Genomic DNA, 51,784 nt, shown 5'->3' on the forward strand with positions numbered 1-51,784 from the left:
CCCACCCCCCACCCCACCCCCCCCCGCCCCGCAACCCCCCCCCCCCCCAGGCACACCCCCGCCCCAGCGGGGTGGCCCCCCATCGCCCGCGGGTGGCCGCCGGCCCGGCCGCCCGCCAACGCTCGCGCCAGATGCTCTGACCGCACCGTATTGAGGAACACCTCGCCATCAGATGCGCACCACGCTCTTGGTCCACGCGGTTACGGATCTCTTCAGGCAGACGTGTCGATGTAGGCGGCCAGCCGTTGCTGCCAGATGGCGTCCCCTTCAGGCAGGACAGCGCGGCAGATTCGTTTGAGGGTGCCGTCGTCGCGCCAGCGAAGGAAGCGGCGCCAGCAGGCCTGGAAGGGGCCCAGGGCTGGGGGAAGTCGTGTCCACGGCTGTTCGGTGCAGGCGATGTGGACGATGGCTTCCAGGATCTGCCGTTCGCTGCGGGGACGGCCCCCGGTGTGCGACCGCGCGGGCAGCAGCCCGGAAAGCGTCTGCCAGGCGACGTTGCTGATCCGCGGCTGCCCCACCGGTACCCCACCGGTCGGCGGCAGCAGCTCATCGATCAGACGCCGCTGCTGTGACAACAGCAGTGCCCCTTGTGCACTTTGCTCGCGCAGCCAGGTGGCGGCGTGCTCGTCGTTCGGGGCGTCGGGCCACCACTCAACACCGTCCGGGAGCCCGGTCATGTGGTAGCGGGAGGCCCACCACATGCGTTGCCAGGCCACCGGCCAGGGCGGGTTCCACCATGCATCGAGGTCCGTCAGGCGGTGTCCCAGCCGGGTGAGCCGGCCGAGGCTGCGCTGCCGCTGGCGTTGATTTCTGAGCCAGGTCCCCAGCGCGAAACCGTCAACGACGGTGGGCTGAGACACGGCGAGGTGGCCGTGGCGAGCAGTGTAGGCATGAGCGACAGCCAGGCCATCGGCGACCGGACGCCGCCGCCCGGACCACGTGTGGAACAGCTCGACCTCGCCCGTGGACAACCCGATCTCAGCCAGCAGCGCCCGCTGGCCATCATGTAACTGCCCATAGCTGGCGATCTGGTGGCGCAGCCACCGCTGAAGCCAGCCGGGCAGCCCGGCCAGGTTGTCGCCGCCGTGCACCGGCCCCTGCTCGTGCACATGGGCGCGTGCGCGGTACCAGGCACGCTGCCAGTCGGCGGGCCAGGGCGGGTTCCACCATGCATCCAGGCGTCGAAGCTGTTCCGTCTGTTCCACGGTCAGTGACGTCGCGTCGGTACGCCGGTTGGCTAGCCACCGCCCCAGATCGAACCCTTCCCGCGCCCCGTCGTCGGTGTGCGCGATGGCCAGATGCCCGAACCGCTCCACATGAAGACGGGCCTGCTCAAGTCCTTGGGCGAACAACTGTGCATGCCGCTGTTCCAGGCCCCGGCCGTTCTCGGCCCGCCGCGGCACCGCCAACTCCACTCGCCACCCTCGAGCCGCCGGTCCGCCACGTCCTGCTGCACCCGAACCCTCACGGGCGCCTGGGCCTGCGCCCAGAGGGTCTGACAGCCGGCGCAGCCCCGTTCCTACTTCCGCCGGCCGGTGCGCGCTGTGTACCCACCACAGCCCATACCGCCCCTGCTGCGGCGGCGATCCCGCCGGACGGCGCTGCTCGCGTACCGCCGCGCGAGCCCAGGACGCCAACGGGCCGCCATGGCCGTCCGCTTCCAGTTCGCCCAGCCACACCCGTCCCAGACGCTCGCCCAACGCGGCAGTAAACCGCTCACCGCCACCCCGGCCGCGCACCAGGGCACCCGCACCGCTTCCGGCAGCCAGCTGCTGCATCCGCGGATCTACCAGAGCTTCCGCGACCGCGACGACCTCCGGGAACACCACCATGTCCCGTACCAGCAGCCGCCACTGCTCAACGCCCCAGCCCACCGGATCCGGACACCACCGGCTCGTAGCCTTAACCACCTGCTGCACACGTGGCTCCCACACCGCATCCCGCTCCCAGAACTCCGTCCGTCCCCACCACCCGCACACCACTGCACGTGCCAGCCCGAACACTTCACGCTGCGCCGCGCCAACCATGGCCCCAGCCTGCGCCACCCGGTCCCAATGACGCTGCGCCCGGGCCAGCTCCACCCCCCAATCCCCGACATCGACAAACTCCACCGAATGCCCCTCACCCACATCCAGCAGCCACCGGCCATGCCGCGCACACAACCGCCGCCACTGCCGCCGGTACGCCCACACCCGCCCTCCACCACTGCCCCGCCGAGCCGCGCACAGCCGGCAGCCGAACACCACCGGTCCCCACTCCGAAGCTCCCGCCCGCCACCTCGCCCACCCCTGCCCATCCCCACTACTACTGGCCAACACCGCAGGCCCGGCCGCCCAGGACGGCAACGCCTGCGCTAGATGCCCCGCTGGCACGCGACACCACCCGGCCAGCTGCCCCTGTGCCACCTCGTCGAGGAACACCTCGCCGTCCGGACGTACATCACGTCTTCGGGGCATGGAGTTCGCCCACTGCCACCATGTCGTCAGGTCGGTCACCTGCAGCCGGTAGCCAGCCGCCACCCGGTGCAGAAAAGACCATGTGGTTTCCCCCTGAACAGGTGTCACCCGCAAGACCGCCTCCATGGGATCGCCTTTTGCTCCGGTGGGACCGTGCAACCGGACTGCCAGGTCACCCTGGCCAAGCTGGCGAGAGGAACCCGGGGCTTCTCTCGCCCACTCGGCGGTCGGGTTCGAAGTGTGCAAGCCATGACGTGTCGCGTTTCGTTGATGCCCGGCAGAAGGCGGGGTCTGTGCTGCGTTCTGCCAGGCGCCCGGCCCACGGGCGGACTCGGGGAATGAAGTTCAGGAACAGAAGCGATGAGGCGACGGGCCGTCAGGCGGGTTCCTGGCCGGGGTCGTCGGCACCGGCCTCCAGGGCCTTGTCGACGAACTCCCGTACCAGCTGTCTGACCTGTGCGGCCGGTACGACCTGTTCCCACTCGGGGGTAGATGTGCACTGCCAGCAGCGCATCCGGAAACGGATCGATCCGTCTTCCTGAATCGCACCCCACGCGGAGTAGGACTGCTTCGTACATGGGCCGTGAGGGTCGGGCACGAACGTCTGCAGCACGATGTCGGGCTGGTGGCGCGGCGGCACGGTCCTGTCGCGGCGGCAGCCGTCGCACAGCAGGAGATGGCGGACCGCACCCGGCCTGTGGATGAATCTGTAGCCGCCGCCTTCGTAGGTGTTGCAGCTGGCACACACCGGTCCGCGCACGAATCCGTGCGCGTGGCAGTGGTCCCAGTACACGGCCTGCCGAGGACTGGGGCACAACCGGCACAAGAACGCCTCCGGCTGCGAGTTCTTCAGCAGCGACGCATACAGCCGACCGCGCAGGTGGTCCTTGTAAGGGCGGGCGACGGAGGCGGCGCACGCGGGGCACAGGGTGGTGTAGCCGCTGTTGCTGGACGTGCGCCACTTCCAGACGTCACCGGTGGCGTTGCAGCGGCTGCATCGGGTGGCCTGTTCGACGCACTCGGCGGCGATCTGGTCCGCGCGGTCGAGGAGGGCAGCGTAGGCGCGCGGGATCATCCAGGTGGTGCCGGACCGCGTCAGCAGCGGCAGCGGGCTGGTACAAGCGATGGGTGAACGGCTGTAGCGTTCTTTGACCTGCTCGAAGGTCGCTCCGCACCCCAGCCCGTAGCGGTTGGGCCGGGTGCCGCTGCACGGCTGCTGTCCTTCGCAGCGGCAGCCGTTCGCGCTCTGGTCCTGGTAGGAGATGTGCTAGAACCAGCGGTGGATCTGTGAGCGCCACGTCTGGTTGTGCTCGGTGGACGAGAGACGGGCGTCGACCAGGTCGTCGGGATCGAAAGGGAGCGAGGCGAGTCGGTCGCCGGCCGCGCGGATGTCCCGATCGTCCAGCCGCCACCGGCCCTTGTACTTGTAGCCGCGCACGGCGGTGTCTCCGATGAGGACGTGGTTGCTGATCTGGAAGGTGTAGCGGGACAGCGAGGCGGGCGCCGCGGGGACGGGACAGCCCTCGGTGAGTTCCGCCAGTAACTGGTTGGCGTACTCCGGACTGATCGATGCCATGGGTATGTCTCTCCTTCGTGTGCGAGGGATGAGTGGACGGGGTGTGTGGCGGCCTGCGGACGCCGACGAGATACGGCCGGGGCGGAGTTGGCTGGTGGGGGAGCCGGGGACTGGGGCGGCAGATGTCACGGGCACGGCGCTGGCCCGGGCCGCGGCGAGGGCACGGGTTCCCAGCCACCGGTCAGGAAGGCTGCCCCGGCCTCTTCGCAGATGCTGCGGGGACGGCGGTCGGTGAGGAAGCCGATGCGGTCGCTGTACTCGGTGGGCCGTACAGCCGCCCGGTGCACCGTCCACAAGCCGTTGCTTTCGAGGCGGTCCGCAGCGGTGAGCCGGCGCAGCCACCGATCGAGGGGATCGGTTTGTGCGGCCGTCCTGGGCCTGGTGCGGGTGTAGGCGATCAGCCAGTCCGCGAGCCACGGCCTGCCGGCCCGGCGGCTGATTTCCCCGAGCAGCAATTCCATTGCGGCGCCTGCCCCTTGGGCTGCGGCGGTCTCGCGCAGCCGCTGCTGCCAGCGCGGAGCGCCGAGCAGCCGGGCCACGGCGATCGTCTCCGGGTAGGACACCAGCGCATGCGGCACCACGGCTGCCGGCATGGATCCCGTGACCGCGGCCAGCCGCCGTACACGGTTCTGCCAGACCGTCTCGGATCGCCAGCCTTGTACTTGCCACGACCACACCACCGCCGCGGCGAGGGCCACCACGTCTGCCGCATCCGGACGGGCTCGTGCGAGAGCGGAGTGGTGTCGGTGAGCGGTGAGAACCTCGGGCAGGGTCTCCAGCGGAATGCTCGCCGGCCTCTCGGGATGCGCGAGGAGCCAGCGCCGGTGACGTCGGCAGACGTGCCCGGCCGTTCCCGGGTACACCAGTACCGGCTGTCCGGGCCGCCAGGCCCGCCCGGTACATGCAGGACAGGTTCCCACCCATGCCTCGCCCGGCATGTACCAGGCCGCCCGAGGGTTCTCGTCGTCCGCGAGCCGTTCGTGCGGGGCGGCGAGAGCGGGCAGCAGGCGGGTGAGCCGGGGCAGGGGAAGACCGGTGGAGTGGGCCAGGGCCGTTCGTGCGGGTGTGTTGAGGAACAGTTCCAGGCCGGTGCCCGGGGTGCCTGTCACCTGCACCCGGTGCGTGCCGCTCAGGATGCCCCGCAGCAAGTCCTGCGCGGGCAGGCCGTAAGGGGCGGCCATCCTCCGGAACCAGGAACCCGTCAGTTCCCTTGCTACGGGCGGGATACGAACAAGCGGGGAGGCGGAGGCTTGCACGGCATCGTCCTTTGCACGTGGGCGTGTTGAGGGCAGGGCGAGGTAGGGGCGCGGTCGTGGCTCAGCGCCCCGTCGGAGAGGGGAAGGGGGCCCGCGGCGGGAGGCCTGGGGCCTTCCGCCGCGCCGGTGAGCTGCCGGGGCGTTGCCGCAGGGTGGCGCGCGCTGCGTTCGTGGCCTGGACGTCGAGGAGCACCTGCGACAGCTGTTTCTTCGTGATTGCGAGGCTTCCGTCCAGGATGGAGCGGATCGCGGCCTCCCTGACGAGGAGGGAGAGACTGGCCATCACGCCGCCGGTGCGGAGATGGATGTAGGCGGCGTGGCGTAGCAGCGTTCCGGGCCGGTGACGGGCCAGCCGCAATGCCCCCTCCATGTCGCGCAGGAGCGTGCGCCACGTCTTCTTCTGTTCCGGGGTGCCGTTGAGAAGCGGGGGAGTGCGCAGGAGTTTGCAGCGGGCGGCGAGTTGGGCGCCGCGGGGCCCGGTCAGCAGCGGTGAGTCCTCCACGTTGACGCCAGCCAGCACGAACGTCGCAGGTACTCGTTCCATCAGGGTTTTGACCTGGTCGGAGGTGTCGGCGCCGGGCCGGGTACGGGTGTTGAGCAGGTGCACGTCGTCGATAAACACCAGCCGGGTGCCCCGCTCGTACAGGACGTGGCATACGGCGTTGGTGATGGTGTGTTCGGTCATCCGGTCATGGACGGGAATGCCGGCGAACCGGGCGAGGACCTTGGCCAGGTTCCTGGGCGTGTAGGTGGGCGGGACGGAAGCGAACAGCACGGGCATGGAGCCCTCCAGGCCTGGCCGGCGGCGCCGTTCGCTCAGTTCGAAGGACCGACCGAGTTCCATGAGCGTGGTCGACTTTCCCGCCCCCGGCGGCCCGGACACGATCAGCCCGCGCCGGGCCGTACTCGACTGCCGGTTGTTCACCAGCAGAGTCACCCTCAGCTCCGCCTTCGCCCGCTCCATGGAAGGCGTCTTGAGGGTGACGAACTCCGAGTGGTAATCCAGCAGCCTCGTACGGTCCCAGGACGGGTCGTCCACCGGAGGAGCGGTCACACGCAGACGGCAGACGTACTCCTGCCACCGGACGCAGTCCGTGACCGCGCCGGGAGTGACATCGCCGTCGGAGAAGTCGCCGCCCACGGCAGCAGTTACGGCAGCCACTGGTCCTCCTCAAGGTCCTGGTCACTGAGGATGAGAGACCCTCCCGAGACATGGCCGGCCTCCGGCCCGTCACCGGCGATGCCCTCGTCGTCGTCCTCATCCGGCAGGGTCTCGTCGTCGGGATCCGGCGCCGCGTACACACCGGCCAGCCCGAACGACGGGGCGAGCACGTCCAGCACGCTGATCTCGCCCGCAGGCACCGGCACCGCCTCCGAGGCGCGGGACTTCGCCATCACCCGCCGCTCCACGCTGGACAGCTTCTCTTTGCCCGCGGCCCGCCTGAGGAAGGCGTCCAGGGCCAGGGCCAGTTCGGCCTCGTGTTCCTCACGCGAACCGGTGCGCTCGGCCACCTTGCAGATGTGTTCCCAGACGTGGTGCGTGAACGGGAGGGCGACCGAGGTGGCGTGGATCCACGCCACCTCACGGAAACCCTCCGGCAGCCGAACCCAGATCCGGACTGGGTCGTAGGGGTTGTAGTGCACCTCCCACAGGCCCTTTTGCGCCCGTACCCCGGAGTGCTGCCCGCGGTGTCCGTTGAGACAACTGCCGTCGTAGGTGCGGTAGTCGAACCGGATACCGGCATCGGTGATCGGCTGCCAGCGCACCGGCAGCAGCTCCACGAAGTCGTCCGCCGACAAAGGCACCGGCACGTACCCGGTGACGGGCAGCAGCGCCGCCCACATCTGGTTCGGGGTGAGAGCCTTCTTCGGCATCAGCGGATGCCGAAGCCCCGCGTGCGGGCGGTGGTGCCAGTACACGAGGAACTCCTCCCACAATGCCTGGAGTTCGGCCACGGTCCACAGCGGCTCCTGCTCGACCTTGGAGCCGCGCTCACTCACGTTCGAACCGGTGTAGCCGGGCAGCCACTGGCAGAACAGTGAATTGATCGAACCGAACGGCCTCTCCACATGGCCCTTGGCCGGTCCGTTGGCCGGAGGCACCGGCTGCAGTGAGATCCCCAGGCTCTCGCACGCGGCCCGGGTGGCCGCAGAGACGAACACCTTGCCCTGGTCGACCACGACCGTCTCGGGCACGATCACCGGACGGGCCGCGGCGTCCTTAAGCCGCTCGTCGATGCCGGTCAGTCGCTTGTGCGGCACGACCGAGGAGGCCATCGACAGCGCCGCGGACCAGCCGGGCCGCATCACCATCGGCGTCATCATCTGCGCCAGCAGCACCGCCACGTCCGTCAGCTTGCTCCCCACCGGCCGCAGCACCCCCCACAGACCGCGCATGGCCACATCCACGGCGATGGTCAGCTCCAGCCGCCCCACTACCCCGTCGTCCAGGACCACCAGCACGTCCAGCGGCGAACTGTCCAGCATCACGATCTCACCCGGACGCAGCGCCAGCGTCGGGGTGAACGGCGGGGCCGGACGGGCGGCGCGGGCACGCCGCTGCGCCACCGTCCCCTGCAACCCGAGGGATGCCTCCACCGTGTCGAGGAGTCTGTTGAACGTGGACTGCGGCGGCGCCTCGACCGTCCGCAGGCCGGGCTCGCCGTGGTGGTCGTCCAGCCACCACTGCACCTCCCCGCGCATCCGCTTCTTCCACCCTCGCGACCGGGAGCGGGAAGCCTCGACAGGCAGCAGGGCGCGCAGCGCCTCGACCACCCGGGGATCGGCGCGGATCAGCCGCGCCGAGCTGTGGCGCTTCTTGGCCAGCCCCCACACGCCGTCCGTGTGGTAGCGCGCACGCCACCTGCGCACCGTCGCCCGGCTCACGTCCGCCCAGCCCTGCGCGGCCAGTTCGTCGGCCTTCGCCTGCTCACGCTGGGCCAGGGTGGTGGACGCGGGGTCGTACTCAGGTCTCAGCGATGCTGTGCCGTCCGGGGTGGGACGCCCCGTCTCCACCTCGCGGACGTGCCGCTCCAGCTCGAACGCACGCCACTGCTCGTCTTCGGACACCGTCGACAGCAGGCCCATCTGCGGTACTCGCAGACGCGGCGGACCCCCTACCTGCTCGAACGACGCATCGCCGAGCAACTCCGCCAGCCCGAACACCGCCAGTGTGTCCTGCCCGTCCTTCTTCTCCGTCCCGGAGAGCCAGATCCGCGCACCGGACGCCGAGGATCCCTCGATACCCGCGACGGTCCACTCCCGGTTGCCGTAGCGCACGACGGTGCCGGGCCTGAGCAGGGGCCGGCTCACCGCCCGTCCTCCGCGCATGCCACCGCGACGGTCCGCTCGTGCAGCGGGCGTTCCAGCGGCACGCTCAGCACGCCCACCCACAGTGCGTGGAACACCGACGGCCACACGGCGATCGGATCACCCAGCAGCCGCACCCCCTCGGCCAGCGCCGTCGGAGCCCGGAAACACTCGGCCACCTCCGGCAACCGGTCCTGCGCATACCGCGGATGCCGGTAGCCGGCAAGCCAGCGCACGTTGGCCTCGACCACGGGCTGTGGCGGTCCGATCAGACGGTAGTGCCAGCCTGCGGCGGCCGCAGCACCCTCTAGGTGGGCGGCCCGCCAAATCAGTCGCCGCCCCACCCCGAACCGGCTCGCACAGTCCACCAGCAGTCCGCTGCCATCCGCCAGACGTGCCATCAGGTGCGGCGCGTGCGACACCGTCCTGCCGCCCCGGCCGTGCCACGACAGCTCCACCGGCCGGCAGGCCAGAGCCGTCACCACCGGATCGTGGTCCAGCATCATGAGCTGCGTGCGCATGGCCTTGAACCCATGGTGCACCAGGCACCTGTCGGTCGCGGACCAGTACCAGCCCGGAGCCGAGCGCCGCCCCTTGCAGACAGGGAACCGCCGTACTGGCGGGCACTCTTCCAGCCGCTGTTCTCCAGCCGTCTCCAGCCAAGGCAGTTCGTACTCGGTGCCGTCCGGGCGGATGAACCGTGCGGTCACGTGTGCCGGATCGGCGAAGCGACGGCCGATGCTCAGCGGTGGCTGGGGACCAGCCTGCTGGTGTGGTTCGAAAGACAGAGGGATCACGAACAACTCTCATGTATGCATGGAAATCGGAATGGAATGCACTGCTTGGAAGGCAGGGCAGGCGTTTTTTTGGACACACGCCGTGGAGATGCCAGTCGGCCCCGCGACGGCGAGCCGTGACTCGCACGCCGCGCTCACACCAAAAAGGCGCGCGGCTACAAGAAGCGGAAGCGGAAGCGGAGCGGCTCCAGCGCCATCACCGATCGGAGCACTGTCGCCGTCCGGAACGCCGAGCAGGATTCCCGCCTGATCGCCTGCAGGCCGCGCCCAGCGGCCTTTACTCGCAGCGGTGTCTTCCTTCAGCTGCATACCGGCCGCGGACTTTGGGGCAGGATCAGACACGATGAGCTCTGCGCACGGCATAGCACCGTTTGTGAGCGAGCTTGCGCGTCACCCGACGGGGCATGCCCGCCAAGGCATTCAGCTCTCGTGGAGTTCCTCGTCCTGGACCGGGTGCCCAGCAGATCCTGTCGCGCAGCGGCCGTCGGCATGAGCGTTCACGGGAGGCAGGCAAGAGCCATTCCACTCGCTGCCCTTTGCGCTTGTCGGCTGCCGTAGGGTCAGCTGGAGTAGCCGCAGTGGATCAAGGCAGGTCGCCAAAGAGGGTGTCCTGGACCGGGGGTGCGTTGCGCGGGCGGGGGAGCGGGCGGCGCTGGTCCTCCGGCGGTGGGGGTGTGCCGGCCGCGCCGTCGGTCAGCGCGTACCGGCAAGCAGCGCGCAGGTCGGGCAGCTCGAGCTGTGCGCCCATGAAACCAAGGAAGTCCGCGACGTTCCAGTCGATGAGGGCGCCCTGGCGGGACAGATACAGCCCCACGGATTCGATGGAGTAGCTGTCGCTGTAGTCCAGCAGAAGGTAGCCAGCGAGCTGGTAGAGCTCAGCGCGGCCCATCCGCTCGGGGCGGATAGTGGCTTTACAGTCGATCAACTGGCCGCGGAGGATGAAGTCGGCGTCGGCTCCTCCTACATGGAGGCTGCCGTCGAAGACGGGCCCGCAGACGCGCTGCACGGCGGGCAGCTGCCGTAGGCCGTCGAAGGGGCCGGGATGTGCGGCCAACCTCATCTGCTGGCGGATGTCGTCGACGATGTAGGGCGGTACGGCATCGACGATTTCATCCAGCGTTGCGCCTGGCCGGCTGGAGCCCAGGCTGTTGCCGCGTATCCATCCCACGTGGCGGAAGATCGCTTCGAAGCTCGAGGCGACGTGGCACAGCCGCACCAGACGGTCCTCCATCTCGGAGTCGCACGCCAGCGGCTGGCCTTCGCTGCTTTCGTACTGGTCCAGTTCTTTCAGTAACACCGCGCCCGCTGCCTGCACCGTGCTGATGACGTCAGGAGCCGGCCAGCCGTCGTCGTCGATAGCCGCCCGCACGATCCCTTCTTTGATCGGCTGGCCGGTGGGCGCTCCGAGACTGATCCGCAGCCGGTGGTCGATCGTGTGACCCAGCATCCGGTACTCCGGTCGCTGCCCCATGCCGGCGGCGGGGCTCACCGGCGCCGGATAACGGACCAGGCGCCTGCGGTAGTCAGATAACAGATCATCGACGCCCGGCAGATGCTCGGTGAGGAACTGCGACATCGCTGACGTCGGTTCCTTGAGGGACGAGGTGAGACTCATAGGCGCATCCTGGCGCACCTTTCCGGCAGCACATGCAGCGTCTGGTTGCGGTACCGGGCGGTAGCCGAAACTTCGCGCCATATCCGTCGTACCGGCCGCACCGACGCATTGTCAGACCCTGCCTCTACAGTGCCCCTCTCCTGCGTAAGGACGCGGATCAGAGCTCCTACCCTTGCCCGTCAAAAGTGCGCTCTAACCTGCGCTGATGACATTTCGAACGCCAAGTCGAGCGGAATGTCCTGCCGGTGACCAGCAGCGAGCCGGACTTCCAGCCAGGGCCCGTCGACTACAGACAGACGGTGGACCACCGCGTGCTACACGCGTTGCGTCCGGGCAACACATAGGAACAAATGACCGAAAGAATCGTGTCGCGCATGAGCCAGCCTTAAGTTCGAGACGTGCTCGACGCGCCATCTGTGTCAGGGCACATCAGACCCATACGTCACTGCACACTTGTCCTGCCGGAGCGAAGGCCGCCTACCACGGCCTGGCCCTTCAAATACGCCATCATCCGCCAGCTCACTACCCGTGGCAGGCTCGCCCGGCCGACGCTGTGCACACCGACGAGATGGCGAGGGAATCGATGGAGGCCAGCGAGGCGGGCTCCAGGGCATAGAGGGATGACAGATGATCAGACAGAAGCTGGCCGTGCGGTACCTGACCGACGAGACGGTCGACTGCCCTATCCCGATGGCGCCAGAACACTTCATGCGCAAGCGCTTCACCGAGCACGATTTCGTCCACTTCGGTGATGTCGGAGTGCGCGCCTACAAACACGCCAACCAATGGCGGTTCATGGAACCGGAGGTCCGCAGCGCGGGACGCACGATCGCCGCACTGCCCTGGGACCCTGAGGACCTCATCGACCCACGGCCAGGCGGCCGGATCGAGACAGATACGGCTCCGGGAGACGCCAACTGGCGCGCGTTGATCCTTGGCGCGATCCACGCCGCGGCCAGGGCCGCGCGCCAGGGAAACGGTTGCCCCTGCGGACCGCCCCTCTGCCGACGCGACGCTTCCGGCTGGTCTCTGCCCTGCGGGCTTACTCCGGCTGGCCTGCTTGAGCGCTGGAGCTGCTACCCCATTGCTTGCACCCTTCCCATTCCCACGCTGGTGTGGAGCGATGAGACCTGGCTGATCCCCCGCACTCTCTCGGTCATCCTCGACCGATGGGAGGAGAGCGAGACGAGGCTGCGCGCTGTCGTTCAGGCCTGCAGTGGCTGCGGTACCCACAGCAAGTGCTCTTCCTGGCGTACGCCGACGACTGGCGGTTGGAAGGTGCTGTGCCCCGTCTGTGCGGCCGCCAGCCTGCGCAGTTACCGTCAAGAGCTGGCAGGCGTCGCCTACCCCCGCGTTCGGGAAAGGGGGCCGCGGGCCGAAGACTTCCTGTGCGCGGTGTGTGACCTGCCTCGGCCCGCTGCCGTCTGGGACCACTGCCATGAGCACGGTCTGATCCGCGGCCCGCTGTGCGGCAGCTGCAACACCATGGAGGGGCAGGGCAAGGACTTCCTGGCCCGGAAAGGCAGCGTGCAGCATCTGCTGCGCTGCGACGGTTGCCGCCTCAGACGTACCTTGCCGGCGCATCACCGGCTTGCCGCGCTGCGCCGCCATCTGCATTACGAGCACGGCGTTCAGGACTGTGACTGGCCGATGCACGGCTGCGTGTCCGTTACCGAGTCCGATGGTGGATACGAGTGCAGGGTTCGCTGCCCTGGGCAGCGACAGAGCTACGCGGGAATACGACTCACCGTCAGTGAGGTCGAGAGCATCCTGTCACGTGCGATAGCCGAGGAGGGAACCTGATGACCTACTGTGTGAGGTCTCGGGAGATGCTTGACGGTTCGTCGTCAGTAGTCGCTTGACGTACTGGTGAGCGCCTCAAGAGATGCTTGACTTCGCTTGGCTGTCCTCGCGCCTGGAGATGACCTTGATTCCCTTGATCGGGCCCGGGTTTCCTCCGCTGCTTGACGGCGAGTTCCTCGCCCTCGTAAAGGATGCGGAAGTAGGTGTCCTCGACGATGACGGTGACCAGTTTGCCCGCGTTGCGTTTGCCGAGCTTCAGGCGTTGGGCGGCCCCCATGAGCCTTCTAGGGGCCTGGTGGGTCTGCCGCGGGATCAGACCGACGGGTCGGCCACCTCGTCCCTATTCGCTTACCCAGAGGATTCTTCGCTCTCATCTGCGCGGAATCAATGACCTGACCGGCTGCTTCGTTCGCCTCCGTCATGGAGTCGACGGCGGGCAGGAGGGCTGATCTTGATGGGCGGGGTCCGGCCGCATGGTCTTTGACGGGTCCGCAGGACTCCGCTACTCTTCATGCCGAATCAGATATCGGAGTTTACATGGAGGGGCGGGATGCTGCTGACGACCGGGCAGGCAGCCCAGGAACTCGGCTGCGCCATCACCACCTTCCGCCGCCTCGTGCACGCCGGACTACTGCCGGGCCTGTCCCGCCGTGGCGTGCGCGTCATGGTTCCGCTCCATGTGGTCCAGGCACTCGGTCAGCGTCGGCATGCCCCGCTGGACCGGCTGAATGCTCAAGAGATCGCCGTCCTGCGGGTCGACGCGGCCAAGCAGGTACAGGAACCGGACCGGAACTGGATCGGTTTTGCCGCTTCCCTCACTCCCGAGGACATCCTCAAGGCGCTGCGCGGCTGGTGGCGGTGCGATGCGCAGAGCGTGGCGGCCGCCGGAGTCCTGCCGGTGACCATGTCAGGCTATGTGGTGGCCGTCCTGACCGGTTTGGAGGCCTGGGAGAAGAACGCCCAGGGCCGCCACGGCTTTCCTCACGCGCGCTTGGCGGGCTACGTCACCGACCTGGCCACGCCCGTCCATCACGTGACCGCCTCCTCGCACGCCGACCGGATGCTCGCTGATCTGCTGCTAGGCAGCCGGCTGGTCTCCCACTCGGGCGGGGCCATCGCCTACGTCCCCACACACGCCGCCGCCCGCCGTCCGGACAAGGAAGCCTGATGGACGCACAGCGCTACACCGCAGCCCTCGCTGAACTGCGCACCGTACGGGACGAGATCAAAAAGGCCCAGGCGGCTCTGGCGAAGCTGGAGGCCGAGCGGGACCGGCAGATCACACAGCTGGCCGGGTACGGGAAGGCGAAGGCGGAACGGATCGCCCCGGCGGCCGGACTGAGCGTGGCCGACATCGTCACCCTGGCCCCCGCGTTGGCCCCCGACCGCCTCACCACGGCCGAGACCGGCCCGGCCCACTCCGAGCCGGACGTCCCAGCTGCTGACGGCACGAAGAGCTCACCCCATCCCCCCGCCCCTGCAGGAGCGAGGGCGCCCGCGATGGCCGCCGCCCCGCCGGCACCGCCCGCCGCTGTCCCGCCTCCCGCTGCTCCTGCCGAGGACCCTGCCCGCGCGAAGCCCGCAGCCCCGGACGCGCCGCGTGCCCTCCCCTCGATCCCCGACGGGGCAGCAGGCGGCGGTTGGTTCACGCACACCCCGAACCTGCTCTCCACGCCACCGAACTTCACCCAGCAGGCCCGCTCCACCGTCTTCCTGGACACGGACACGGGCGTGCTGGTGCACCGCAGTCAGACCTACCGCCTCGACCTGGCCGATACCTCGGTCGCCGCCATTCTGACCGCCGTCTTCCATAACCTGCCCGAAGGCACGGAGCGCATCTACATCACCGCCGGTGACCCCTGGCACCGTGACGCCGACCGCTACCCGTATCTGCGCGATGCGGTCGCGGCCTGGCTGAACGCCCCCACGCCGGGCTGGCGCACCGACACCGGCCGAGGCAAGGACCGGATGGCCGGGCACTTCGTCCACGCCCGCCACCCCGTCGGCCGCTACCAGCGCGACAACGGCGACAGCCACGTCGAAATCCGCTCGGTGGGGGAGTGGTTCGACACCGGCGGCGACGACCCGGCCACCGTCCGGGACGCGTTCGTACTGCTGTGGCAGGCGCTGCGCCGCCACTGGACCGACGCCGTCATCATGGGCTCCCCGTCGCAGACCGGCCGCGACCTGTGGACCCGCACCATCCCCACCCGCGGCCAGCACGCCGAAGGCTTTCCCGTCCTGTCCGAGGAACTGCGCGGCCTGCTGCACGCCACCGCCGGCCAGGGACGCAACGAACTCGTCCTCCCGCCCCGCGTGCCCGAACAACTGCCCCAACTCATCGAGTACGACCGCACCTTCGCCTACGCCAAACACACCTGGAAGTCCCCGGTCGGCACCCCCCGCCGGATCACCGCCGCCACCTTCGCCTCCTGGAGCGAGAAGGAACAGACCCGGGCCCTGTACGGCTGCGGCCACTGGCAGGTGCGGGCCACCGTCCCCGACACCTGGAACCACGTCGGCATCCTGCCCGCCCCCGCACCGGGCGACCGCGCCTGGCACTACCCGGCAGCCCCGGGCACGACCTTCACCACCTGGGCCGGCGGCCCCGAAATCCACACCGCCCTGACCAACCCCCTCACCCCGTGGAAGATCGAAATCCTCGACGGCATCCTGTGGGAGGACGGCAAACCCCTCGACGACTGGGCCAAGAAACTCAAAGAGACCTGGACCAACCTCTCCGCCCAGGCCCACTTCCAGGGCGACGCCCAGCAGGCCCGCGCCGCCCACCTCGCCTCCCGCGCGGTGCGCGCCATCCTCCTGTACGGCATCGGCTCCTTCGCCCAGCGCCCCCGCATGGTCACCGGCACCACCCCCCGCACCCTGGAGCGCGACATCCCGCCGGACGCCGAAATCATCGGCTTCGACGACGAACAGATCACCTGGCAGAAACCCACCGGCTTCAGCCGCGACCCCAACGCCCACCCCGAATGGGCCGCCGCCATCTGGTCCGGCGCCCGCGCAGCCCTCCTTACCCAGCGCCACCGCGACGACAACGTCCACGCCGGAGCCCTGCACACCGAACCCGGCAGCGTCGTCGCCTTCCGCACCGACGCCCTCTACCTCACCCAGCCGCAGGCCTGGCCGCATCACCATCAGCCCGGCGACTACCTCCTCAAGGGCCACCTCACCGGTCCCGTAGCCGCACCCACCACCGAGGCAGAACTCCTTACCCTGCGGGACGCCGGACGCACCGCCCTCACCCCCAGCGCAGGAGAGGCCTGATGCCACCCCGCCCCCGCCGTAACCGTCCCACCGGGCAACGCGAGCTGAACGAGGCCGCCCAGCTGGCCGACCAACTGCAGTCAGCCGGCTACACCAAGCGCGACATCGCCCGCATCATCAACCGTGACGCCTCCCTGGTGTCCCAGTTCTACACAAAGAACAAAGGCGCAGCCTTCGTCCCCGCCCTGCGCCAGGTCCTGGCCGCCGTCCAGACAGGCGGCATCACCGACCTCCCCGACCTCGCCTCCATCGCAAGCCGGCACATCACCCGCCGCACCACCACCTCCGGTGCCACAGCCCGGGTACGCAGCAAAGCCGTCCTGATCACCCCCACCGGCTCCGGCACCGGCCGCGTCGGCGCCCAGGCGATCGCCTCCGGCTCCTCCCGTCTGCGCCCCCTGATCGCAGAAGCCGCCCGCCACGGCCTGCGCCTGGCCTTCACCGTCCGCCTGGCCAAGACCGGCTACATGCACCCCTCCGGCAGCCGCACCGACTCACCCGGCATCCGCCGCGACGTCATCCAGCGCGCCGATCACACCGAGGAGCGCTCCTACGGCTCTTCCCAGACCGGCGGGCACGACGCCGCTGGCTTTGCCCAACGCGTCGATGCCGCGGGCGGAGACGTCACCGCAGCCGTCCATCAATGGCTGGTGGAGACCGGCCGCATCCGCCCGGATGCGCACATCATCCACCTGGAGATCCGTACCTGGCGCCCGCGCTGACGTGTCAGGGGCGGGGGTTCGGCGAGACCGCAGGCGCCTGCATCCCGCCGCCGCTGAGTGACTACGGCCCTGCGGCTGCCTGCTGCACAGCCGACTGCAGCAGCACGGAAATCACAGGTAGGGGCCCAAGGGCCTTCCCTGTTGCCCCTCTGCTCGGCACTGTCGCAGCCGCGCACTGTGCGGTATGTCGGAGCCCCGCGCAGTGGGTCTTCGGCGCCGGGGCCATCGGATTACGGGACAGAGGAGTGCGCCGGGCGGGGGATGTTCAGCTGGCCGGTGCCTCCGGCTGCGGCTCGGCCACAGTGGGCTCGGGGGCGGCCGCGGCGGTATAGAAAACGGATGAGCCCTGCTTGGCGCGGTGAGCGTGGCTCTTGGCCACGAGTCCTTCGAGGGTGGTGCGCACGACGGTGGTCTTGATGTTGCGCTCGGGATGGGCCTGCCCCAGCGCGGAGGAGATTTCTGCAGCGGAGCGCGGCTCGTCCTGCTCCACCAGGTGAGTACGGATCAGTTCGACGAGGGTCGGTGCGGAGGCTGCCGCAGGCGAGGCTTTGGCTGCGGGCTTCTTGGCGGCAGTCTTCTTTGCGCCTGTGGCGCCTTCCTTCCTGGCCTTGGCTGGCTTGGGTGTGACAGAGGTCCGCTCAGGTGCTGACTGCGAGGCGCTGGTGTCCGGCCGGGCCGGGCTTGCGACGCCGAGCGCCTGCTGCATGCTCACCAGCACATTGTGGTCGTGCTGCAGGGCACTCAACTGCTCCTGCAGTGCCTCGATCTCGGCGGCGATACGTTCCTGTTCCTTGGTGTTGCGATCGAGATCGCCTGCCACCTGGGCGCTGTACTGCGATGTCAGTTCGGTGGCGGGCGCCCGGTTTTCAGACATGACATGGGCCTTTCTTCGATGTGCGGCTGTGGCGGTGAAAGTAGCAGGTGCCGAGCCCGCGAAGAGCTGTGGAGTGTGTCCGTCCACGACAACTGAGCTGTTCGCAGACCGCGACAGTCTAGAAACATGTATGCACGAGAGGAGCGGGATGTTCCTGTCGAGTGATGTCTCATTCTCTCCCGCCGAGCGCGGCACGGCGGTTGAGGGGAGCGCGATCACTGCCGCACATCTGTGCGGCCCACTTCGGCAGGGGACGGAACGTGCCAGGAGACTTCGTCACTCTCCCGGCAGTACTGCCAGGAAGCCAGCATGCGCGCGGCGACCAGCCGGTCGAGGAGTTCCTCGATCTGGTGTGGTGAGTACCCGCATAGGCGGGCGAGTACTTCCATGTCGGTCCTGCCTCCCTCGTCCGACGTGCAGGAGGCCACGGCCAGGGCAGTCAGTCGCACGGACGGCGGCCACCCGTCAGGCAAAGCCCTTGGGGCGGGGCTCAGCGCCCACTGGGCGGCGCGGGCCCGCGTACGGCGTCCGGCTCGCTGAGCGAGGACCGCGGCGTCGAGTAGTTGGGCCTCCATGTGCGGATGCCCGCCGGCTCTGCAGCTCAGCCAGCCGGCATGCTCCAGCTCTTCCCACAGTTCCCCGCGGCCGCGCAGCCGCATGCCGCGCAGCAGTCCGCCCGGCAGCCGGACATAAGCGCTGGCGTCGGCACGCAGGGCGCACTGCAGAGCAAGCAGGCGGGCGGCGGGGGAGGTGAAGCGGGGCAGCGCGGCACCGAGGTAGGTGAGCATCTCCCGCACCCTTGTGCGCTCACCCGGCCCGTGGAGCGGCCTGGGCGGAGCAGATCGGGCTCGGGACGCCGGGCATCTGCGCCCGGGCCTGAGCGACGTGTCGGGTACGACGGCCGTGTCGCTCATCACCGCGGCACAGGCGGAGCAGGCGTCGGCCAGACGCCAGGTGCGGCCACTGCGATCCCGGGTCAACGCGAGCAGGACCGGTCCGGCGCACCCGCGGTGGCGACGGTGCCAGACACACCCCCGCGCCCGGCACTGGCAGGTCCGCAGGTGCGAGGGCAGTACGTCCGCTCGGGCATGACGAGCCAGGTGTGTCAGCGCGGCGGACCGTGCGGAGGAGGCCGACAGAGGAGTGGCTGCCGCACAGCGGGGATGAGGGCAGGCCAGCAGCGGGCCGCCTGTCTGCGGACGCAGCTCCACGGTCCAGATGCGCCGCACTGGCGCATGCGCCCGGGCAAGCCTCATCGGCTGGTCGTCCTCCCCTCTGTTCCTGCCGCGGTGGTCGGTGCCCGGCTGTTGGAGGCCGGAACGAACGCACGGTAGTGCAGATCTCTGCACTGTGAATGTCACTCCCGCCTCGCCAGATAGTGCAGAGGTCCGCACTGACAGGGCAGGGTCCTGCACCGTCGGATGGTGGAGTGACGATCTTGCCGCCCGACCCCGACCTCACCGCGCTGCGCGTCACGCTGGCGCGCCTGCGGGGCGAACGCGGCTGGACCTTCGACGAACTCGCCGAGCGCAGCGGCCTGGCCCGCCGCACCCTCATCGACCTCGAACACGGCCGCACCACCGGCAGCGTCACCACCTGGCACGCCCTCGCCCACGCCTTCGACGTACCCATCGAGCACCTGCTGGCCCCCCTCTGCGACGACCACACCCCGCCCGGCGCACAAGGCTCCTGACCTGCTGGCGCGCCCTTCACGGACCCCGCCGCAAATCACCCGAACCGGTGAGCAGGTATAGAACACAAGACCGTTAGCCCGCACGCCCGTTCCTCCGGCTGGGCCGACCGGATGACATACCGGCCGCCGCGGCACCCCGGGCCGCGTGTCGCCTGGCACGGTCCTCGCCATGTGCCCCACTCCCACCCCCGCCGGCCGCCACTGGGACGGCAGCCCCCGCGTCACCCGCCGCCCCCGACCCCTGCGGGTGGCCGGCACCAGTCCCAGCCGCCTACTACGCGCCGGCCAGAGCCGCTGCTGCCGCCAGTGCGGCAACCGCATCGACCTCTACCAGCGCACCGACCAGCGGCCCATCGCCCTCCACCCGGCCGAACTGGCCGCCGCCGACGTCCCCGAATCCTCCCGCTGGCACCTGAGCGGCGGCATCGCCCACCCGCACGGCGACGGCAGCGCCTGGTGCCGCATCCCGCACACCCTGCTCTGCCCCCGTCGCACCCCCACCTGCAACACCGCCCCGGGCCTCGAAGCGATCCGACGCCAACTCGCCGTCCGCACCCGCCGCATGATCGACACCGGCAACTTCACCCCCGCCCCGGCCACCAGCACACAACCCACCACCGCCACCGATACCGACACCGGTGAACCCGACCGCCCCGTCGTACAGATCCTGCTCTGCCGCTACCTCGCCGAACACCCCCTCAACGATCTCCGCTGCGTAGCCCAAACCCGCCACCGCCACCGCTGCACCCACACCGTCCCTGCCCCCAACGGCCCGACCGGGACCTGGAGACTGCTGCCGGCCACAACACAGCACGGCCAACTCGCCCTCCCCGACGGCCTGATGGCCGTCTACGACCTCGGCAGGCTCCCCTACAGCGAACAACTGCGCTGGCGCGCCCAACGCTGCCCCACACACGCCGCAGCCCCCGGTGCCGCCGAACTCGCCCTGGCCGGATGGCAGCCCTTCGACCCCCTCCTGCACGCGACACACATCCACACCCGACTGCCCCAGCCCCAGACCTGCCGACAGGGGAGGGGATGACGATGCCGCACCACGCCCTGGAAATCGTGCTCACCCGCCCCCTGGCCCAGGCCGAACTCCGCGGCGCCGCCCGCGTACTGTCGCTCGCCGCCAACCACGACACCACCCGCCTCATGACCCTCGTCCACGCCAAGACCCCTCACCAGGCCGCCCGCCGACTACGCCACCGGCTCGGGGCACGGCTGCCCATCGACGTGATCACCACGCACTACCCGGACACCGACCACAAGGTGCTCCTCAACATCGACTTCCCGGCCGCCACCCACACCGCCCTCACAGCCGAAGCCTGCCGCGCGCACCAGAGCCCCGAGCGCTTCGTGGAACTGGCCCTGCACCGAGCCCTGGCCCAGCACGCAGACCAGGAGACCGACCGCCTCGACCGGGCGGTGCGCGAACTCCTGGCCCACACCACCCCCGCGCACCTGCTGTCCGCCGTCGGGCATGCACTCACCCGGCTTCCCGAGAGGCCCACACGATGAAGCCGACCGACGAGCAGGTGGCAGCAGCCGACGCCTTCCAGGCCGGCGACCACCTTGCCCTGCAGGCCGGTGCCGGCACTGGCAAGACCACCACCCTCGCTCTCCTCGCCCACGCCACCCGGCGTCGAGGCCGCTATTTCGCCTTCAACCGGCCCGTCGCCCAGGCCGCAGGCGCCCGCTTCCCGAACACCGTCCAGTGCAAGACCGCGCACGCCTTGGCTTACGGGGCCGTCGGCCACCGCTACACCCGTCGCCTGAACGCGCCGCGTCGCCCGGCCTGGCAGACCGGACGGGCCCTCGGCATCACCAAAGCCATTCGCATCGGCGACCGCGAGGTGACTCAAAAGGCCCTCTCCAACGCCACGCTGCGCACCGTCGCCCGCTTCTGCCACACCGCGGACGAAGTCATCACCCGCCACCACGTGCCCCCACTACGCGGTCTGGAACACACCGACCTGCACGCTCAACTCGCTGCCCACATCGTTCCGTTCGCCCGCAGAGCCTGGGCCGACCTGCAACACCCGGACGACGGCGCGGTCCGCTTCGAGCACGACCACTACCTGAAGATCTGGGCTCTCACCCGGCCGCGCATCCAGACTGACTTCCTGCTCTTGGACGAGGCCCAGGACACCAACCCCGTCGTCGAACAGGTCTTCCTCAGCCAGCGCGACCACGCCCAGCTCGTCATGGTCGGCGACTCCGCCCAGGCCATCTACCACTGGCGCGGCGCCAAAGACGTCATGACCGGCTTCGACGGCACCCAGCTCGCCCTCTCCCAGTCCTTCCGCTTCGGCCCCCTCCTCGCCGCGGAAGCAAACCGGTGGCTGCACCTGGCCGACGCCCCCCTCCGCCTGACCGGCACCCCCGCCGTGTCCACCGAACTCGGCCCCCTCACCCGGCCCGACGCGGTGCTGTGCCGCACCAACGTCGGCGCCATGGCCCACGTCATAGACCTGATGACCACCGGATACAGGGTCGCGCTGGTCGGGGGAGGAGACAGCCTGCGCGCCCTAGCTCTGGCCGCCCGTGACCTGAAGGACGGCCGCCGTCCCACCCACCCCGAACTGCTCTTGTTCCCCTCCTGGGGCGAACTGCAGGACTACGCCGCCCACGACCCCGCCGGCCGAGACCTGCAACCTCTGGTCGACCTCGTCGATACCCACGGCACTGACGCCATCCTCGCCGCCGTCGCCCGGCTCGTGCCCGAACAGCACGCCCAGGTGACCGTATCGACCGCCCACAAGGCCAAAGGCCGTGAATGGCCCCGCGTGAAAATCGCTGACGATTTCACCTCGCCCAAGGACACCGACCAACAAGACGCCGAGGGCCGGCCCGTACCCGGCCCCGTCGACGACGCAGACGCTCGCCTCGCCTACGTCGCCGTCACCCGCACCCGCATCCGTCTCGACCTCGGAGGCCTATCCTGGGTTCACGATCATCCGGACGGAATGCCATGACACAGAACTGGGCTTTCCAGGGATTGCTCGCTACAGCTTCTGTTCTATAGGCGGGAGGGGCTCTGCCCCGAGCCTCTCAAGGACGGAGGTTCGCTTCTGTCAGCGCCGCGGCGACACTAGGCTTGGCATCGGAGAATACCGACCCAGCCTTTATTCGACGGGCGCCGTCCTGTCCGTGCCCTGGGCGGGATGGGCAAAGAAGTCATTCAACATGCGTCCCCAGACTCACATCAACGATCCTGTTTATCGGGAAAACCGCCCGTAGCTACCGTCTCTGTGGTTACGGTCTGTGCTCATGCGGTTTCTGCACACTTCGGACTGGCACCTGGGCCGCCGGTTCCACACAGAAGACCTGATCCCCGCCCAGGAAGCCTTCCTCAACCACCTGATCGACACCGCCCGCAGTGAGAACGTCGACGCGATCCTCGTGGCAGGCGACATCTACGACCGGGCCATCCCCAGCCTGGACGCCGTACGCCTGTTCAACCGCGCCTTGCATCAACTCGCCGACCTCGACGTGCCAGTCATCATGATCAGCGGAAACCACGACTCCGCGCACCGCCTCGGCCTCGGATCCGGCCTCTTCGCCCGCGCCGGGATCCACTTGAGGACCGACCCGGCCACTTGCGACATTCCCGTGCTCCTCGAAGACGCCGACGGCCCGGTCGCCGTGTACGGCATCCCCTACCTCGAGCCGTCGATGGTCCGCACCCAGCTGGAGGCGGACGCCGCCTCCCACTACGCGGTGCTCACTGCAGCCCTGGACAGGATCCACGCCGACCTCACCAACAACCAGCCGGCCGGCACCCGCTCAGTGGTCATCGCCCACGCCTTCGTCACTCCCGGGTCCGGCCTGAGTGAGGATCGGGGCGTGGAGGAGTCCGACAGCGAACGCGACCTTAGCGTCGGCGGGGTTGCCCACGTCGGCGCGGATGTTTTCGATGGCATCGACTATGTCGCTCTGGGCCACCTTCACGGCCCCCAGAAGGTCACCGACCGAGTCCACTACAGCGGCTCCCCGCTGGCCTATTCGTTCTCCGAGGCACCCCACACCAAGTCCCTCACCCTCGTCGACCTCACCACCTCCGGTACGGCTCCCGCTCTCAGCTGGCTGCGCTGCCCGAAGCCCCACCGCCTGGAACGCGTCGAAGGCCTCATCGACGACCTGCTCACCGACCCCGCCCATGAACACCTGAAGGACGCCTGGCTCGAGGTCACGCTCACCGACGCCGCCCTGCCCTTCGAGGCCATGGCCCGCCTGCGCCGCCGCTTCCCTCACACTCTCAGCCTCAAGCACCAGCGTCCCTTCATCCCCGCCCAGGCCACCGACACCCCCACCTATACCGAGCGCCTCCACGGACGCAGTGAACTCGACATCGCCTGCGACTTCATCGCCGACCTGCGCGGCACCGCACCCACCCCAGACGAACACGCCCTGCTCCAACAGGCCGTCGACGCCGCCCGCGTGAACGAACTGCAGAAGGAAACCGTCTGATGCGTCTGCACCGCCTCACCCTGCAGGCCTTCGGCCCCTTCGCCGGCACCCACACAGCCGACTTCGACGCCCTGACCGCTGACGGCCTCTTCCTCCTGCACGGCGACACCGGAGCCGGCAAGACCACCCTCTTCACAGCCATCTGCTTCGCCCTGTACGGCGAACCCCCTGTCGACCGCGAGTTGATGCTGCGCAGCCACCACGCCCCCGACAACCTGCTCACCCAGGTCATCCTCGAGGTCACCATTGCTGGCCGGCGGCTGCTCATCGACCGCGTTCCCCAGCAAAAGCGCCCCAAGAGGAACGGCACGGGCGACACTCTTCAGAAAGCCGAGACCCGGCTCAGCCGGTGGACGATCGACTCCCTCGGCCAGGGCCACTGGGAGCCCTCCAGCAAGTCCCACCAGGAAGCCGGCAAAGAGATCAAAGACCTGCTCGGCATGAGCCGGACCCAGTTCTGCCAGGTGGTCCTCCTGCCCCAGAACGAGTTCACCAAGTTCCTCTACGCCGCTGCATCCCAGCGCCGTGAGCTCCTCGGCAAGCTCTTCCACACTGACCGCTACGCTTTCATCGAACGCTGGCTGAACGACCACAGCCGCACCGTCCAGAAGAACCGCGACACCGCCCGCGACGAGGTTCTCCACCTTGCCTCCCGCATCCACCAGGCCGCAGGCCCCCATCTGAAGTCCCAGCACGAGGCCCCCACCCCCGACGAGCCTCATACCCTGACCGGCCCTGCCTTGACCTGGGCCCACGACCTCACCCAGGCCAGCCAGGCTGATGCCCTTCAAACCGACAACGACGCCGAGACTGCAAGAAAGAACCAGCTCGCCCACCAAGAGCTGGAGAACGGCACCCGCGAACTGCACCAGCGGCAGACTGCTCACGCCGCAGCCCGCGAGCACATGGACCGGCTCAACGAACAGACCCCCCACCAGCAGGAGTTGGCCCGGCGCCGTGAACAGGCCCGTCGCGCACAGCAACTGGCCCCCCTGCTGCACGCCGTCACCACCGCCCGCACCGACCATGCCCGAGCCCAGGACACCGAACGCGACGCCCGCACCCGGCTGCTCCCCGAACACGCCACGCTTCAGGCCACCGACCTCGCCACGGCCGGACAACAGCTGCGCGACGACATCGCCGTGCTGAACACCTTCCTCCCCGAGGAAGACACCCTCCGCCAGCTCACCACCGACCTCGAACGCATCGACGCTGAGCAGCAAGACTTCACCAATCAGCAGCGCACCGCCCGCGACTGGCTCGAACAGGAGACCACCCAGCGCGCTGTCCTGGAGGGTCGCAGGGAAGTCGCCCGCCAGGCTGAGGAAGACAGCAGGGGTTGCCAGACCCAGCTGGACGCCCTCGGCATCCGCCTGGCAGCCGCCAAGCGCCGCGACGCCCACCTCACGCAGATCACCACTGCCGAGCAGCGCCTGACCGCCGCGCAGCAAGAAACCGACCAAGCTGCCCAAGCTCACATCGACATCCGCCGCCGACGCACCGAGGGCATGGCCGCCGAACTCGCAGCCGGCCTCACCGACGGCGCGCCCTGCCCGGTCTGCGGCTCGTGCTCTCACCCGGCTCCCACCCAGGCTCCCGACGGACATCCCACCCGCGAGGCCGAGCACACCGCCGAGGAAGCCCGCCAGCGAGCCCAGGACAAGCACGACGAGGTCGCCGCGGAACTGCAGAAGCTGCGCGAGAACGCCGCCGGCGCCGCCGGGGAAGCCGGTGACACTCCGCTGGCCACTCTCAAGACCGAACATGACCATCTCACCGGTCAGCTTGCCGACGTCCTCAGGCACGCTGCCGACCGCGGGATCGTCGAAGACGAACTCCTCAAACTGGATCGCGAACACACAGCCATGACCCAGCAGGACAGCACCGCCACCGCCGGCTTGTCCGCCCGCAACGCCACCCACGAAACCCTGTCCCAGCAACAAGCCGAGCTCACCAGGAAACTCGACACCGCCCGCGGCACCGCTCCCACCTTGGCGGCCCGTATCGACGACTTCACCCGCACCGCCGACCACCTCGAGCAGGCAGCCGAGGCATCACGCGCCGCCGCCACCCTCACTCAGGCCCTGCATACTCGCACCAGCGAAGCCACCGACGCCGCCGCCTCCCAGGGCTTCGACGCTCTCGCTGCGGCCGAACAGGCCCTGCTCAGCGAACAGAACCTCAACGCTCTGGAAGAAGAGATCAGTCAATGGCGTGAAGCACGCGCCACCCACCAAGCCGTCATCGACGACTCCGTCCTCCAACACGCAGCCGCCCAGCCGCCCGCCGACGTCAACGCCGCAGCCTCTCGGCGCGCCGCCGCAGACGACCAGCATGCCCAGGCAGTGACGGCTGCCACCGCCGCCCGGACCCGCACGAGCGAACTCACCGAACTCGCCACCACCTTGGGCACAGCCATCGAACACCTGGAGGCACTCGAACTCGCCCACAACACTGCCCGCCACCTCGCCGACCTGGCTACGGGCAATGCATCGGGCGCCCGGGTCCGCATGCAGCTGGAGGCCTATGTCCTGGCCGCCCGCCTAGAACAGGTCGTTGCCGCTGCCAATACGCGACTCCACCTGATGTCCGAAGGCCGCTACACCCTGCGCCACTCCGACCAACAAGCCGCCCACGGCGCCCGCTCTGGCCTCGGCCTGGAAATCACCGACTCCTGGACCGGCCGCCCCCGCAAGACCGACACCCTCTCAGGCGGCGAATCCTTCTTCGCCTCCCTGTCCCTCGCCCTCGGTCTGGCCGACGTCGTCACCCACGAAGCCGGCGGCAATCCCCTCGACACCCTTTTCATCGACGAAGGCTTCGGAACCCTCGACGACGACACCCTCCACAACGTCCTCGACGTTCTCGACTCCCTGCGTGCCCACGACCGCATCGTCGGCGTCATCAGCCACATCCCCGAACTGCGCCGCCGCATCACCCAACGACTCCACGTCCGGAAAAGCCCGACTGGCTCCACTCTCGCCCACCTGACCGAAACAGCCGAATAACCTGCACCCCTGGAGGACAGAGCCCCGCCCTGCCCTCCCTGGACCCTCAGCCAACCCCACGGAGCGGTACACCTTCATGGCCCCCGACATCGAGCTACGGCCCCATCAGAAGGAAGCCGTCTCCGCCGCAGCAGCCGCGCTCCGCGACCACGCCCGCGCGAGCGTGATCGCCGCGTGCGGCACCGGCAAAACCCTGATCGCCGCCCGCACCACAGCCCGCATCGCCCCGCGGGGAAGGGTACTGGTGCTGCTGCCGACGTTGGATCTGCTGTCCCAGACGATCCGCTCCTGGCGTGCTGCGGGACGCAAAGGCACCACGATCGCGGTGTGTTCGGCCCGCCAGGCCCTCGACCATGAACCGCTCGGCGCCGACACCCCCATGACCACCGACCCCACAGATCTGGCTGCCCTCACCACCACACCCCGGCCAGGCCCGGTCACCGCCTACGCCACCTACGCCTCCCTGCCCACCGTGGTCACCGCGCACCGCGACCACCATCTGCCTCCCTGGGACCTCGTGGTCGTCGACGAGGCCCACCGCACCGCAGGCCGGCTCGGCAAGGCCTGGGCAGCCGTCCACCACGACGACCAGGTCCCCGCCGCCCGCCGCCTCTACCTGACCGCCACCCCCCGCATCTGGGACCCCGACGAAGACCGGGACGAAGACACGGAGGCGGTGGCCTCCATGGACGACGAGAACCTCTTCGGCCCGGTCGCCTACCGGCTGACCCTCTCCGACGCCATCGACCTCGGCCTGCTAGCCGACTACCAGATCCTCGTCCCCGTCGTCACCGACGAAGACCTGCGCGACTGGCTCGCCACCGGACCCGGCGCCGGCGTCGACGGACTGCGCCTGGCGGGCCGTCAGGTCGCCGCCCTGCGCGCCATCCACGACCACCAACTGCGCCGCGTCCTGACCTTCCACCACCGTGTCGCCGACGCCCGTGCCTTCGCCGCCACCCTGCACGACACGGCCGCCACCCTTCCCGAGGAACTCCGTCCCAAGGGCCTGTGGGCGGACTGGATCAGCGGCAGCCACGCCCCCCAGATCCGCCGCCGCCTGCTGCTCGAGTTCGCCTCTCACACCGACCCCCACACCCCGGCGGTGCTGTCCAACGCCCGCGTGCTGGGGGAAGGCATCGACGTCCCCTCCATCGACGCCGTCGTTTTCGCCGACCCCAAGAACAGCCCCGTGGACACCGTCCAGGCCGTCGGCCGCGCTCTACGCCAGCAACCCGGCGCCGGCAAGAAGGCCACCCTCGTCGTCCCCGTCTACCTCACACCCGGCGAAGACCCCGACGACCTCCTGGGCGCGGATGCCTACACCCCTCTGTGGCGCACGGTGCAGGCCCTGCGAGCCCACGACAACCGCCTCGAGGCACGCCTGGCCGATCCACGCACCCACCGGCCCACCACGCCCTCGCAAGACCCCGACGCCTGGCTGCGTTTCGACCGCCCCATCCAGGCCGAAGAAGTGGCCCTCGCCCTCTCTCTGCGAGTCCTGGCACCCAAGAGCGCCGAATGGCGCCGCGGTCTCACCGCGGCCCGCCGCTACCATCGCACCCACCGCCACCTCGACGTCCCCCAAGCCTACGAAGACACCACCAACTACCCCCTGGGCCGCTGGCTGACCTGGCAACGCCACCTCCACACCACTGGCGTCCTCGACCCGGCCCGCACCCAAGCCCTGGAACGCCTCGGCATCATCTGGGACCCCCGCCGGCAGGCCTTCGACCGCGGACTTGCCCACGCCACCGCCTACGCCGCCCGCCACGGCCACCTCGCCGCCCCGGTCGACGAGATCCACGACGACTTCCCCCTCGGGCGGTGGCTGGCCACCCAGCGCACCCGTGCCGGCCGCCTCACCGCCGAACGCACGGCCGCCCTCACCGCCCTGGACCAGTGGTGGAACCCGCCCTGGCCGATCACCTGGCAACGCGCCTACCACGCCGCCCACCAGGCCAACCGCACCGCCAGCACCCCGGCGGGGGAGTGGCTCACCGTTCAGCGCACCCGCAGCGACGACCTCCATCCAGAGCAACGCCGCCTCCTGAAGGAACTCGGACTCGACATGCCGGATGTGCCTGCCGCGCGCATCCAGGACAGCCAACTGCCGGCACGCGAGCGGGCCTTCCAGCTCGGACTGGCCGCCGCACGGGCCTTCCAGGACAGGGAAGGACACCTCGATGTCCCACAACGGCATATCGAGAACCTCGGGGACGAACCCGTGCGTCTGGGGCAGTGGCTGAGCAACCTGCGCCGACGCCGCTTCCGCCTCAGCCCCCAGCGCCAGGCAATGCTCACCGAACTCGGCCTGTAACCGCCGCGCCCACAACTCGGCGAAAAGTGTCGTGCCGCGGCAGCGTGGGCGCACCGTCCCCTTTACTGTCCGCATGTGGCGAGGACACTACGGCTGGCGGTGGCTCAGAGCACCGTTCCACAGGACCCGACCGATCCGCAGAACCTTCGCGTGAGCGGAGCGGAGATCCGCAGTCTGATCCGTGCGGCGAGCCGGGCCGGTGCCCGCCTGGTGCAGTTCCCGGAAGGGGCGATCACCTACCCCGGCAAATACGTGATGTCCTCTGCAGGGCCCGACATCGTCGCTGAATCGGACTGGACCCGAGTCGACTGGAACATCCTGCGCCAGGAGGCGGAGGAGATCGCCGCTCTCGCCGGTGAGCTCGGGCTGTGGGTCGCGTTCGGCTCGATCCATCCGCTCACGCCGCCTAACCGCCCGCACAACAGCCTCTACGTCGTCTCCGACACCGGACAGCTCGTCACCCGCTACGACAAGCGGCTGCTGTCGCACACCGAGGCCACCTACATGTACACGCCGGGCACCGACCCCATGGTTTTCGAGATCGACGGCATCCGCTTCGGGGCAGCACTGTGCATCGAGGCGCACTTCCCCGAGCTGTTCGCGGAGTACGAACGCCTCGACATTGACTGCCTCCTGCTGTCGGTGATGGTCGACGACCCCATGCGCGCCGTCATCGCCCAGGCCTACGCCGCCCTCTACGACTACTGGATCGGCTACGCCATCCCCGCCCAGTACAGCGCCACCGTCCCCTCGGGGATCGTGGCACCCGGAGGGCGGTGGCTCGCACGCTGCCCCGACGACAACCGCCCCGCTCTGGCCGTCACGGACATCGAACTCGATGCAACCGACCAGGACATCCACGTCGCACTGCGCTACGCCCGCTCCTGGCGCCGCACGGTACGAGCGAGCCTGACCGAGGACCCACCGGCCCACGTCGATCCCCGCAGCTCTACGAGGACTGCCTTTTGAGGAACTCTGCCGCCCCGGGCTGAATCGTCGCGCACCAGACCCGGGACGCAGAGGATCCGCGGCGCATGCGGCCCGTCGCTACAGATACCTATCCTGTGCGGCTCTGTCCGCGCATGACGTCGACCAGGTCAGCACCGACCATCCGTCCTCCGTACAGGGCGCTCCACGCGGCAAGCGAGACGACGCCGATCAATGGTGCCACCGCTGCCTCCGGCAGCCCGGCCATCAGGGCGCCCGCCGCCGTGCCTGTGACGATCAATCCGAAGGCGGGCAGACGCACCCATTCCCTGCTCGGCGCTGGAATCACGCCGCACAGATCGTCGGGGTCCAGCAGAGCCAATGTGCGCCCTTCGGCATAGCGCTGTGCGATCTTGAGCAGCAGCGCCGCCGCGTCCTCGAAAACCTTGGCAGTGTCTGCGTCGTTGTCCTGTCGTGCCTCCACGGCTCGCAGGGCGCCGGCCACCTTCGCCGCATGTTTCCGCAGGTCGCCGCGACGGGGCTGCCGGACGCGCCCGTGCCGCGTTCGCCAGGCGGACCACACCACCCGCTCGGCCGCCTTCAGACTGATCCGCGGGGGGTGCAGCACATCACGGTTCTCGAGTTGCTTGCGGGCCAGGCCCACGCTTCGGCACACGGCCAGCAGAACGACCACGGGCTGCCACCGTGCGCTCTCACCGCCCCGGACGGTCTGGGAGGACGCGCTCCGCGGCTGCCGGATCCTCGGTCGAGCACTCGGGCGGGGAGAGCCGGCAGGGTCGCTGGCGCGACGGTAGAGAGATACTGCGACTCGCATGGCGAGCAGGACCATCACCAGCAGGAACAAAGCTGTAAGAGCTCTGGCCGTTCCCATCGGGTCGGCCCATGGATCGGTTACCAGAGGCCCGACCGCAGAACGCACCCATCCGACTGCATCGCGTCCCGCCCCCCACAGTTCGCCGAGCGGGTCCAGCGTGGCCACCCTGCACTCCTTGGCGGTGCCGGCGTCAACTGCATGCCCGTGTCCGCCTGTCCGGGTCGCATCCACGCACGGGGGCGCCGGCTCGCTGCCGGGCGGGTGCATGACCATGTACCTGACCCCGACGACGATGGTGCCCACGTTGAACAACGCGACGAACAGGACGAAAAGCTTGATCCCCTGCGCAACGAACGCCGCAGGCATAAACGTGGTCCACGCCCGGACAGCTTCAACCAGAGCGAACCATTGCCGCGTCGGCACTCCGGGGACAACTGCTTCCAAGTGCTCCACAGCGCCCGTGAGCCGCCGCGTCGCCTGCGTATCGACCCACACCTGCCAGCGACGGCCTATGGGCCCGATCCCGCGGCGAAGCAGTTCTTTCGTCCCCAGCGCCGCTCTCCGGCGCAACGTTGCAGACACGTCCCAGGCGGTCGTCACCACGTAGTACAGCAGCAGGAGTCCGATGAGTTTGACCAGCGATATCAGCAGTCCGACCACCAGGGCAGTGTGGTCCAACGGGGCATCAGGCCGCAGCCGGATGATCGTTTCACTATGAACGGTGGGGGCTTGGCGCCTGGGCACGGGTCCGATTCAGCGGAGGGGAGCGTCAGATCCCCGGCACTCTGACCTCATTTTTCGCCACCCGGGCAATGCACTGCGAAATGGCCTGATCTGGCACGTCTGCTTGGTGGCTGACCGGAATGCGGACGTGGTTCCTCCGCGTGCACCGCAAGCGTGCATGACCCGACGGCCCTGGTGAAGCCGCCTCGCGGCGTGCGGACCGGCCTGTACGGCGTCCCAACTGCTGCCTTCGGAGAGAAGGAGCCCGACAGCGAGACGGCCCGCCATCTGTCCTGAACTCTCCCTGAAAACAGCCGAGTTGAGCCACCAAGGTTGATCGACTGTCAGTGGCGCCCATCAGCATGACGGTGATGGCGGGGGGGAACACATGACCCTTGGGGAGGACCACATACCGTTTGTCCGGCCGTACGTACGCTCCGACGGAACGTCAGTACGCGGGCACACCCGATGGGCGCCGGCCGCGCGCCGGGAGATGACCATCATCGCCGTCTTCGGCCTGGCGGTGCTCGGCTTCGGCAACCCACCGACCCAAGGCGTCGCGGACAGCCCCGCGCCCACACCCTCGATGTCGTATCCGATCCGCTTCGATACGCCCACACCGCACAGGGTCACGCCCACGCCCTCGGTGTCGTACCCGGTCGACCTCTCTGCCCTGGGAGAAGGGCGATGAGCCGGCGCCCGCCCGCGAAGCGGCGAACCGCCCGACGCCCCAGCCAGCCGGACATGTCGGTCGCCGTCCTGGCTGTGGTCGCCGTCGCCGCGGTCGGCCTGGCGATAACGGTGGTCAACTGGCTGCTCGCACACTGGTGGCTGCTGCTGATCATGATCGTCTTCGCCGCCCTGGCCACCATCGGGTGGTGGCAGCAACGGGCACAACGTGTGCAGTGGGAACAGGCACGCGCGCGTGCCCTGCGATACGGACTGGCCCAGCTGGACGGACTCTCCCACCGCCAGTTCGAACACGCTGTCCGCGACCTGATGTACCGGGACGGCTGCACCGACGCCGTCCAGGTCGGCGGCCAGGGGGATCTGGGAGCGGACGTGAAGGCGACCGACCCGCAGGGCCGACGCTGGGTCCTGCAGTGCAAACACCGCCGACACGGGGAGCGGGGTGCCGCCGTGGGCACCCCGGATCTGCAGGTCCTCAACGGAACAGGACGCCCGGTCCACAAGGCGGACGTCGTAGTGATGGTGACCAACGGCAGGATCACCCAGCCCGGCCGCATCTTCGCCCGACAGCAGCGACTGCATCTCGTCGACCGCCACCTACTCGGCTCCTGGGCCGCAGGGTCACGGCCACTGTGGGAACTCTTGGCAGGGCTTCCCGCGCCGCGAAAGCCCTCACAGCTCTCCTGAATCGATCGTCTGTGCTCACGGGACACAGAGGACGTCCGGGATACCCATGACGCGGGTATCCCGGGATTTGGGAATCATTCACGGGGGACTGCCCATACGGCAGCGACGATGATGGAGCCAGGCAGAAGAAGCGAGGCTTCGCCGAGCGTGTAGACCAGCCAGGCGGGCAAAGCGGTCCAATGGGAGTAAGGGATCCCGACAGCGACCCCGCTCGCGACCGCGAGGCCACCGCCCACGTACAGAGTCGTCCAGGACGCTATGTGCGCACGCCGGTTGAGGAGAACTTCGTCCCGCCATTGGTCTGGTGTCTGCCCGGCGGGCAAGGTGGCAGGCGCTGGGGGCAGAGGCTTCCGCCAAAAGTAGAAGACCGTGGCACAGACGAAGACACCGCTGGCCCAGACCAGCGTGTCGGCCCATCCTGTCGCGCTGTGACGGAGAACAGAGTTGGTGAAGCCGCTGGCGGACACGGTGACCATCAGCGCGGAGAACTGGGCAGCGAACTGGATCAGCCCGCGGAAGAAGCCGACTGTGCCGTGGGTGTTGCGGCCGTATGCGGGCAGCAGCCAGGCGAGCGCCACGATCACCACAACGGCATCTCCGGCGAGGATCGCGCCGGAGAATAACTGCTCTGTGTTGGCCCGGCTGCACACCAGTTCCCCGGAGGTGAGCGCGTACAGATAGGACGCGGTGGCCAAACCGACGAAGCAGGGCAGCAGGAGCCTTAGGCTGCGGGAAGCGTGACCGTCTCCTTGAGCAGGGTTTCTCTCTCCTATGATGACGACGACGCCGGCGAAGACGAAGCCGGCCATGATGCCGCAGAAGGCGCTCATGGCTCCGGCGGAGCCGATGGAGCTCCAGTCCACGCCCCCGGCTCCGCTGCTGCAGGTGTCGGGCTTGAACGCGGCAAGCCCCTCAAGGGAATTCATGGCCGCCGATGCTGACAGCATGTCGCCAACTCCGGATCAGGATTGACGGAATCGAGGCCTACTCCCAGGCGCATTGGGGGCGCATAGCCCCGGCGCACAAGCGGGCCCCGCGCACTACACCAGGCATACCACCTTGCCGGGGGCACACACGGCCTTCGCAGTGCCCTTTAAGGACCAGTCAGCAGACACTGGCGGATCTCGTCGTGGCGGAAGGTGTAACTCGCCCCTTCCGCCCGCAGGACCTCAGCACGGTGAGCATCGTCCAAGAACCCTGTCAGGCGTAGCGGAAGCCGACGGGAAGCCCAGGACACGACCCGCACGATGACGAATGTGGGCCAGGGAGTGAACGATGCCGCCAGCACCAGCCCGATGCACAGCCCCAGCGCCGCCCCTTGCCTGTAATCGGCCATGGCCAGGATGTCCGCCCGCATTGAGTCCGGGACACGGCCCGCTGCGGAATGGACCGCCGCCATGACCGCCGCACCCAGCCCGGTGGCAAGAACGACATACGCGGCGGACATGACGCGGGCTGCTGTCAGCGTGCTTTTCATCGTGGCAGCACGCACCTGAGCAGAGGGCTGGCTCAGCCACCGGATGACAGCTCCTGTGATACCGATGGCCAACACGGCGGTGATTCCGTAGGTGACAGCCACGGCGACAGCATGCGGGACGCCTGCATGGCCTCTGTGGGCGAGTGCCGCTCGCAGGATGATGATTGATCCCCCGCCGACTCCGATTGCCGTGCCGGCGGCGGCCCCCACGCCTAGATGCACCACAAGGTCGCGCCATCGATCGCGCAGGGCGGTGTTGAGACCCGTCGGCTGTCCCGGCGCTTGTGACGAGCCTGTCATCCTGACAAGGAAGTTGGTGAACGCCACCGCGATGGTCATCCCCAGGCTGGTGGTCAGCCAGCGGTGCAGGCCGGCGGACGGCCCGTCGGCCAGAGCGTCCCAGGCGCCCGCCCAGCAACCGGCGGCCAGACCGGATGCCGCGCTGCCCATGACGATGCGCACTGTCGACGCCTGCATCCAGCTGATCATCGAGATGCCGGCCCCGAGCGGCAGGCCCAGTTCCACTGCATCGTGGACCGCGCCTACTGCACCGTGCAGAACTAGCCCGGCAGCCCCGATGACCACCGTGCACGCAACACCGACCCGTAGCCCCTGCCGTGCACCGTCAGCCCTGTCCCGGCAGATGCCCACGATCAGCCCTAGGGCCATCCCGACCGGCGTACCCCGGGCGAGTCCTTCCGGGAACCCACTGGTCAGCAAGTAGACGGTGGCTGCAAGCAGCCCGCACACGCCAGCCCATTCACGGGGCCGCAGCATGCTGTGCCAATGCCACCAGAACAGGTACCGCGACTGATCCCCCTCCAGGTATCCGGCGAGCCACTGCAGCCACCTGCGTGCACTGTGCGGGTTCCAATGGCTTGCCGCGCCGTCCCGAGGAACCGAAGGCCTGTTCCTCAAAGAACCTGAGAGGGCGAAGGCGTCATGCAGGAAACTTTCCAGCAGATGCAGACGCACGTCCCCCGCCTGCGCGGCATCTAGAAGCATCTGTGGAGAACGGCCCCTCACGCCATACACGGACCGGGCCAGGCCCGCGAACAGCGGCGTGCACAGGGCGGCTGCCAGATCGACATTGCCGGCGCCAGTGATCGCGTTTCTGACCGGTTCCCACCGCTGAGGGCCGTGCCGCGAGTCATCCGCACTTGAAAGGAAGGCAAGAGCACGGCTCGTCGACAGTGCGCGCAACGTGGTGATCCGCATACCGGAGAAGTTCAGATGGTCCTTGCCCCGCAGCGAGGCGAAGACCGCGCTTGTACAGGCGACCACCACAGGCCAGCTCTGCACAGGCGGCTGCGTCAGCTGGCGCAGGGCCTCCTCCTGGAGGTCCCCTCTCATCTCGTCCAATCCGTCCAGGACGAGCACAACACGGCGCGACTCCAACAAACCACGCGGGGCAGAAGTGCCGTAGGTCGTGTTTTCCAGGAAGTGATACCCCTCCTTGAGACGGGCAGTCGCCCAGTCGCCGAAGGGCTCGGTCAGCGGGTTCCAGTGAGCTGTCGGCAGCAGCACAGGAACCGGCTCGTCGGTGTTGCCGCCTTTCTCCTCGCGTCGCCGTAGAAGTCCCAGCGTCAGCAGAAGCAGGTGCACGGTCTTGCCCGACCCGGGAGGCCCGATCACAAGGACACGTCGGGTCGCGGCCGTGGTGAAGTTGCGCACCACCCGTTGCTCGTAGGGGTCTCCACCGTCAGGAGCGGTCTGCGGACGGCCGAGCACACCCACGGCAGTGGGTCCACGCGACTTCCAGCGGACATCTGCCGGCTGACCGCAGACCAGACCGCGTCGTTCGGCCTCCGGCGGCCACTGTCTCCACAACGCTCCCGACAGCGCTGCCGCAGCTTTGTCCAGTTCCTCGTCCGTGGAAGGCTCCGGAACGTTGCGCCGCTTCGTCAGCATGACCGCAGCCGTGACCAGAGCCACCAGTGTGCCGACAACCGTCGCCACACCGCTGTACACGTCGGGAGGCTTGGAGAGGGCCCAGACCACCACCGCAGTGGCAAGAAGGATCACCACGACCCCCACGGCCCTGGCCGCTGTTCCCAGGCCGTGCCGTCTGTCTCCGTCACCCCGAATACGTCTCATACGCTTCCCCCCGCCCGCGCGCCCCGGTGCCATCAGCACAGAGGGCACCGGGGCCGCGATGCGTCTTGTGTTCCGAAAAGACGTCAATGCCGCAGGACCGGTTCATCCGCGCCGGGGGCGTGCGAGCGCGCAGGGGGCGCGCACCGGTCACCGGGCACGCCGCCCGCCCGGCAGCGCTCTGGCACCACCCCAGCAGTGGATGCGCACCCTCCCTCTACTGCAACACGCCGGTATGCAGCGAGCGCCCAGCCCTGGCTGCTTTCCACGGACACAGCGGCCTGCGCGGTTCGGTCCCGCAGACCGCTCGATGCCGTCGTGTAGGCTTTCCGACCCTGCGCAGACGTCCGGTCGCCGCACCTGAAATCTGGGCGTCCTTCGTACTCACCGGCTGCTGAGTGCTGCTGCCAGAAGAAACCCAGTCAGTGTGCCGCGGCACACGCATTGCCCCCGGTATGCGGTCGCAGGACTTCCCTGTCAGTGCCATGGCCGACAATGAGGTCATGTGTGTACGTGTCCTTCAGAACACTCCGGCCCGCCGTGTAGTAATGCTGGTGCGAAGCCGATGAACACCGACGTCACCAACCGCATTGCCGAGCTGCGCGGCCGACTCGGGCTCGGCGTGGTCGCCGTTGTCGGGGCCGGCCTGTCTCTTTCGGCGCGTTACCCGAGCAGTGCGGGTCTCACCGCGCTGCTCTGGGATGCCCTCGACACCGACCCCACAGCACGGCAGGCACTCGCAGCCGAACTCGGCAAGCCTGACGCACCGGCAAAACGGCTCATGGGAGACGACTTCGCTCACTGGGACGCAGCCTGGCGCACAGTGGAGAACTCTGCACCGGCCCGACGACGGTTCCAGCAGGAAATGGCCAACCTGGACCGCCCCCGCAGCGCACAGCCGTCTGCCGCACACGAGGCCCTCGCCACACTGATCCACGTCGGTGTCATCGAATGCGTCGTGTCCCTCAACTGGGACACCGCCCTGGAAAGCGCCTACCGGCGCCAATACGGAGCCGACATCCCTACCGGCATCCTGTTCAAACCCCATGGCGATGCCGCCCGTCCCGAGCAGCCGTGGATGCTTCCTCACCTGCCCGGCACCCTCACCCCCGCCCTTGAGGACCGCATCCGCCGCCTCGTCGCAGACCACCCGCGCACCCTGCTCATCGTCGGTTACTCGGAACGAGACCGCGTGGTGGTCGACCAGCTCATCGCGCCGCTCGACCAGGGATGGCGTGTGTGCCGCATTGGCCCCGAGGCGAGAGGCACAGACGACATCGCTGGCCCCGCCGACAGTGTCCTGCCTGCCCTGGCCAGCGATGTTCGCCAGCAGGAAGCCGCCTCGGCCTGGTACTCGGTCCCGTTCACCGGCAAGCGTGACATCGGTGCTGCACTGGCCGGAGAGCGCTTGGGCCCGGCTGACGTCGATGCCTGCCCCCGCCTGATGGAAGTCGACCTCCTCGTCGACGCGCTTCGCCGCCGTCACTCCGTCGTCCTCAACGGGGACAGCGGATGTGGCAAGTCCATCACCGCCTACCAGGCCTTGCACGACCTCCTCCAAGACGGCTACGAAGTGCTCCGCCTGCGCGACGACGCCCGCAGACGTGGTGTGGGGCAGTGGATGACCGACCTCGCCCACTACCCGCACCGCAAGGCTCTGCTGGTCGACGATGCCCAGGACCTATCCCCGGATCTGATCCGAGAGCTGGCCGAAACCGCCACCCAGGACCAGCTGGTGCTGATCGTCGCGGTGGATCACGTCGGCGGCGGCGTCACCACGTATCGCATCAGCGATCCCGCCGCCGTCGGCACACTCGCTCGGGCCATGCGCGAACGTGCGCACGACATCCTGCCCCAGGTCCGCGCGCTGGACGACTTCGTCGGCGACCAGATCGGGGACGAACCGCTGCTCGACCGCCTGGCAGAAGCAGCCAGGGCGGACTCGGCCTGGCAGTTCTTCTACACACTCACCGGTGGCTGGCGACGTACCGAACGGGACGCGCTCGACCTGCGCGACCATGACCGTGCCGACCTGCTCCTGCTGGCTCTCGCAGTCGCGCAGGTCGCCAGCGTCGACGCCGGTGTGTCAGCCGACGACCTCGAACCCTACGCATACGCACTCGGCCGAGACCGCAGCTGGATCGACCGAAGCCTTGGCCTCCTCCAGGACAAACACCTCGCCACCCGCAACGACAACGTGCTGCGCTGCGCGCACCTCAGGACCGCATGGGCCTTGATCACCTGGATGCTGCATCCGCCGCGACACCAGTACGCCCCTCCGCCCCCGGTAGTGATCCCGCCGATCGAGTCGGCGGCCGCACCCCCACCAGCATCGCCGCCCCCTGCAGCCCGCCGAACGCCACGACCTCGGGCTGTATTGCCCCACGAACAGACCGAAGCAGACCGCGAGGCCGCCGCAGCCCTCTTTCGTCTCGCCCTGGACTCGCCGAACACACCGCTGCGCGGCGCCGCGTGGCTCATCGGCCGTAACCACTCACCGGAAACGTGGTGGGTTCTTCGTCGCCATGACGCCCTTACTCGCGCCCGCATTTGCACGCTGGCCGAGCGTGCGCTCGCCACCCCCGCTGGCGCCGAGGCGGGCATGGCCGCCCAGCTCCTCGAACACCTCATGGCATCAGGCAAGGACGACTGCATCGACCTGATCAGGGAGCACCATGCCCAAATCGCGGAATGGGTGCACCACGTCACCCCGGAGAACGGATGGGCGATCGGCACCCTGATCAACGCCCTGTCCAACGACGACCAACTCCTCACACAACAGCTCCTGGCCGATGTGGATCCGCACGCTCTCGCCCGCCTGATCCCCGAGGGCGGCTGGCCCCATATCTACTCCACCGCCCACGCCCTGGACCGGATCACGCAAGGCGGCGGGATGCCCCTGATAGAGAAGGTCCGCAGTGCCTACGACCTCAGTGCCTTCCACGCCCTCGCCGCAACACCACCCGCCGACGTCGCCGCCATCGACCAACTCCTGCGCACCCTGACCTACACGAACCGAGATCTCGCACTCGCGGTGTTCGAGCAGCTCATTCCCCATCTCGCCGCACAGGTTTCCCGAGACCTCCCCATCGAGGCCCAGAATCTCTTCGACACCTGGGCGTTCCTGCTCGGATTCGCCCCCCGCTTCCTACGGGGCCGACGAGCGCCAGACCCGGCAGCCCGCAGCCTGGCCCGGCAGTTCGTACGCGCTCTCGACCCAGATCACTTCGCCGACACGCTCGCGCGCCCCCGCACGGACAACACCTGGCACAACTTCTACGACTTCATCGCGTTCGCGTGGGAGGCCGACCCGGCGACCGCCAAGGCCATCGTCAGCCGTATCGACACCGATGTGCTTGCAGCCCACTACGAACAGAGCCTGCCCGCGCCCTCCCCGAACCACCTGTTCGCGGTGGAAGTCCTCTACGAACACAGACCGTCAGAGGCCCGGGACCTCGTCGAACGCTACGAAGCCCAGTACACCGCCATTCATCCCTTCCTCGCCCACATGACACCTGAGATGACCATCAGGCTTCTGCGCCGCGGCCTGCCGCTGGATCTCGGACTTCACCAGCAGCACTGGGCGTCTGCGGCCGAGCTCCTGGACTCGATCGCCGCGCACGACGCGCAGGTTGCAGCCGAACTCGCCGCAGCCAATCGCCCCGGATTCACAGCAGGACTGGCCACACAAGCCACCGACCCCTTCGAAGGCCTCGCCCGATGGGTGCAGGTATGCGACAGACATGCCCCCGAAGTCGTCGACGAAGTGATCAGCCAGCTACCCGCGGGCACCGTCACAGCCTGGGCCGCCGCACTGAGAAAGAGAAACCGCAGGCACGAGATCACCCCGCTCGTGCATCGTGCAGCGCGCTGTGACGGACCGGTCGCAGCAGAAGCACAGGAGCTCATACACCGTTTCCCCAGCCTGCAACGCCAGACCTAGCTCTCCTGCTGGGGTAGACCTCGCTGGTCACTGAGGCAGCCACAGCCCGGTGTCGCTGCTCTGCATGGCCTTCAGCCAGGAGCGCACAGCCTCGCCGTTCACCTCTTGGACCGGGTAACTGCGCGTGCGAACCACTTCCCGGGCACCGGGAGACCAGTCGACGGTGGCCACGAGCATACCCGTACGGGCATGCTCCCAGGCGACATCGGCGGCCAGGGCCTTGACCACCACCTTGCTGATCTTGCGTCGTTCCCGCTTGCACTGCACGATCATCAGCGGCGGGCTCTGCCCCCCGCCCGCGGTGCCTGACTCCCAGACCCTGATGTCCACCCCGTTGTCGTTGCGACCCGGACCGAGTTCGACTTCGAAACCCGCCCGGTGGAAGTACTCCGCCACCAGCGCTTCGAACTTCCGCCAGTGAATAGCCGCCAGATCCTCATACCGGCTGGCCAGATAGGTCACGAACCGCTGATCGAAAAACCGCCCGTAGGACGCGGTCGCCGAGTCTGAGGTGAACAAGTCAGCCAGATCCAGGACATCGTTCCATTCGACGGTACGAACCCATCGTTTCCACGGGTCGGAAGCATTCTTGAAGTCCTCCTCGCGGAACACCAGGTCGACTGCATCAGCCAGCACGTCCCCGTGCAGGCTACGGGCTGTGTCCCGTAGCAGCGCCCGCGTAGCGTGCGCGTGAACCTCCATTGACGTCACCAGCAGCTGAGCGCCGCGTTCTTGCAGAACATCCAGCGACTCCAACTGGTGCGGCGGGACTTGCTCGAGCACTGCATCGATGAAACCGAGAGCCTGCCAGACCAACTCTTTATCGTGCAGCCGATCCCGCAGGAGGTACTGGATGGGCCGCATGGCCTGCAGCGCACCAGGCTGGACGAACGAGTCCGCAACGCAGCGATTCATGATCTCAAAGGCCTCGCTGCGCATCCGCACGCCAGTCTCGCCCGGTGGATACAAGTGCGCATAGCCGCGGCGTTGCAGACAGTCAAGGATGTCGGTCTCTGCGATGGCCAGTCCCGCCCGGTAGCCAACCATCTCGGTCAGCCGCTCAGCCACGATGCGTCGATCGGCACGAAAGGCCCCCATCAGCTCTCCTCCGGGGAAGAGGGATCACAGGAGCGTTGCCGCGATATGACCAGGTACGCCCGCCCCGCCGGGGTGAGGCGGAACTGCCAGGCACTGGCGTCCTCGATGTAGCCGTGCCCGTACGAGCCGAGCCGGCGGGCCGCCACCCGCCCGATGGCGACCTTGGCAAGGGTCTGCTCGGGGGCGGCGGCGACCGCCTCGAGCGCCGCCTGCAGCCACTCGGGCAGCAGTGCCCGATCGACGGCCGGTTCGCCAGACGACGGTCGCAGCGCCCGCCCGGCGGCCCGCCCGCCGCGGGTGAGCCGGACCTGGGTGAGCGAGAGGGGCCCACCGGGGGAGTCCTGCGCCATCCGCCTCAGCTCGATCAGCCCCCGACGCTGCAGCGCTGCCAGCGTGGCACCGGCGCCCGCATCGAGCATCTGACGCTGGCCCAACTGCTGCTGAACCGGGGTCGCTTCGGCGGCCGGGTGGTCGACGCTGTAGGTGATCCACCGCCACTGATCGGCCGGCTGCCGCTCTCGGGTGGCGTGCCAACGCCGCCTCTGGATCTCCTCGTTGTCCTGGTCGATCGCGTACAGCACCTCAAGATAGGCCTGCTGGCGTGCGTTCAGACCGTGGGCGGGACGGCCCGCGCCGCCCGGCTGCCTGCCAGGCGGCGTGGGCGGCGCGGGCGGTGTCACGAGGATTCCGACTGCTCGATCGGCTCGAGCTGGTGCGAGGGCAGCAGCACCTCGCCGAGCTTGTAGGCCAGGTGCAGTTCGATGGGCAGCATCAGGGGATCGGCGAAGTGCGCGGCCGCGTAGCGCCGCTGGTGTGCCAGAGCCGCCCATGCCGCGGGTGAGTCCCCGTTCTGCTTGACCGCCACGAGCAGTTCCAGCAGCTGCGGATTCCACACGTCCTTGAGAGTGTCGAGTTTCCAGTCCTCTCGGTCCTTGCTGACCTTGCCCCAGTGCTGCTCCAGTCGGGAACCGCCCGGACTGCCGGGCCCGGCGGTGGAGGGCTTGTCGGCAGTGGCGAAGAACAGCCGGTCGTTGTCCTTGCTGGCCCACAGCCCAGCGCCCACACCCACCTGCTTGCCCGGGCCGTCCTTGCCGAACGCGAAGTGCTGGGCCGTCTCGTTACCGACATTGGTCCGCAGCCGGATGTGCCGCAGCCCCTTGTGGTCCTCCACCGCCAGCGGCTTGTCCTGGTGGAAAGCGAGCCGATCGGCGGCCAGATTTGGATTGGTCAGAGCCGGGCACAGCGAGCGGACGTTCTGCGCCAGGGTGAACAGAGCCAGATCGCCGCCGTCACAGGACTCGGCCACGCATGCGGCGAAGAACTCCTGCACCTCCTGTTTGCCGAAGGTACGCGGACGGTTCCAGCCAGCCAGCTGAGTGGCCGCCCGGTGATAGGGGAGCCAGCCGGAATGAGGCAACCGGACCAGGGCGTGGGGCCGACCGGGCACGGTGGCCACCGCCAGCGGCATGACGGTCTTGAAGTCCCCAGTGCGGCGCACCACCCACAGGCCGAGGCAGGCGACATCGGTGAGTTCGTGAGCCTTGGTGCCCTGCATGGCCGGCGGCCGGATCAAGCCGGTCTGCCGGATCAGCAGGTCGCTGACGGCCCTGCGAGTACGCTCCCGCCGGCTGCCCGCCGTCTCCTTGATGCCCTGTCGCACGGAATCCTCGTCACCGGAGCTGTCGTCGGCAGCCTCCTCGGCCGCGGAGGGCGGCAACAGGTTCTGGGTGACCGCCTCGCACCGTGCTGCTCCGGCCTTCACCACCATCTTCGGGTCGTGGTCCGCAGAGGCGAAACCGTCGGCGCCGCGCATCTCCACCAGGACGAAGCGGGCCGTCGTTCCGGACTCGGGATGCCCTAGGCTGCGGCTGACCTGAAGCTGGCGGCTGACGCCGGCCGCCTTGAGGCGGTCGTTGCGCCGGGTGATGCTCTCGTCCAGTTCCAGGTCGTCGGCGACCTCGCCCACCGGCTCGACGCGCAGCAGCACCTCCAGCTCGGTGGTGGAGAACCGGTGCTGCCAGGATTCAACCAGCCCGGGCTGGCCGGCCACGTCCACGGTCAGATCCAGTGCGGATGCCACCGCGTTCAGCGCCTCGTCGCGCATGGTGGCGGTGTCGCACCACAGCACGATCTCGATCCGCGCCCCCGCCGCCTGGGCCAGCGCGCTGCGGTCGATACGCAGTAGATCCGCGGCGGCGGGCCGCGTGCGGGAGGGGATGGGGACGCGCTCGCAGGCGGCGTCCATCTCGGCGAACTCGGCCAGGGCGGGCACCAGCTGATTGAAGATGCGCCACTTGTCCTTGGCGGAGATGCCGTCACCGACGGCATGCCCGGTGTTCTTTCCCAGCCCGGGCCGGTAGGGGACACCCGCGATAGGCGGCCGGGGCCGGCCCTCGGCATCCGGCTGCGGATCGAGGAAGGACATCGGGTCGTGGGCCAGGTCGGCAGGATCGGGCAGGAGCGCGAAGGAGCCCAGACGCTCCAGCGTGGGCACCAGGTCGTTGGTCCAGCCCATGTAACCCTGCTTCTTTCCGGCCGGCCCCGAATGCCAGGTCATGGACGCGAGCCCGAACGGACTGCTGGCATCCGCCCAGGGGGAGGGGGACAGCAGATGTACGCCAATGTTCCGCTTCGCATCGAAGACGTTGTACCGGGCCCAGCGACGCATCCCCACCCGCACGTGCAGCCGCGGCTGGGCCGTCGCCTCCAGGCCCCTGGTCTGCACCGACAGCCGCAGCGTGTAGGACCACGGGTAGCGCACGCCGCCCGAACTCTCGTACACGTGCGGCGGCCAGGACACCAGCTCCGCCCCGTCACGGGCGGCTGTCCGCCGCCACAGGGACGTGTGCACCGCCGCGGAGCCGGTCACCTCCTCCTGCTCGCCCACCTGGAGATCGTCACCGGTCTCGTCCACCGCATCACCGGCATCCAGCGCCTCCTCCTCCGGTACGGGGGACTTGCCGTGCACAACCCTCCAGCCGCTCGTGCACAGGTGAGCGGCCAGCGCGTGCGGCACCAGGGTGTAGTCGGAGCTCTCCGGCTGGTCGCCCAGCCCGAGGTTGAGGGTCTTGAGAGTGAAGCGGAGGTCTTCCCCGCGGAAGCCGTCCAGGATGCGGGCCAGCGCCGTGATGTCGATGACCTGCTTGCGCGATCGCCGCTCAGCCAGCTTGTTGCGGTGGATCGCGGCGGCCATCAGACCACCCTTGACGAACTCCACCAACCGCTCACGGTCGGGGGTCTTCGCGTCCGCGGCCGCCGACCACGCCAGCCACATATCGCCGCTGCGCGCGCGGGCGTCATGCGTGAGGACCTGCGGCATCAGCGCGGCGATCGCACTGTTGACCGCCCACAGCGGAAGGCCCCGCACCTCCTCTTCCGCTTCTCCCTCGGCCGTTGCGGGCCGGAAGATCTCCGCACGCAGAGGCCGCGCCCACACCGCGGGGAACTCGCACGTCCAGTACTGCGCCAGCGGATGGTCCGAGAAGGACTTCAGGCGCAGAGAGAGGGGCTGTAAGAAGTCATAGCGCACGATGTTGCTCCACCAGGGTGTGCAGGGACTGACGAAGAGGCCGGTACAGCGGTCCGGCGAACGCCTCATCAGACCCCTCAAGGGCTTCGTTGAGGGCGTCGAGCATGCCCACCAGCGTGCTGTCGTCGCGGGTGGGGTCGAAAGCGGCGTCGCAGAAGTACACGCGGGCCGTGGCACCGCCGCGCAGCATCCGGCCGACGATCTGGTTCAGCGGGGCGATGTTCGTCCAGTCCATGGCGCGCCGCTGCGCCGAGCCGGCATCGGTCAGCGCATACCTCAAGGACTCTTCCAGCATGTCGAGCCAGTTACGGCCGGCCAGTTCACGGAACATCCCAGCCCGCTCGCCCAGCGCCGTGTCGGGACCAGCCGACGGCATACCATCCTGGATCTCCTGCACCGCCCACCGGTTCATCGTCTGCACGTGGTAGCTGAGGTCTTCGGGGTGCAGGTGGGGGCGGACAAGGTAGAACGCGGCGCCCAGCGCGGCGACGTGGTCGTCGTTGAGGATGTTGTGCCCGCGCTCGATGGCCAGCTGAGGCGCGATCAAAATCCAGGCGTCCCGGTGGCTCGCCATCGCGTGCACGTTGCCGCGGGCGATGGTCTGCCCACTCCAGTGGTGGCTGCCCGAGTCGTCGTCGGGCACCATCTGCAGGATCTGATCGGCCCATTCGGGCCGCAGCCTGATCAGATGCCGCAGCACCTCCTCGGCCTCCCGGTAACTGCCCACCAGCAACAGGACACGCCGCCGCCCCTCGGGCAGGCTGTCGCGGATCTCCTCCAGCCGGCTCCTGCGCGGTCCACGCAACCCACGCTGTCTGGCGCACAGCCCGGCCAGCAGCTCCCTCAGCGCCTCCATCCGCTCCTGGCCGAGCCGCCCCGACACCACCACCGCATGCGTGGCCCCGCTGGAGTCCTCCGCCTTGACCGGCAGATACTTCAGCACGATCCGCTCATGCAGAGGCACCGCATCACCGGTACGGGAAGCCAGAATGCCCGTGACAGGCACCTGAACGTCATAGCGCGGCGAGTTCCCCGCCCAACTGGTAGCCGACAGCAACAGGCACGCCGGCCCTCCATCCGCCTCCTCACCACCCGCCACGCCGGGCACATCCCGGTACAGGTGCGGCAGGTTGATCAGCAGCCAGCGGCCGATGCCCGAACAGCGGAAGAACGACAGGGTGCCGATCTGCTCCGCCGCACCCTCACTCTCGCGGTACTGGAAGCCCAGCAGGTTGCCCATGGGGGACTCCGGCACCAACGGCAGGTACTCCGCGGGCGGACGGTGCACGAGACTGGAGCCCATGGCTTCCAGCCCGGTCTCCATCTCCACTTCCCAACAAGCACGGGTGAGCAGGGCGAGCTTCTCGGCGAGCAACGCGACGATCATCGTGACCTGGAACCGTACGGCCAGCCGCTCCAACGCCTGATCACCGCTCAGCACCACATCGTCCTGCCCGCGCAGCCACTCCACCAAGTCCTGCGTAACCAAGCCGGGCGGCTGATACCCCCGCGCGGTCAGGTCGCGCAGGAACGCACAGGACGCGTCCGAGCCGAGGTAGCGGCCGGCCGGAGCATCCAGCCACTCCACGAAGACCGCTCTCCACCGTTCGCGGCACTCCTCGTCCGAATCCCACATCGCCGGCTGACCCCGCCGCTTCGTGACCCCTTCCTCCTTCGGGCGCGGCCGGCGGGCGATCTCACCGGCCAGCCGCATCGCCAGCCGCCACTCGTTGAAATAGCCCTGCCCCAGCCACTCCCGCACGTGAGCGTGCTCGGCCAGCAGACTGCGCAGATGGGTCACCAGCAGCCCTGCCGTGCTGATATCGACCGACCAGTCCCGCACCGGCTCACTGAACAGATGCTGCCCGCGGGTATGCCGCATGTGCCGCTCGAACAGCGGCCGCACCTCATCCAGCCAGGCGTCCTCACCAGGCCCGGCCAGCGACTGCGAAGGACTGAACGCCTGGTCCCACTGGATCTGCACCCGGTCGGCCTCGTCCACCACGAAGGCGTCGCTGCGCTGCCAGGCCAGTTCCAGATACCGCATGTCGTGCTGCGCCAGCTGATCAGGAACCCGGCAATACATCAGGCTGGCAGGGGTGGCCACCCACACCGTGGCATCCACCAGCTCACGCGCGGCCTCGTGCCGCCCACACACCGGAAGCAGCGAACAGCCCACAGCCGGCTCCCGCTGCTGCTGATCCGCCCCATCGCTGCTCCACGGCCGCAGCCGGTGCGAACAGGGCGCGTCCTTCAGCGCCAACGGCTCAGTCAGCTCCGCCACGCCCTGCAGTACGCACGAGGTGGAGATCCACCGCAGCCGAGGGTCTTCCAGCAGCATCAGACCCCGCGCATGCGCGTCCACGGGACGGTGCACCTGCTGCAGGTGCCGGCCCCGGTTCGCCGCTCCCAGGATCGGCGCCGCCCGCACCCCGTACCGGCACAGCGCGGTAACCATGTCCAACACGGCCACCACGTCGCCCAGGATGACCGTCAGGGTGTGCCGCCGCTGCGGCTCGACACCCGCCCACACAGCCGCCACGGTGATCAGCGTGGTCTTGCCGACAGCCGGCATACCCACCACATGCACCAGATCCTGAAGCGGCAGCTTCTTCGACTCGCGCATCCGGCCGTCCCGCCGCACCAGCAGGTACAGATCGTCGATCCGGCGGCGCCAGTTGCGCTCCTCGCCTAGCTGCGCATCGACCGCGTCCATGCGGTCGGCCGTCTCCGCAAGCGCCGACCAGCGCAAGGTCACCGACTTGCGCCGCCGCCCCCCACGATGCCGCCGAGCCGGCCCGGGCACCATCCCGTCCGGAATGACCACGCTGGCATCACCGCGCGCCATGCGGTACCGCACACCCTCCTGGGCCAGGCGCACCCGGTGCGTGCGGTGCTGCGGCAGCGCAGCCAACGCCTGCGCATAGACCCGGCTGCGCTGAGAAGCCACCGATACCGACACCCGCCGCTGGGGAGCCTGCTGAGGATCCTTCACATCGAACAGGCGCAGCATCTCCGGCAGCGCCTGGTACGCCTCCAGCCGCTTATGCCACGCATGCTTGCTCTTGAGCTCACCCACCAGCCACCGCAGCGACGACGTCATCGCCACCGCCCGCTGCCGACGGGTACGGAAGTCGTACCCGCCCATCAGCGCCCAGGCATCCGCCGCGGCCGCACCGGCCGCCCACGCCTCCAACGCCGACAGCCCCAGCTCCACCGACGCCACCAGCCGCACATCCACCCGGCCCAGGCCATGGCTCTTGGCCGCACGCCGCAGCTGATGCCCCAGCCCCTCGTACCAGCCACTACGGTCACGGGCCACAGACGACCTCCCCCACCGGACCCAGATCCGGGCACGAACCGACCAGATCCCGGTCGGAGACCACCTCCACATGCGGCTGCGCCCGCAATGCCGCACTGTGCCGCACAAGAATCTTCAGGTAATCACGGTTGCCGCGCAGCCGGTCGTGAGGAACGACCAGATACCCCTTCCGATAGGCATGCGGATCACCATCACCCCAGCGTGGAAACGTCTTGATACGCCGGGCCAGCAGATACGGACTGTGCCAGTCCTTCACATCCACACCGACGCTGTATCCGTCCGGCCACGATGCCACCAGATCCAGCGCGTCCAGCTTCGGGTACAGCACCACCCGTGCTCCCCGCGCGGCCAACTGCTGCGCCAGATCCACCTCCGGATGCCCCGGTAGGGCCACAAACCGCACCAGCTCCGGTTCCAACCGCCGCGCCCCCTCGGCATCCATCCAGACCGGCCCCGGCAGATCGTGCTGCCGCCCGCACCGCCACACCCGGCACCGCACCGAGCCGTCCGAGCGCGGAGCGATCCACTGCTCGCACCTCCCACACACCGCCACACGTCCACGCACCGTCAACTCGACCGGCACCGGCCCGTACGACTCCTCCATCCACGTCGCCCACTGCGGCACCTCCAGCACCGCATTCTTCGCCGCCAAAAACGCGTCCGGTCCCAGTACCGCGCGTTCGGTGACGAACAACCGCCACCGCGCATACAACTCCGGCCGCCCCAGCAGAGCAGCGGTGTCCTTGATGTGCTTCACCAGCGAACTCTCGTGCACCTCGGACACCACGTCCCTGGCCGCAACAGCCCACTCCAGGCAGAACTCGCTCGGCTCGCCGCCGATCAGGAGCCGCTCACCCCGCACCTGGGCGTCGGGGTCCAACTCCAGCGGCCACGCGTCCACCGCCCGCCCTGCGCACCATGTCCCCACCAGATCCTGCACACCGACCGGAGCGTCTCTGCCCACCCGCACGCATAAGGCCGCCAGCCGGTCCAGCCCAAGCTGCAGACTCTGGTGGTAAGGCTGCTGCAGCTGGCGCACCCCCGCCCAACCCCGCATCCCCACCAGCCCGGACGCCACCAGGCTCAGGACCACTTCACCCGCACGGACCGCACTGGAGCGCCCGGAGAACACCGGACCCGTCTGTTGTGTCTGACTCACGCCCCACACGGTAGAGGCCACCACTGACAGTCACCGGGCAAACTGACCAGTAACCCCCTGTGACCAGCCACAACCCCAACCACACCAACCCCTGGCGCCTCATGCGCCACCCACGTCCCCCTCCGCCATCCGAGCCAACAGCAGACGAAGACGATCCGCCCGCCCAGGCTCCCAAGCCGGCAGCAGCGCCCCGGTCGCAGGATCGAGCTGCCCACGCCACTGCGCCACACGATCACGAACCGACATGGGCCACCCGTCCCACCCCGCTCCCGGCTGACTGCTGATCACCTCCAACCGCAGAGGAAGCCCCAGCCCCTCCAACCGGCCACTCAGCACCGACACCTGAGCCTCCGTCCACGCCAGCACCCGCCGCCCACCCAGGACACGCCCCAGCACCACGGCGCCTTCAGCAGGCGAACACGCCCCCCGGGGAACCCCATGACCGCCCACCCCGGCGAACCGCACCACCACATCCACCAGCCTGCGCCCACCCCCATCCACAGCAGTCACTACAGCCGCAGCCGCCGGCCGTACCCGACCCGACGCCGTCCGGCCCCCACTCACCACATCCACCCACACGACTGCCAGACGCGGATCTCCCAGCATCTCCCGGGCCCACCGCTCGAGATCGCCACGCCGTCCCCGCAACTTCCCCTGGAACGAGGCCACTTCCCGCATCCGCCAGCACATCGGACACAGCCGCTCTCCCTCCCGCACAGCAAGAGAGCGATCACAGCACGCACCACACTCCAGGCACACATGAGCCGACAGTGTCCGCCGCCGAGCCGAAGCCTCCAACTGCCCCGCCGACGCGGCCGTAGGCCGACTCCGCTCCACGTGGTATAGCCCAACCGAACTCTGCCGCCCCCGACGGTAGGAACGCACGTGAGCATCAACCGAGCCCGCGGGCAACCGCGGAAGATCCCCCGACGCCAACTGACTCTTCGACACCAAAAACCAGGGCACCTGTGCCCAGTCCTCGTACACCGCCAGCACAGCCATGCTCGACCCTCCAACTCGCACATGCTGTAACAGATACACAGAGCGAAGCTAGCGGCTATCTCACCCGGGAGCAACTACCGAAATGTGCTCTGAACAGCAACTTTGAAGTTTACAAACTAAGAATCAGTCATAGAACCACCCAGCCCCCACCCCAACCCGGCCCGCAATACATCACCCACAGTCACAATCTGGTCAGCAAGCCGCTCATACTCCGCGAGAGCCGCCTCGCTGCCACGTTCTGGCCGCCGCCTGACAACCCCCGGGTACCGATCACGCCAATCCCGAAGCCCAGCAACCGACTCAGCAGATACCGACCAACACCCTGCCCGCACCTGCCACGCCAACTCAGCCGGAAGACGAAACGACACAGCCTCCGGATACCCACCATCCCGAGCTCCTGGCCACCGCCCCACCCCGGCCACTCCATGGCCAGCATCAGGCCACATCCTGCGCCACCCCCGTGCCTCCACCTCCCGCCGCACCCCATAAGCGGCGACCGCATCCACGGTGTCCAGCAACTCACCCACATCCCGCAAACGAGCAACCTCCGTACGCAACTTTGCCCGTACCACTGCAGCTTCACTTCCACTCAAGTCCGCCACATCCCACTCAGCGCGGCCCGCCAGGGCCCGGCGAATCTCGCGGTGCCGCTCAACCACCTCCCGAACTCTCACCCGCGTACCCAAAGCCACCTTCACCGTCATCAAAGTCATGCCCTCATTGCTCACCACCACAGGCTCCCAGAACCAGCAACGAACCCAAGCCCTTGAACACAGTGAGAACCTGGGACGCCAGCCAGCCGAAACCCCTGATAGCCGATCAGCGACAGCCAGGCATAGAACTCAGGAACAGAGGTACCTGTCCTGCGCCAGCAGGACCGTGCAGTCCAAGCTCCCCGGCAGGGGAACGGAGACAACCCAAATATCTGCGCAACTACCCAGTTTTGACATCGCTTTGGCGCCGGCAGGCGCCAGCACTCCTCCCCGCCAGGGGAGGAGGCCTTAACCCATTCCAGTCGTGCCGCCAGGCACGACGACAGTTCCCTTGCTGCAGCAGGCCGTCAGGCCTGCCAATTCCCACAGAAACCAGTCAAGTTGGCCCGCCAGGGCCA

Annotated in this window: 34 protein-coding genes; 16 read left to right on the plus strand and 18 right to left on the minus strand. The window is 68.7% G+C overall.

Annotation, left to right across the window (positions count from 1 at the left end; all coding sequences use genetic code 11):
• Positions 1-212: 212 nt before the first annotated feature.
• The 8 genes from ACGFY9_RS47860 to ACGFY9_RS47895 form a co-directional block, all read right to left on the minus strand.
• Positions 213-2,111: a Helicase associated domain protein gene (locus ACGFY9_RS47860; protein ID WP_393765298.1), complete on the minus strand. Its 1,899-nt coding sequence runs from the start codon at positions 2,109-2,111 to the stop codon at positions 213-215.
• Positions 2,112-2,832: 721 nt separating this feature from the next.
• A complete protein-coding gene (locus ACGFY9_RS47865; RefSeq protein WP_393765300.1) occupies positions 2,833-3,531 on the minus strand; it encodes an endonuclease domain-containing protein in 699 nt (232 codons plus the stop codon).
• 192 nt (positions 3,532-3,723) lie between these two features.
• Positions 3,724-4,032, minus strand: coding sequence for a hypothetical protein (locus ACGFY9_RS47870; RefSeq protein WP_393765302.1), 309 nt, complete (start codon positions 4,030-4,032; stop codon positions 3,724-3,726).
• 125 nt (positions 4,033-4,157) lie between these two features.
• Positions 4,158-5,288, minus strand: a complete 1,131-nt coding sequence (locus ACGFY9_RS47875; protein WP_393765304.1) for a TniQ family protein — start codon at positions 5,286-5,288, stop codon at positions 4,158-4,160.
• A 61-nt stretch (positions 5,289-5,349) separates the two neighbouring features.
• Positions 5,350-6,450 carry an AAA family ATPase gene (locus ACGFY9_RS47880; RefSeq protein WP_393765306.1) on the minus strand — a complete coding sequence of 367 codons (1,101 nt, stop codon included), beginning with the start codon at positions 6,448-6,450 and terminating at the stop codon, positions 5,350-5,352.
• A complete protein-coding gene (locus tag ACGFY9_RS47885) occupies positions 6,438-8,600 on the minus strand; it encodes a transposase (protein WP_393765308.1) in 2,163 nt (720 codons plus the stop codon). Before ACGFY9_RS47885 ends, ACGFY9_RS47880 begins: the two co-directional genes overlap by 13 nt.
• Positions 8,597-9,307 (minus strand): TnsA-like heteromeric transposase endonuclease subunit, encoded by a 711-nt coding sequence (locus ACGFY9_RS47890; protein ID WP_393765310.1) that lies wholly within the window; start codon positions 9,305-9,307, stop codon positions 8,597-8,599. Before ACGFY9_RS47890 ends, ACGFY9_RS47885 begins: the two co-directional genes overlap by 4 nt.
• A gap of 670 nt (positions 9,308-9,977) precedes the next feature.
• On the minus strand, positions 9,978-11,009 hold the full coding sequence (locus ACGFY9_RS47895; RefSeq protein WP_393765311.1) for a hypothetical protein: 1,032 nt from the start codon (positions 11,007-11,009) through the stop codon (positions 9,978-9,980).
• Between the two features lie 627 nt (positions 11,010-11,636).
• On the opposite strand from ACGFY9_RS47895, the gene ACGFY9_RS47900 reads away from it, so the two are divergent.
• From ACGFY9_RS47900 to ACGFY9_RS47915, 4 genes are all read left to right on the plus strand, one after another.
• Positions 11,637-12,812 (plus strand): endonuclease domain-containing protein, encoded by a 1,176-nt coding sequence (locus ACGFY9_RS47900; RefSeq protein ID WP_393765313.1) that lies wholly within the window; start codon positions 11,637-11,639, stop codon positions 12,810-12,812.
• 550 nt (positions 12,813-13,362) lie between these two features.
• On the plus strand, positions 13,363-13,980 hold the full coding sequence (locus tag ACGFY9_RS47905) for a helix-turn-helix domain-containing protein (RefSeq protein WP_393765315.1): 618 nt from the start codon (positions 13,363-13,365) through the stop codon (positions 13,978-13,980).
• A complete protein-coding gene (locus ACGFY9_RS47910; protein ID WP_393765317.1) occupies positions 13,980-16,097 on the plus strand; it encodes a hypothetical protein in 2,118 nt (705 codons plus the stop codon). The genes ACGFY9_RS47905 and ACGFY9_RS47910 overlap by 1 nt, the downstream gene beginning before the upstream one ends.
• Positions 16,097-16,819, plus strand: a complete 723-nt coding sequence (locus tag ACGFY9_RS47915) for a helix-turn-helix domain containing protein (protein ID WP_393765319.1) — start codon at positions 16,097-16,099, stop codon at positions 16,817-16,819. Before ACGFY9_RS47910 ends, ACGFY9_RS47915 begins: the two co-directional genes overlap by 1 nt.
• A 265-nt stretch (positions 16,820-17,084) precedes the next feature.
• On the opposite strand, the gene ACGFY9_RS47920 is transcribed toward ACGFY9_RS47915, so the two are convergent.
• Together ACGFY9_RS47920 and ACGFY9_RS47925 are read right to left on the minus strand one after the other, a co-directional pair.
• Positions 17,085-17,693 carry a hypothetical protein gene (locus tag ACGFY9_RS47920; RefSeq protein WP_393765320.1) on the minus strand — a complete coding sequence of 203 codons (609 nt, stop codon included), beginning with the start codon at positions 17,691-17,693 and terminating at the stop codon, positions 17,085-17,087.
• Positions 17,694-17,908: 215 nt separating this feature from the next.
• Positions 17,909-18,481, minus strand: coding sequence for a hypothetical protein (locus tag ACGFY9_RS47925; protein WP_393765322.1), 573 nt, complete (start codon positions 18,479-18,481; stop codon positions 17,909-17,911).
• A 641-nt stretch (positions 18,482-19,122) separates the two neighbouring features.
• Here ACGFY9_RS47925 and ACGFY9_RS47930 point away from each other — a divergent pair.
• The 8 genes from ACGFY9_RS47930 to ACGFY9_RS47965 all read left to right on the plus strand — a co-directional run bounded on the left by ACGFY9_RS47930 (position 19,123) and on the right by ACGFY9_RS47965 (position 30,156).
• Positions 19,123-19,386, plus strand: a complete 264-nt coding sequence (locus tag ACGFY9_RS47930; RefSeq protein ID WP_328674909.1) for a helix-turn-helix transcriptional regulator — start codon at positions 19,123-19,125, stop codon at positions 19,384-19,386.
• Positions 19,387-19,555: 169 nt separating this feature from the next.
• Positions 19,556-20,428: a DUF6083 domain-containing protein gene (locus tag ACGFY9_RS47935; RefSeq protein WP_393765324.1), complete on the plus strand. Its 873-nt coding sequence runs from the start codon at positions 19,556-19,558 to the stop codon at positions 20,426-20,428.
• The gene (locus tag ACGFY9_RS47940) at positions 20,425-20,907 is read left to right on the plus strand and encodes a hypothetical protein (RefSeq protein ID WP_393765326.1); all 483 of its coding nucleotides are present in this window, start codon (positions 20,425-20,427) and stop codon (positions 20,905-20,907) included. Before ACGFY9_RS47935 ends, ACGFY9_RS47940 begins: the two co-directional genes overlap by 4 nt.
• Positions 20,904-22,364, plus strand: a complete 1,461-nt coding sequence (locus ACGFY9_RS47945) for a UvrD-helicase domain-containing protein (protein WP_393765328.1) — start codon at positions 20,904-20,906, stop codon at positions 22,362-22,364. The genes ACGFY9_RS47940 and ACGFY9_RS47945 overlap by 4 nt, the downstream gene beginning before the upstream one ends.
• Before the next feature lie 295 nt (positions 22,365-22,659).
• Positions 22,660-23,859 carry an exonuclease SbcCD subunit D gene (locus ACGFY9_RS47950; RefSeq protein WP_393765330.1) on the plus strand — a complete coding sequence of 400 codons (1,200 nt, stop codon included), beginning with the start codon at positions 22,660-22,662 and terminating at the stop codon, positions 23,857-23,859.
• Entirely contained in the window at positions 23,859-26,867 is a 3,009-nt protein-coding gene (locus ACGFY9_RS47955) for an AAA family ATPase (protein WP_393765332.1), read from the plus strand. Before ACGFY9_RS47950 ends, ACGFY9_RS47955 begins: the two co-directional genes overlap by 1 nt.
• 76 nt (positions 26,868-26,943) lie before the next feature.
• Positions 26,944-29,187, plus strand: coding sequence for a Helicase associated domain protein (locus tag ACGFY9_RS47960; RefSeq protein WP_393765334.1), 2,244 nt, complete (start codon positions 26,944-26,946; stop codon positions 29,185-29,187).
• A 150-nt stretch (positions 29,188-29,337) separates the two neighbouring features.
• Entirely contained in the window at positions 29,338-30,156 is an 819-nt protein-coding gene (locus ACGFY9_RS47965; protein WP_393765336.1) for a carbon-nitrogen hydrolase family protein, read from the plus strand.
• Positions 30,157-30,244: 88 nt separating this feature from the next.
• On the opposite strand, the gene ACGFY9_RS47970 is transcribed toward ACGFY9_RS47965, so the two are convergent.
• Complete coding sequence (locus tag ACGFY9_RS47970) at positions 30,245-31,609, minus strand: hypothetical protein (protein ID WP_393765338.1); 1,365 nt, start codon at positions 31,607-31,609, stop codon at positions 30,245-30,247.
• A 237-nt stretch (positions 31,610-31,846) separates the two neighbouring features.
• Here ACGFY9_RS47970 and ACGFY9_RS47975 point away from each other — a divergent pair, with 237 nt between their 5' ends.
• The 3 genes from ACGFY9_RS47975 (at position 31,847) to ACGFY9_RS47985 (ending at position 33,049) form a co-directional block, all read left to right on the plus strand.
• Positions 31,847-31,969 carry a hypothetical protein gene (locus ACGFY9_RS47975; protein ID WP_393765340.1) on the plus strand — a complete coding sequence of 41 codons (123 nt, stop codon included), beginning with the start codon at positions 31,847-31,849 and terminating at the stop codon, positions 31,967-31,969.
• Between the two features lie 196 nt (positions 31,970-32,165).
• The gene (locus ACGFY9_RS47980; protein WP_393765342.1) at positions 32,166-32,363 is read left to right on the plus strand and encodes a hypothetical protein; all 198 of its coding nucleotides are present in this window, start codon (positions 32,166-32,168) and stop codon (positions 32,361-32,363) included.
• Positions 32,360-33,049: a restriction endonuclease gene (locus ACGFY9_RS47985; protein WP_393765344.1), complete on the plus strand. Its 690-nt coding sequence runs from the start codon at positions 32,360-32,362 to the stop codon at positions 33,047-33,049. The genes ACGFY9_RS47980 and ACGFY9_RS47985 overlap by 4 nt, the downstream gene beginning before the upstream one ends.
• Before the next feature lie 74 nt (positions 33,050-33,123).
• Here the strand turns inward: ACGFY9_RS47985 and ACGFY9_RS47990 are convergent, their stop codons facing one another.
• Positions 33,124-33,996, minus strand: coding sequence for a hypothetical protein (locus ACGFY9_RS47990; protein ID WP_393765346.1), 873 nt, complete (start codon positions 33,994-33,996; stop codon positions 33,124-33,126).
• 146 nt (positions 33,997-34,142) lie between these two features.
• Positions 34,143-36,554: a hypothetical protein gene (locus ACGFY9_RS47995; protein ID WP_393765347.1), complete on the minus strand. Its 2,412-nt coding sequence runs from the start codon at positions 36,552-36,554 to the stop codon at positions 34,143-34,145.
• 631 nt (positions 36,555-37,185) lie between these two features.
• Here ACGFY9_RS47995 and ACGFY9_RS48000 point away from each other — a divergent pair.
• Positions 37,186-40,563 carry a hypothetical protein gene (locus ACGFY9_RS48000; protein ID WP_393765349.1) on the plus strand — a complete coding sequence of 1,126 codons (3,378 nt, stop codon included), beginning with the start codon at positions 37,186-37,188 and terminating at the stop codon, positions 40,561-40,563.
• A gap of 27 nt (positions 40,564-40,590) precedes the next feature.
• On the opposite strand, the gene ACGFY9_RS48005 is transcribed toward ACGFY9_RS48000, so the two are convergent.
• The 5 genes from ACGFY9_RS48005 to ACGFY9_RS48025 are packed head-to-tail and all read right to left on the minus strand — an operon-like array spanning position 40,591 to position 49,695.
• Positions 40,591-41,661, minus strand: a complete 1,071-nt coding sequence (locus ACGFY9_RS48005; RefSeq protein WP_393765351.1) for a restriction endonuclease — start codon at positions 41,659-41,661, stop codon at positions 40,591-40,593.
• Entirely contained in the window at positions 41,661-42,341 is a 681-nt protein-coding gene (locus ACGFY9_RS48010; RefSeq protein WP_393765353.1) for a hypothetical protein, read from the minus strand. Before ACGFY9_RS48010 ends, ACGFY9_RS48005 begins: the two co-directional genes overlap by 1 nt.
• A complete protein-coding gene (locus tag ACGFY9_RS48015; protein WP_393765355.1) occupies positions 42,338-45,190 on the minus strand; it encodes an RNaseH domain-containing protein in 2,853 nt (950 codons plus the stop codon). The genes ACGFY9_RS48010 and ACGFY9_RS48015 overlap by 4 nt, the downstream gene beginning before the upstream one ends.
• Positions 45,180-48,512 carry a hypothetical protein gene (locus ACGFY9_RS48020; RefSeq protein ID WP_393765357.1) on the minus strand — a complete coding sequence of 1,111 codons (3,333 nt, stop codon included), beginning with the start codon at positions 48,510-48,512 and terminating at the stop codon, positions 45,180-45,182. The genes ACGFY9_RS48015 and ACGFY9_RS48020 overlap by 11 nt, the downstream gene beginning before the upstream one ends.
• On the minus strand, positions 48,502-49,695 hold the full coding sequence (locus tag ACGFY9_RS48025) for a hypothetical protein (RefSeq protein WP_393765359.1): 1,194 nt from the start codon (positions 49,693-49,695) through the stop codon (positions 48,502-48,504). Before ACGFY9_RS48025 ends, ACGFY9_RS48020 begins: the two co-directional genes overlap by 11 nt.
• Positions 49,696-51,784 lie beyond the last annotated feature (2,089 nt).

Origin of the sequence: Streptomyces sp. NPDC048504 (assembly GCF_043200035.1) — a bacterium.
Lineage (GTDB): Bacteria > Actinomycetota > Actinomycetes > Streptomycetales > Streptomycetaceae > Streptomyces.

What these genes read in the sequence shown, in the direction of transcription:
- ACGFY9_RS48005 (WP_393765351.1), bottom strand. Translation starts at nt 41,661, where the DNA reads ATGGGGGCCTTTCGTGCCGATCGACGCATCGTGGCTGAGCGGCTGACC.
- ACGFY9_RS47900 (WP_393765313.1), top strand. Translation starts at nt 11,637, where the DNA reads ATGATCAGACAGAAGCTGGCCGTGCGGTACCTGACCGACGAGACGGTC.
- ACGFY9_RS47925 (WP_393765322.1), bottom strand. Translation starts at nt 18,481, where the DNA reads ATGCTCACCTACCTCGGTGCCGCGCTGCCCCGCTTCACCTCCCCCGCC.
- ACGFY9_RS47945 (WP_393765328.1), top strand. Translation starts at nt 20,904, where the DNA reads ATGAAGCCGACCGACGAGCAGGTGGCAGCAGCCGACGCCTTCCAGGCC.
- ACGFY9_RS47955 (WP_393765332.1), top strand. Translation starts at nt 23,859, where the DNA reads ATGCGTCTGCACCGCCTCACCCTGCAGGCCTTCGGCCCCTTCGCCGGC.
- ACGFY9_RS47915 (WP_393765319.1), top strand. Translation starts at nt 16,097, where the DNA reads ATGCCACCCCGCCCCCGCCGTAACCGTCCCACCGGGCAACGCGAGCTG.
- ACGFY9_RS47920 (WP_393765320.1), bottom strand. Translation starts at nt 17,693, where the DNA reads ATGTCTGAAAACCGGGCGCCCGCCACCGAACTGACATCGCAGTACAGC.
- ACGFY9_RS47910 (WP_393765317.1), top strand. Translation starts at nt 13,980, where the DNA reads ATGGACGCACAGCGCTACACCGCAGCCCTCGCTGAACTGCGCACCGTA.
- ACGFY9_RS47980 (WP_393765342.1), top strand. Translation starts at nt 32,166, where the DNA reads ATGACCATCATCGCCGTCTTCGGCCTGGCGGTGCTCGGCTTCGGCAAC.
- ACGFY9_RS47870 (WP_393765302.1), bottom strand. Translation starts at nt 4,032, where the DNA reads ATGGCATCGATCAGTCCGGAGTACGCCAACCAGTTACTGGCGGAACTC.
- ACGFY9_RS47960 (WP_393765334.1), top strand. Translation starts at nt 26,944, where the DNA reads ATGGCCCCCGACATCGAGCTACGGCCCCATCAGAAGGAAGCCGTCTCC.
- ACGFY9_RS47905 (WP_393765315.1), top strand. Translation starts at nt 13,363, where the DNA reads ATGCTGCTGACGACCGGGCAGGCAGCCCAGGAACTCGGCTGCGCCATC.
- ACGFY9_RS47940 (WP_393765326.1), top strand. Translation starts at nt 20,425, where the DNA reads ATGACGATGCCGCACCACGCCCTGGAAATCGTGCTCACCCGCCCCCTG.
- ACGFY9_RS47985 (WP_393765344.1), top strand. Translation starts at nt 32,360, where the DNA reads ATGAGCCGGCGCCCGCCCGCGAAGCGGCGAACCGCCCGACGCCCCAGC.
- ACGFY9_RS48000 (WP_393765349.1), top strand. Translation starts at nt 37,186, where the DNA reads ATGAACACCGACGTCACCAACCGCATTGCCGAGCTGCGCGGCCGACTC.
- ACGFY9_RS47895 (WP_393765311.1), bottom strand. Translation starts at nt 11,009, where the DNA reads ATGAGTCTCACCTCGTCCCTCAAGGAACCGACGTCAGCGATGTCGCAG.
- ACGFY9_RS47950 (WP_393765330.1), top strand. Translation starts at nt 22,660, where the DNA reads ATGCGGTTTCTGCACACTTCGGACTGGCACCTGGGCCGCCGGTTCCAC.
- ACGFY9_RS47865 (WP_393765300.1), bottom strand. Translation starts at nt 3,531, where the DNA reads ATGATCCCGCGCGCCTACGCTGCCCTCCTCGACCGCGCGGACCAGATC.
- ACGFY9_RS47990 (WP_393765346.1), bottom strand. Translation starts at nt 33,996, where the DNA reads ATGCTGTCAGCATCGGCGGCCATGAATTCCCTTGAGGGGCTTGCCGCG.
- ACGFY9_RS47935 (WP_393765324.1), top strand. Translation starts at nt 19,556, where the DNA reads ATGTGCCCCACTCCCACCCCCGCCGGCCGCCACTGGGACGGCAGCCCC.